This window comes from Luteibacter anthropi (assembly GCF_011759365.1).
Classification (GTDB): domain Bacteria; phylum Pseudomonadota; class Gammaproteobacteria; order Xanthomonadales; family Rhodanobacteraceae; genus Luteibacter; species Luteibacter anthropi.
In genome coordinates this window covers 56247-113917 of the sequence record NZ_JAARLZ010000008.1, presented here as the reverse complement: position 1 = coordinate 113917, position 57671 = coordinate 56247, and the positions used below count along the sequence as shown (strand labels likewise).

48 protein-coding genes (2 of these 48 cut by a window edge) are annotated in these 57671 nt (G+C 65.4%); 18 read left to right on the top strand and 30 right to left on the bottom strand.

The genetic code is table 11. The features are described from left to right. From HBF25_RS15170 to HBF25_RS15160, 3 genes are all read right to left on the bottom strand, one after another. Positions 1 to 690, bottom strand: partial view of a sensor histidine kinase gene (locus HBF25_RS15170; RefSeq protein ID WP_166949853.1) — the 5' portion only. Its footprint begins 303 nt before the window's first position; the window shows 690 of its 993 coding nt (coding positions 1-690); it begins with the start codon at positions 688 to 690; its stop codon lies off the left edge, out of view. A gap of 26 nt (positions 691 to 716) precedes the next feature. Next, on the bottom strand, positions 717 to 1451 hold the full coding sequence (locus HBF25_RS15165; protein WP_166949851.1) for a response regulator transcription factor: 735 nt from the start codon (positions 1449 to 1451) through the stop codon (positions 717 to 719). A 119-nt stretch (positions 1452 to 1570) separates the two neighbouring features. After that, on the bottom strand, positions 1571 to 2185 hold the full coding sequence (locus HBF25_RS15160; RefSeq protein ID WP_166949850.1) for an arylesterase: 615 nt from the start codon (positions 2183 to 2185) through the stop codon (positions 1571 to 1573). Here HBF25_RS15160 and HBF25_RS15155 point away from each other — a divergent pair. Then, positions 2184 to 2870 (top strand): ABC transporter ATP-binding protein, encoded by a 687-nt coding sequence (locus HBF25_RS15155; protein WP_166949848.1) that lies wholly within the window; start codon positions 2184 to 2186, stop codon positions 2868 to 2870. The two genes, HBF25_RS15160 and HBF25_RS15155, sit on opposite strands and share 2 nt — an antisense overlap. Further along, positions 2867 to 5350 carry an FtsX-like permease family protein gene (locus tag HBF25_RS15150; RefSeq protein WP_166949846.1) on the top strand — a complete coding sequence of 828 codons (2484 nt, stop codon included), beginning with the start codon at positions 2867 to 2869 and terminating at the stop codon, positions 5348 to 5350. Before HBF25_RS15155 ends, HBF25_RS15150 begins: the two co-directional genes overlap by 4 nt. A gap of 260 nt (positions 5351 to 5610) precedes the next feature. Here HBF25_RS15150 and rimI read toward each other — a convergent pair whose 3' ends face one another. From rimI to pssA, 3 genes are read right to left on the bottom strand one after another with little or no spacing between them, the layout of a single operon-like run. Then, complete coding sequence (gene rimI, locus HBF25_RS15145) at positions 5611 to 6084, bottom strand: ribosomal protein S18-alanine N-acetyltransferase (protein ID WP_166949844.1); 474 nt, start codon at positions 6082 to 6084, stop codon at positions 5611 to 5613. Positions 6085 to 6089: 5 nt separating this feature from the next. Then, entirely contained in the window at positions 6090 to 6551 is a 462-nt protein-coding gene (locus HBF25_RS15140) for a DNA polymerase III subunit psi (RefSeq protein WP_166949842.1), read from the bottom strand. 4 nt (positions 6552 to 6555) lie between these two features. Next, positions 6556 to 7341, bottom strand: coding sequence for a CDP-diacylglycerol--serine O-phosphatidyltransferase (gene pssA / locus HBF25_RS15135; protein WP_166949840.1), 786 nt, complete (start codon positions 7339 to 7341; stop codon positions 6556 to 6558). 147 nt (positions 7342 to 7488) lie between these two features. On the opposite strand from pssA, the gene HBF25_RS15130 reads away from it, so the two are divergent. The 3 genes from HBF25_RS15130 to HBF25_RS15120 all read left to right on the top strand — a co-directional run bounded on the left by HBF25_RS15130 (position 7489) and on the right by HBF25_RS15120 (position 10177). Beyond that, positions 7489 to 7902, top strand: coding sequence for a DUF4124 domain-containing protein (locus HBF25_RS15130; RefSeq protein ID WP_166949838.1), 414 nt, complete (start codon positions 7489 to 7491; stop codon positions 7900 to 7902). Positions 7903 to 7951: 49 nt separating this feature from the next. Further along, entirely contained in the window at positions 7952 to 9649 is a 1698-nt protein-coding gene (locus tag HBF25_RS15125) for a proline--tRNA ligase (RefSeq protein WP_166949836.1), read from the top strand. A 198-nt stretch (positions 9650 to 9847) separates the two neighbouring features. Further along, positions 9848 to 10177, top strand: coding sequence for an H-NS histone family protein (locus HBF25_RS15120; RefSeq protein WP_166949834.1), 330 nt, complete (start codon positions 9848 to 9850; stop codon positions 10175 to 10177). A gap of 266 nt (positions 10178 to 10443) precedes the next feature. Here HBF25_RS15120 and HBF25_RS15115 read toward each other — a convergent pair whose 3' ends face one another. From HBF25_RS15115 to hemP, 11 genes are all read right to left on the bottom strand, one after another. Next, positions 10444 to 11727 carry a threonine/serine exporter family protein gene (locus HBF25_RS15115; RefSeq protein WP_166949833.1) on the bottom strand — a complete coding sequence of 428 codons (1284 nt, stop codon included), beginning with the start codon at positions 11725 to 11727 and terminating at the stop codon, positions 10444 to 10446. Next, a complete protein-coding gene (locus HBF25_RS15110; RefSeq protein WP_166949831.1) occupies positions 11720 to 12172 on the bottom strand; it encodes an NfeD family protein in 453 nt (150 codons plus the stop codon). The genes HBF25_RS15115 and HBF25_RS15110 overlap by 8 nt, the downstream gene beginning before the upstream one ends. 5 nt (positions 12173 to 12177) lie before the next feature. Beyond that, positions 12178 to 13137 carry an SPFH domain-containing protein gene (locus HBF25_RS15105; RefSeq protein ID WP_166949829.1) on the bottom strand — a complete coding sequence of 320 codons (960 nt, stop codon included), beginning with the start codon at positions 13135 to 13137 and terminating at the stop codon, positions 12178 to 12180. Positions 13138 to 13191: 54 nt separating this feature from the next. Further along, positions 13192 to 14553: a sensor histidine kinase gene (locus HBF25_RS15100; protein ID WP_243853256.1), complete on the bottom strand. Its 1362-nt coding sequence runs from the start codon at positions 14551 to 14553 to the stop codon at positions 13192 to 13194. 35 nt (positions 14554 to 14588) lie between these two features. Further along, complete coding sequence (locus tag HBF25_RS15095) at positions 14589 to 15923, bottom strand: sigma-54-dependent transcriptional regulator (protein WP_166949825.1); 1335 nt, start codon at positions 15921 to 15923, stop codon at positions 14589 to 14591. An 88-nt stretch (positions 15924 to 16011) separates the two neighbouring features. Continuing rightward, positions 16012 to 17232 (bottom strand): ABC transporter permease, encoded by a 1221-nt coding sequence (locus HBF25_RS15090; RefSeq protein ID WP_166949824.1) that lies wholly within the window; start codon positions 17230 to 17232, stop codon positions 16012 to 16014. A gap of 5 nt (positions 17233 to 17237) precedes the next feature. Beyond that, positions 17238 to 18542 (bottom strand): ABC transporter permease, encoded by a 1305-nt coding sequence (locus tag HBF25_RS15085; protein ID WP_166949822.1) that lies wholly within the window; start codon positions 18540 to 18542, stop codon positions 17238 to 17240. Positions 18543 to 18578: 36 nt separating this feature from the next. Further along, complete coding sequence (locus HBF25_RS15080) at positions 18579 to 19289, bottom strand: ABC transporter ATP-binding protein (RefSeq protein WP_166949820.1); 711 nt, start codon at positions 19287 to 19289, stop codon at positions 18579 to 18581. A gap of 38 nt (positions 19290 to 19327) precedes the next feature. Then, positions 19328 to 20599 (bottom strand): efflux RND transporter periplasmic adaptor subunit, encoded by a 1272-nt coding sequence (locus HBF25_RS15075; protein WP_166949818.1) that lies wholly within the window; start codon positions 20597 to 20599, stop codon positions 19328 to 19330. Between the two features lie 197 nt (positions 20600 to 20796). Then, a complete protein-coding gene (locus HBF25_RS15070) occupies positions 20797 to 21360 on the bottom strand; it encodes a hypothetical protein (RefSeq protein WP_166949816.1) in 564 nt (187 codons plus the stop codon). A gap of 91 nt (positions 21361 to 21451) precedes the next feature. Next, positions 21452 to 21649: a hemin uptake protein HemP gene (gene hemP, locus HBF25_RS15065; protein ID WP_166949814.1), complete on the bottom strand. Its 198-nt coding sequence runs from the start codon at positions 21647 to 21649 to the stop codon at positions 21452 to 21454. A gap of 243 nt (positions 21650 to 21892) precedes the next feature. Between hemP and HBF25_RS15060 the strand changes: the two genes are divergently transcribed. Continuing rightward, the gene (locus HBF25_RS15060) at positions 21893 to 22366 is read left to right on the top strand and encodes a hypothetical protein (protein WP_166949812.1); all 474 of its coding nucleotides are present in this window, start codon (positions 21893 to 21895) and stop codon (positions 22364 to 22366) included. A 24-nt stretch (positions 22367 to 22390) separates the two neighbouring features. Here the strand turns inward: HBF25_RS15060 and HBF25_RS15055 are convergent, their stop codons facing one another. The 8 genes from HBF25_RS15055 to pilG all read right to left on the bottom strand — a co-directional run bounded on the left by HBF25_RS15055 (position 22391) and on the right by pilG (position 35060). Continuing rightward, positions 22391 to 23311 (bottom strand): MASE1 domain-containing protein, encoded by a 921-nt coding sequence (locus tag HBF25_RS15055; RefSeq protein WP_166949810.1) that lies wholly within the window; start codon positions 23309 to 23311, stop codon positions 22391 to 22393. A gap of 163 nt (positions 23312 to 23474) precedes the next feature. Further along, the gene (locus tag HBF25_RS15050; RefSeq protein ID WP_166949809.1) at positions 23475 to 23945 is read right to left on the bottom strand and encodes a chemotaxis protein CheW; all 471 of its coding nucleotides are present in this window, start codon (positions 23943 to 23945) and stop codon (positions 23475 to 23477) included. Continuing rightward, positions 23942 to 25603 (bottom strand): chemotaxis protein CheB, encoded by a 1662-nt coding sequence (locus HBF25_RS15045; protein WP_166949807.1) that lies wholly within the window; start codon positions 25601 to 25603, stop codon positions 23942 to 23944. Before HBF25_RS15045 ends, HBF25_RS15050 begins: the two co-directional genes overlap by 4 nt. After that, positions 25596 to 31586: an Hpt domain-containing protein gene (locus tag HBF25_RS15040; RefSeq protein ID WP_166949805.1), complete on the bottom strand. Its 5991-nt coding sequence runs from the start codon at positions 31584 to 31586 to the stop codon at positions 25596 to 25598. The genes HBF25_RS15045 and HBF25_RS15040 overlap by 8 nt, the downstream gene beginning before the upstream one ends. A gap of 5 nt (positions 31587 to 31591) precedes the next feature. Next, positions 31592 to 33625 (bottom strand): methyl-accepting chemotaxis protein, encoded by a 2034-nt coding sequence (locus HBF25_RS15035; RefSeq protein ID WP_166949804.1) that lies wholly within the window; start codon positions 33623 to 33625, stop codon positions 31592 to 31594. 111 nt (positions 33626 to 33736) lie between these two features. Beyond that, complete coding sequence (locus HBF25_RS15030) at positions 33737 to 34282, bottom strand: chemotaxis protein CheW (protein WP_166949802.1); 546 nt, start codon at positions 34280 to 34282, stop codon at positions 33737 to 33739. A 7-nt stretch (positions 34283 to 34289) separates the two neighbouring features. After that, positions 34290 to 34664, bottom strand: a complete 375-nt coding sequence (locus HBF25_RS15025) for a response regulator (protein ID WP_166949801.1) — start codon at positions 34662 to 34664, stop codon at positions 34290 to 34292. A gap of 39 nt (positions 34665 to 34703) precedes the next feature. After that, entirely contained in the window at positions 34704 to 35060 is a 357-nt protein-coding gene (pilG, locus tag HBF25_RS15020) for a twitching motility response regulator PilG (RefSeq protein ID WP_166950074.1), read from the bottom strand. A 278-nt stretch (positions 35061 to 35338) separates the two neighbouring features. Between pilG and gshB the strand changes: the two genes are divergently transcribed. Both gshB and HBF25_RS15010 read left to right on the top strand, forming a co-directional pair. Beyond that, a complete protein-coding gene (gene gshB, locus HBF25_RS15015; RefSeq protein ID WP_166949799.1) occupies positions 35339 to 36277 on the top strand; it encodes a glutathione synthase in 939 nt (312 codons plus the stop codon). Continuing rightward, complete coding sequence (locus tag HBF25_RS15010) at positions 36277 to 37137, top strand: energy transducer TonB (RefSeq protein WP_166949797.1); 861 nt, start codon at positions 36277 to 36279, stop codon at positions 37135 to 37137. The genes gshB and HBF25_RS15010 overlap by 1 nt, the downstream gene beginning before the upstream one ends. A 160-nt stretch (positions 37138 to 37297) precedes the next feature. On the opposite strand, the gene HBF25_RS15005 is transcribed toward HBF25_RS15010, so the two are convergent. Beyond that, positions 37298 to 37630: a hypothetical protein gene (locus HBF25_RS15005; protein ID WP_208392610.1), complete on the bottom strand. Its 333-nt coding sequence runs from the start codon at positions 37628 to 37630 to the stop codon at positions 37298 to 37300. A gap of 91 nt (positions 37631 to 37721) precedes the next feature. On the opposite strand from HBF25_RS15005, the gene HBF25_RS15000 reads away from it, so the two are divergent. The 5 genes from HBF25_RS15000 to HBF25_RS14980 all read left to right on the top strand — a co-directional run bounded on the left by HBF25_RS15000 (position 37722) and on the right by HBF25_RS14980 (position 42374). Beyond that, entirely contained in the window at positions 37722 to 38288 is a 567-nt protein-coding gene (locus HBF25_RS15000) for a YqgE/AlgH family protein (RefSeq protein WP_166949795.1), read from the top strand. A gap of 3 nt (positions 38289 to 38291) precedes the next feature. Further along, positions 38292 to 38711: a Holliday junction resolvase RuvX gene (gene ruvX / locus HBF25_RS14995; RefSeq protein WP_166949793.1), complete on the top strand. Its 420-nt coding sequence runs from the start codon at positions 38292 to 38294 to the stop codon at positions 38709 to 38711. Between the two features lie 28 nt (positions 38712 to 38739). Next, positions 38740 to 39666, top strand: a complete 927-nt coding sequence (locus HBF25_RS14990; RefSeq protein ID WP_166949791.1) for an aspartate carbamoyltransferase catalytic subunit — start codon at positions 38740 to 38742, stop codon at positions 39664 to 39666. A 288-nt stretch (positions 39667 to 39954) separates the two neighbouring features. Next, positions 39955 to 41706 carry a hypothetical protein gene (locus HBF25_RS14985; RefSeq protein WP_341778089.1) on the top strand — a complete coding sequence of 584 codons (1752 nt, stop codon included), beginning with the start codon at positions 39955 to 39957 and terminating at the stop codon, positions 41704 to 41706. A 302-nt stretch (positions 41707 to 42008) separates the two neighbouring features. Further along, positions 42009 to 42374, top strand: coding sequence for a BON domain-containing protein (locus HBF25_RS14980; protein ID WP_166949790.1), 366 nt, complete (start codon positions 42009 to 42011; stop codon positions 42372 to 42374). 218 nt (positions 42375 to 42592) lie between these two features. On the opposite strand, the gene HBF25_RS14975 is transcribed toward HBF25_RS14980, so the two are convergent. Further along, positions 42593 to 43756 carry a PilT/PilU family type 4a pilus ATPase gene (locus tag HBF25_RS14975; protein ID WP_166949788.1) on the bottom strand — a complete coding sequence of 388 codons (1164 nt, stop codon included), beginning with the start codon at positions 43754 to 43756 and terminating at the stop codon, positions 42593 to 42595. A 40-nt stretch (positions 43757 to 43796) separates the two neighbouring features. Further along, a complete protein-coding gene (locus HBF25_RS14970) occupies positions 43797 to 44834 on the bottom strand; it encodes a type IV pilus twitching motility protein PilT (RefSeq protein ID WP_166949786.1) in 1038 nt (345 codons plus the stop codon). Between the two features lie 115 nt (positions 44835 to 44949). Here HBF25_RS14970 and proC point away from each other — a divergent pair, with 115 nt between their 5' ends. Further along, entirely contained in the window at positions 44950 to 45774 is an 825-nt protein-coding gene (gene proC / locus HBF25_RS14965) for a pyrroline-5-carboxylate reductase (RefSeq protein WP_166949784.1), read from the top strand. After that, a complete protein-coding gene (locus HBF25_RS14960; protein WP_166949782.1) occupies positions 45771 to 46346 on the top strand; it encodes a YggT family protein in 576 nt (191 codons plus the stop codon). Before proC ends, HBF25_RS14960 begins: the two co-directional genes overlap by 4 nt. A 126-nt stretch (positions 46347 to 46472) precedes the next feature. Here the strand turns inward: HBF25_RS14960 and HBF25_RS14955 are convergent, their stop codons facing one another. Then, positions 46473 to 48593 (bottom strand): RelA/SpoT family protein, encoded by a 2121-nt coding sequence (locus HBF25_RS14955; RefSeq protein ID WP_166949780.1) that lies wholly within the window; start codon positions 48591 to 48593, stop codon positions 46473 to 46475. Continuing rightward, on the bottom strand, positions 48590 to 52615 hold the full coding sequence (gene hrpA / locus HBF25_RS14950) for an ATP-dependent RNA helicase HrpA (protein WP_166949778.1): 4026 nt from the start codon (positions 52613 to 52615) through the stop codon (positions 48590 to 48592). Before hrpA ends, HBF25_RS14955 begins: the two co-directional genes overlap by 4 nt. A 109-nt stretch (positions 52616 to 52724) precedes the next feature. Here hrpA and HBF25_RS14945 point away from each other — a divergent pair, with 109 nt between their 5' ends. The 3 genes from HBF25_RS14945 to HBF25_RS14935 form a co-directional block, all read left to right on the top strand. Continuing rightward, positions 52725 to 53198: a Dps family protein gene (locus HBF25_RS14945; protein ID WP_166949776.1), complete on the top strand. Its 474-nt coding sequence runs from the start codon at positions 52725 to 52727 to the stop codon at positions 53196 to 53198. A 412-nt stretch (positions 53199 to 53610) separates the two neighbouring features. Next, positions 53611 to 56247, top strand: a complete 2637-nt coding sequence (locus tag HBF25_RS14940; protein ID WP_208392609.1) for a glycosyltransferase — start codon at positions 53611 to 53613, stop codon at positions 56245 to 56247. Between the two features lie 232 nt (positions 56248 to 56479). After that, a protein-coding gene (locus HBF25_RS14935) for an autotransporter assembly complex protein TamA (RefSeq protein WP_166949774.1) crosses the window boundary here: on the top strand, positions 56480 to 57671 show its 5' portion. It continues 575 nt past the right edge of the window; 1192 of the gene's 1767 nt are visible here — the first part of the coding sequence; the start codon lies at positions 56480 to 56482; its stop codon lies beyond the right edge, outside the window.

Below are 57671 nucleotides of genomic sequence, written 5' to 3'. Positions count from 1 at the left end.
ATGCAGGGCAAAGGTGGCCGGCTCGTCGAGGATCAGCTCCACCGGGCGCCCGGCGATCAGCTCCCGCGCGTGATCCACTTCCTGGCGAAGCACCGTGTTGACGACGAAATCCTCTTCCGAGAGCCCCTGGTCGGACTCACGCGAGAGAATCAGGAACGCTTCCACCAGGGATTCCAGCTCGCGCGTGGAGCGGCGGATGCGCTCCAGCGAACGATGGCCGAATTCCGACAGATCCGTCTCGTCGGCCAGCATGTCCGAGGACATCTTGATCACCGTGAGCGGACTACGCAGTTCATGACTGGCGTCACGAGTGAAGTTACGTTCGCGCTCGCCGAAGCCCTCGATGCGCGAGGCCAGCCCGTGCAGACCGCGAATCAGCGACGACACATCCGTGTCGGAACGCTTGCCGCCCTCGTCCTGCAGGCGATCCATGTCCGGGCGATCGGGGTCCCAGCCATCGAGCAGGCGGGCCAGCGCGGCGATGGGCAGCCACTCGCGTGACACCGCCAGCCACGCCAGGCCAGCGGAACAAAGCATGATCGCTACCGCGGCGCCCAAAGGCGCCACGTTATTGGCCGCCATGATCGAGGCGATCACGACCACCAGCGTCTGCAATCCGAAAACGACGGCAATGCGAGCGCGGAATGATCCGCGCCGACGCCGGGTCCCCTGCGAACGGCCCTCTTCCATCGGTTACATCCGTTCCCTCATCCGCATCAACCCACGTGCTGCGACGCTGCCGCGACTTCGGAGTCGAGGTCGGCCAGGCGATAGCCCGCCGAATGAATCGTGTGGAGCAACGGGCGATCGAACGGCTTGTCGATCACGCGGCGCAGGTTGTACAGGTGGGAACGCAGGGTATCCGAATCCGGCAGGGTATCGCCCCAGATCTCGCGCTCGATATCGCGGCGGCTGACCACCCGCGGCGACTCGCGCATCAGGATCGCCAGCAGCTTCAGGCCGATGGGCGAGACGGTGAGTTCCTGGCCGGCGCGGGTCAGGCGCAAGGTGGCGGTGTCCAGGGTCATATCGCCCACGGTGAGCACCTCGGAGGACACCTGGCGACGATCACGGCGGATCAGGGCACGAAGGCGGGCCTCCAGCTCACGGACCTCGAAGGGCTTGATGAGGTAGTCGTCGGCGCCGGCTTCCAGGCCGACCAGCTTGTCTTCCAGCGTGTCGCGGGCCGTCAGCATGAGCACCGGCGTGGACTTCTTGCCGTCCTTGCGCAGCTTGCGGCAGACATCCAGACCATCCATGCCGGGCAGCATGAGGTCGAGCACGATCACGTCGTAGCTGTTGGACACGGCCAGATGCAGGCCGCTCACGCCGTCGGCGGCGTAGTCGACCGAGTAGCCCCGGCGCTCCAGGAATTCACCCACCATCTCGGCGATCTGCCGATTGTCCTCGACGAGGAGGATCAGGCCAGACTGTTCGTCGCGTGTGCTCATCGCTCCACTCCTTTCGCTGATTCACAAATGTGAAGAGTTAACGGCCGGACCGGTGAGAACAGCGTGAAGACCGAAAACAAGTGTTCATTCTGGGTAGGAGAACGTCGACGTTTCGTCGTTTACTTCAACATCGGCGCAAGCGCTTTCCATACATTGTCGGCCACGCGGGGCTCACCACGGGCCGTGGGATGCAGGCCGTCGTCCTGCATCAGGGCCGGATCCAGCGCCACGCCATCGAGCAGGAAGGGCACCAGGGGCACGCTGTGCTTCGTGGCGGCGTCGGTGTAGACCTTGCGCAGGCCGTCGCGATATTGCGGCCCGTAGTTCACCGGCAGTTCGATGCCCAGCAGCAGGACACGGGCGCCGGCCTTCTTCGCCGCGTCGATCATCGCATCGAGGTTGCCGGCCAGTTGCCCCAGCGGCAACCCCTGCAGGCCATCGTTTGCGCCCAGCTCGATCACCACGATGCCCGGACGCTCCTTGCTCAATAAGGCGTTGAGGCGGTTACGGCCGCTCAGCGAGGTTTCGCCGCTGATGCTGGCATTGACCATTGTCCAGGGCGTCGCCATCTTCGAAGTACGCGCGTCCAGCAGACGTACCCACCCGGCTTCCACCGGGATGTTGTGCGCCGCCGACAACGAGTCCCCGAGCACCAGCACCTTGCGTGGCGCGTCCGCCGCGGAGGCGATGGCGCACCAGACGAACAGCAACAGGACCATCAGGCTACGACGCATGAACGATTCTTCCCGTGTTCTTCTCGAAGTAAGGGATGTTAGCAAGTCGGTTTTCGGTCCGGAGGGACAGCTGGACATCCTCTCGGGGGTGAACATGGAAGTACACGCCGGGGAAAGCTTCGCCATCGTCGGCGCCTCCGGGTCGGGCAAGACCACCCTGCTGGGCCTGCTGGCCGGACTGGACGTGCCTTCGTCAGGAAGCATCCGCATCGATGGCCAGGCCCTTCAAAGCATGGATGAGGAAGCCCGCGCGGCCGTGCGGCGCCGTCTGGTGGGCTTTGTCTTCCAGTCGTTCCACCTGCTCCCGGCCCTTACGGCCGAGGAAAACGTGATGCTGCCGCTGGAGCTGGAAGGCGACGATTCCGCCCGCGAGCGGGCCCATGCGGCACTGGATACCGTGGGGCTGGGCGCCCGGCGTCGGCATTACCCGGCCCAGCTGTCCGGTGGCGAACAGCAGCGCGTGGCCTTGGCCCGCGCCTTCGTGCATCGCCCGCGCATCCTCTTCGCGGACGAGCCCACCGGCAATCTCGACCAGCACACGGGCGAGCATGTCGGTGACCTGCTCTTCGACATGAACCGCCAGCATGCGACCACGCTGATCCTGGTCACCCACGATCCCCGCCTGGCAGCGCGCTGCGCCCGCTCGGCGGAGTTGCGCGAGGGTCGCCTCGGGGTGGCCGCGTGAACGTCGGCCGGCTCGCCCTGCGGACGCTGAGGCGTGAATGGCATCTGGTGGAACTGCGCACCCTCGCGGCGTCGCTGGTCCTGGCGGTGATTGCGCTGGGCGTGGTCGCCACACTCTCCACCCGGCTTGAGCGGGGCATTCTCGCCAGCGCCGCTGAACTCATCGGCGGCGACGTCGGTATCACGGCTCCCGCCCCACTCCCCGCGGCACTGCAACGCTCGGCACAGGATGACCGTCTGCGTTCGACGCGAGGAGCCCAGTTCCGCAGCGTGGCCTTCGTGGGCGAGCACAGCCAGTTGCTCGATGTACTCGCCAGCGACGCCGCCTATCCACTGCGCGGTTCGCTGGTCGTGCAGGGCGCGGATGGGCATGAACGCGATGCCCACGGTCCCGGTCCCGGCGAGGTCTATCTCGACCACCGCGCCATGGTCGGCCTGGGCATCCGCGTGGGGCAGACGGTGCAGATCGGCGGCCACGACCTCAGGCTGGCCGCCGAGCTCGTGCGCCAGCCCGATGGTGGGGAACTCTTCGCGCTGGCGCCGCGCGCCGTCATGAACCTCGACGACGCCGACAAGGCCGGGCTGCTCTCCGTCGGCAGCCGTGCCCGTCATCGCCTGCTGGTCGCGGGTGACCCGGGGGACGTCGCGCGCTGGCGTTCCGCCGTTGAAAGTGCCCCTCTGCCAGCGGGTGGAGAACTGATCACCCCCGAGAAGATGCAGGAACGTATGCGCAGCGCCTTCGACCGCGCCAGCGCCTTCCTGCGCTTGACGGCCCTGCTCTCGGCCCTGCTTGCAGGTGTCGCCATCGCCCTGGCATCCGCTCGTTACGCGCGACGCAAGGCCGGTGAGGTCGCGCTGCTGCGCGCCCTGGGCACGCCGAAGCGCCGCGTTGCCGCCCTGCTGGTGACCACGCTGGCGATGCTCGCCATTCCTGCCGCGGGGCTGGGGATGCTTATCGCGCTGGGCTTGTCGGAAGGCGCCTGGTACTTCGCCCGGCAGCTGTTCGACAACATCCCGACCACGCTGCCACTGGGCCCTGCCTTCGCCGCTGCGGCCATGGGCCTCGCGGTGCTGGCCGGTTTCGCCCTGCCGCCTCTCGTTCGGCTGGCCGAGGTGCCGCCCGTGGCCGTGTTCCGCGAATCGATGCAGCGCCGGGTGCGCCGTTTCGACGGCCTGTACCTCGTTCCGCTGCTGACCGCCGTCCTGCTGATCTGGATGCAGAGCGATTCGGTGCGGCTGGCTGGCATCCTGGCGGTAAGCCTCGCATGTGTCGCCGTCGTGGCAGCGGGCCTGGCAGGTCTGCTGCTGGTGGTGGCGCGAAGGGTCGCTCCCGGTGCGCATCCCGCGCTGCGGCTCGGCTTGGCCGCTCTGGCGCGGCGCCGTGGCCTGTCGCTGGTGCAAGCCACGGCCCTGTCGCTCGGCCTGTGCGCGTTGCTCCTGCTTGCCGTGATCGCCCCCTCGCTGCTGGACGGCTGGCGGCGCGAGCTTCCCGCCGACACCCCGAACTGGTTTGCCCTGAACCTGCAGGACGACCAGCGCGATGCATTCTCGTCGGCATTGGCCCACATGGGTGCGAGCAAGATGAACATGATGCCGCTGGCCGTCGGCAAGCTGACGACGATCAACGGCAAACCGGTGGACAGCATCGCCTTCGACAGCGACGAGGCAAAGGATTCGGCCGACCGACAGCTCCGGCTGTCGTGGAGTGACGAGCTGCCGCCGTCGAACCGGATCGTGGCGGGCACGTGGCCGGGGTCATCGCCTGCGCAGGCCGAAGTGTCGATCGATACCTCGTGGCGGGACCGTTTTCACCTCAAGCTCGGCGATACGCTGGGCTTCGAGGTCGGCGAGGGCACGGTGAACGCGCGCGTGACCAGCGTCCGCCAGGTGGACTGGAGCTCGTTCCGGGTCAATTTCTTCCTCATGCTCGATCCGACCCACGCGAGCGAACTTCCGCATACCTGGCTCACCAGTTTCTACCTGCCCCGTGGGCATGCCGATGAGCTTTCGCAGCTGTCGCGCAGCTACGGCAATCTCAGTCTGATCGACGTCGATGCGCTGCTCGACCGGGTTCGTGAAATCGTGGACCGGGTGGGGGCTGCCGTGCGCTGGGTGCTTGGATTCAGCCTGCTGGCTGGTGCATTGGTGCTGGCTGCTGCGCTGGCGGCCAGTGCGCAGGAGCGGCGCAAGGAGGCTGCGCTGCTGCGCACGCTGGGCGCTACACGCCGTCAGCTGCGTGCGGCGGCTGCGTGCGAGTTTGCCTTGCTGGGGTTAGTCTCGGGTCTCACTGCAGCTTTGGGCGCCACCGGTGCCGGGCTATGGCTGGGCAAGGCGGTATTCCGTATCGAGCATTTCGTGCCGCCGTTGTGGCCGCTGGTGGGGGCTGCTGTACTGGCCGCGCTGGTGGTGATGGGCATTGGCCTGCTGGGCACGCGACGGGTGCTACGTACCTCGCCGATGGCACTGTTGCGGGAAGGCTGAAACCGGTCGCGCGCAAGGTGCGCTCCTACACAAGCCACCCTGTAGGAGCGCGCCCGCACGCAACCAGCCCAAAGCCATCCCACACCGCCCGAAACCGCTCCCGTAGGAGCGCGCCTCGCGCGCGACCAGCCCGAAGCCATCCCGCACCGCCCCGAAGTCTTTCCTGTAGGAGCGCGCCTCGCGCGCGACCAGCCCAAAGCCACCCCGCACCGCCCCGAAGTCTTTCCTGTAGGAGCGCGCCTCGCGCGCGACCAGCCCGATCACTCGCCCGGCAACATGTCCAAAGCCATGACAATGGCTTCTTCGCGCCCGTTCCTGGCAGGGTAATACGCAGGCCGTCGACCAATCTCGGCGAAGCCCAGCGTCTCGTACAACACCTTGGCCACCGGATTGGACGGACGTACTTCAAGAAACACTCGCTCGGCCCCATACCAGCGGGCAAGATCGAGCAGGCGCCGCATCATCCGGCGTCCATAGCCGAGCCCGCGATGGGCCTCGCCGATGCAGATATTGAGTACATGCGCCTCGCCCGCGGCAACCGACAGGATGCCGTAGCCGGCAATCTCGCCGTCATGCACGATCACCCAGCAGTTGTGACCGGCTTGCAGGCAATCGCGGAAAATGCCCGAACTCCAGGGAAACTCGTACGACGCATGCTCGATGGCCGAAACGGCGTCGACGTCGTCCCGGCGCATCGCGCGAATTTCCGTAGAAGGGCGAGTCACGGCGACCATCGGCGTCACTCCTTCGGCAAGGCACGCCCAAGCGCGCGCAGCGCATTCCACAACCGGCGCTTGGCAGCACCGCTGGTGAGCAGCGCAGAAGGCGTATCGAGCAGCACGATCTGTGCGGCGCTCATGACGGAGGCAGGCAGGTCACGACCCAGTGCACGGGCCTGCTCCTCGCCGAAGACGAGATAGGCGGCTGCCACCGGCACCTGTCCGAGCCCCTGGGAGCCCACCTCCAGACGCGCAGCCCTGCCTGTTGAAGGGCCAAACGCCCGCAGCGCGCGCCCGACGAGGTCCAGTTCGCGCTCGCTGCATCCCGACGGGAGGATGACGATGCAATGAACCCCTTCGACAGGAAACGGCACCTCGTTCGCTGCCTCCGCCTCTGCCACGGAAACGGCACCCGCGGCACGCAGGCGCCACGGAGTGACGCCCATGGCCTTGAGGAGGCGCTCACGACGGGGCTGCATCATCCGCTTACTCCGGCGTCCGGGCGTGACGACGGGCACGACGACGATGCGTCGCGCGACCCCAGATGGTCATCACCGGACCGGAGATCGTGTAGATCACCATGCCCGCAAACAACACACGCGCGGTATCGATCAGCAGCAACACGACGATGAGCACAGCCGCGATCAGCCATATGAAGGGCACGCGATCGCCCTTGGGCCATGCCTTGAAGCTGAAATAGCGGACGTTGCTCACCATCAGCAGGCCCGCGATGACGGCCAGCGGCATGGCGAAAAAGGCCACCGACGGGCCGGGTACGTCGAACTTTTCCATCGTCCAGACGAAGGACATGCACAGGCCGGCAGCCGCCGGGCTGGCCAGCCCCTGGAAGTAGCGCTTGTCGGCCACCCCCACCTGGGTGTTGAAACGCGCAAGGCGAAGCGCGGCACAAACGGCGTAGATGAACGCCGCCGCCCAGCCGATCTTGCCCCAGACCGGTCCGTAATCGACCAGCGAGGACAGCGCCCAGGTGTACATCACCAGGGCAGGTGCCAGCCCGAAACTGACCAGGTCGGACAAGGAGTCGTACTGGACGCCGAATTCGCTCTGCGTATTGGTGAGACGGGCAACACGGCCATCCATGCCGTCGAGAATGCCGGCCACGAAGACCGCCAGGGCGGCCGTCGCATAATGGCCGCCGATCGCGGAAACGATGGCGTAGAAGCCGGAGAACATGGCTCCGGTGGTGAAGAGATTGGGCAGCAGGTAGATGCCGCGATGGCGCGGCCCCCGGGCTTGGATCGGTTCGCTCATGGTCCAGTGGCTCGAAATGGGCCTCCAGTGTAGCCCAGGCGTCACGAAGCGTCAGGGGCGGGTCCCGCAAAGCGCGACCTGCGTCGCTTGCGGCGCCATCGGGCCGATGCTACTTGTGTGCGCCTCCCACTTCGCCGGACCGCCGCCATGCGCCGCTGCCTCGCTCTCGCCCTGCTCTTCGCCGCCTGCCCTCTCGCCTTCGCCCAGGCCTATAAATGGAAGGATGCCCAGGGCGTCACCCATTACACCGACGCGCCGCCGCCCGGGAAAACGAAGTACGAAACCGTCAAGGTGGCAACCAGCGACCCCGCGCCTGCCCAGGATGCTCAGGGAACAGCAGCGGCCGCCAAGCCTTCGAAGGATGCCGCTGGACGTGCAGACACCCCGGCCAATCGCGAAGCGCTCTGCAACCAGGTGAACCAGAACATCGCCACCCTCCAGAACGAGAAGGTGGTGACCATGGACGATGGCAAGGGCGGAGTGAAACAGGTGGACGAGGCCACCCGCCAGGCCGAGCTGAAGAAAGCCCAGGCACAGGCGACGCTGTACTGTCCCGCCTGAACGCGTGCGGCCGCCCTATAATCATTGCTTTCCCCCGGATTCATCGCAGATGCGCCTCAGCCAGTTCCACCTAGCCACTGTCAAGGAAGTCCCCGCCGACGCGGAAGTCGCCAGCCACAAGCTGATGCTGCGCGCCGGCATGATCCGCAAGCTCGCCTCGGGCCTGTACACCTGGACGCCGCTTGGCCTGCGCGTGCTGCGCAAGGTGGAGGGCGTAGTCCGCGAGGAAATGGTCCGTGCCGGTGCCGTCGAAATGCTGATGCCGTCCGTGCAGCCGCGCGAGCTGTGGGAAGAAACCGGCCGCTGGGAAAAATTCGGCGGCCAGTTGCTGAAGATCAAGGACCGCAAGGAGCAGGAGTTCTGCTACGGCCCGACGCATGAGGAAGTCATCACCGACTTCGCGCGCAACGAGCTGAAGAGCTACAAGCAGCTTCCGTTGAATTTCTTCCAGATCCAGACCAAGTTCCGCGACGAGATCCGTCCGCGCTTCGGCGTGATGCGTGCGCGCGAATTCCTCATGAAGGATGCCTACTCCTTCCATGTCACCCCGGAATCGCTCGGCGAAACCTACAAGGTGATGTACGACGCCTACTCGCGCATTTTCACCCGCCTGGGCCTGGAGTTCCGCGCGGTGGACGCCGATACCGGCGCCATCGGCGGTAGCGCCAGCCATGAGTTCCAGGTGATCGCCGATTCCGGCGAAGACGCCATCGCGTTCTCCGATGCCTCGCCCTACGCGGCGAACATCGAAAAGGCCGAAGCCCTGGCTCCCACCACGGAGCGCCCTGCCCCGGGCGCCGCGCTCACACGGGTGGATACGCCCACCCAGCGCACGATCGAGGAAGTCACGGCACACCTCGGCGTGTCCGCCGCGCAAACGGTCAAGACCATCCTCGTCCGCGGCGCGGAAGGCCTGGTGGCCCTGTGCGTGCGCGGCGACCACGAGGTCAACGAAGTAAAGGCTGCGCATCTCGCCGAGCTGCCGGACGAATCCGAACTGGCCACCGAGGAAGAAATCCTCGCCGCCACGGGCACCCGTCCCGGCTTCATCGGTCCGGTAGGCCTGCCCGAGGGTATCCCGGTCATCGTCGATCGCAGCGCGGCCGTGCTTGCCGACTTCGTCTGCGGCGGCAACCAGGACGGCACCCACTACACCGGGGCCAACTGGGAGCGCGATGCACGGGTCACCCGCGTGGCGGATATCCGCAAGGTCGTCGAAGGCGATCCGTCGCCCGACGGCCAGGGCACCATCCGTTTTGCACGCGGCATCGAGGTCGGCCACATCTTCCAGCTCGGCCAGAAGTATGCCGAAGCCATGGGTGCGGGCGTACTCGACGAACAGGGCAAGATGCGCACCATGTACATGGGTTGCTACGGCATCGGCGTCAGCCGCATCGTGGCGGCCGCCATCGAACAGCGCCACGACGACAACGGCATGATCTGGACCGACAGCATGGCGCCGTGGCGCGTGGCCGTCTGCGTGATCAATCCGAAGAACGATCCGGTCGTCACCGAAGCGGCCGAATCGCTCTACCGCGACCTGGCCGACCGCGGCGTGGAAACCGTGCTCGACGATCGTGGCCTGCGCCCGGGGCCGATGTTCGCCGACATGGAACTCATCGGCATCCCGCATCGGGTCGTGGTGAGCGGCCGTGGCCTCGAAGGCGGCACGTTCGAGTACCGTGCCCGCACGGATGCGGAGGCCCGCAACGTCAGCCGTGACGAGCTCTTCGCCCTGCTCGGCTAAAACCCGCATCCGTTATTTCCGATTATTGATGTCGGTAATGGCCTATTTAGTAAAGAAAATGCCCGGTCAATGACCGGGCATTTTGCTTTTTGGATGCCTTTTGGTTAAAAATCCCCGCGCGGCTCCATTCGGCGATCAATCGCGGGGAACGATCAGGAGCCCATCATCTTTTTGCGTTGCACCACTCGGGAGACCCTAATGGCCGTCGATATCAAGAATCTCAATCATAATCAGCTCACCGACCTGATCGCCAAGGCACAGGCCCGCCAGGGAGAGCTGTCGAAGGAACGGACTTCCAAGGTACGCGAGCAGATCCAGGCCATCCTCAAGAAGGAAGGCGTCACCCTCGACGACGTGTTTCCGTCGCGCGGTGGCGCCAAGTCGAAGCGCGCCGGCACCACCGTCGCCGCCAAGTTCCGTGATCCGGCCAATCCGGAAAACACCTGGTCCGGCCGCGGCAAGCGTCCGCGCTGGTTCAACGATGCGCTGAAGGCCGGCAAGAAGGAAAAAGACCTGCTCATCGGCTGATTCAGTCGGATTTGCGGTAATTCGCGAAAAAGCCCCGGGTTAAACCGGGGCTTTTTCTTTACGAATATCGGGTGAAATATCGCAAGCACCCGCCATAATCGGAGGGCTATTCACCGAGTCAAAAAGAGGCAAACCAATCAGCCGGCCCATCCCCCTCTAGGAGCGCGCCTCGCGCGCGACCGTACGAGGGATGTTGGCACGTTGATGGATACCGCTTCGTCAGCGGTCGCGCGCGAGGCGCGCTCCTACAAAATCGCGGCCTACGCTCAGAGCGAACGGCGCGGTGCCACCAGCAGGTCGCCGAACAACAGGCCCGCCACCAGCGACACCAATAACGTGACACCCAGCAGCCCCGTATCCATGCCCAGCGACGCATCGCGATCCAGCAGGTAAGACACGCTGCGGAAACTGACTGAGCCCGGCACAAGCAGGATGATGCCCGGCTCGCGAATCACTGCACCGGGCTGTTGCGCGTAACGCGCATACACGTTGCTCAGGGCACCTAGCAGCAACCCTCCGACGAACACGCCGAATGGTGCACCGGGCAGCGAACCGGAAATGCTGCCGCCCCATCGCGTGGCTAAGTAACCGAGGATCACGGCACCCATCACCACCGGCCAATCCTTGCGTGCGGCCCGGAACAGGATCGCGAAGGAGAATGCGCCCAGGATCAATGAAGGCCAATCAGCCCAGGCAGGCAACGGCGGCAATGCGTAGTTGCGCGGATCGATACCGGCGGCCTCACACAGCTGGCTGGCCGCAACGGCACCAAAGGTGAGCTTGAGCAACGTGGCCACGGCACCGGCCATGCGCGCGGTACCCGCCACCAGATGCTGGCTGGATATTTCGCGCACCGCCGTGGTGAGCGCCATGCCGGGGAGCAGGACAATGAGACTTCCCAGCACGACCGACTTCATGGCCAACGGTACGATGTAGGCACTGACCAGCGTGGCAATGATCGTCGCCACCATGGCACTGATGGCTTCGCTGGCAGCGGCCAGTCGCGGACGATTGCCGGAGGCCACCGTGATGCAGCCGATGATCACGCCGATGACGCCCGCCGTGATGAGATCGGGCCATGCGCTATGCAACAGCAGGGCCACGACGCTTGCTGCGCACAGGCCATAGCTGGCAACCAGGCCGAGCTTTTCCCGGAAGGAATCCGGTGCACCCAGCTTGCGCAGCAGATGGAAGCCTTCGCGCAGTTCAAGCTGGCCGTCGATCACGGCATCAGCGATGCGATCGGCTTCGCAAAGGCGTGCGAGGTTCACGTCGCCCGGTGGCAGGCGCATGACCTGGGTGACCTGGGCCACGCCGTCCTCGCCCTGGGCCAGATCCGCGAACGAGACGATGATGGCCGTGGGGCTGGACCAGACATCGGCGGCAAGACCCAGCCGCTGGGCTGAACGCGCAATGGCGGTTTCGAGACGCGGAGCCGTGGTGCCGTACTGGTGAAGACGCCTCGCCAGTTCGGCGAGAAAAGCGATGCGGGTGTTGATCGCCGTGGTGGCGAAGCTCACCGGTACGCTGAGCGGGGCGGCCTCAGGCAACGTCCACCGCCTTCACGCGCAGGGTAGTTCCGTCCACGCCAATCACTTCCACCGAGGCCCCCAGCGGCAGATCGGGGCCGGAGACCAGCCACATGCCATCACCGACACGTGCCTTGCCTCGCCCTTGCACAATCGGCTCGCAAAGCACATAGCGCTGCCCGATCATCTGTTCGCCGCGCCGGTTGAGCCGCTCGTTGCCCGACGGGGTGCGGTCGATGCGAGGACGCACGAGCTTCCAGTAGGCAAAGCACGAAGCAAAGGCGAACACCGTGAACAGCACGGCCTGCAACAGTGGCCCGAGATCGGGTACGGCGAAGACGACAATACCCATGGCCGCCGCCGCGATGCCGATCCACAACATGAAATAGCCGGGCAGCATCACCTCGCCGGCAATGAGCGCCAGCGCGATGATCCACCAGAGGTAATGCAAGGCGATATCGCTCATGGCATTCAGCGTGGCAGCGACGGCGTGCGGGGCGGGAGTTCGGGATGGGCCTTCTGCTGGCTCGCCAGCGAATCCTTTGCCAGTTCGGCAATGCCCGCAAGCGAGCCAAGGATGCCGGTGGCTTCCATGGGCAACAGCAGGGTCTTCTGGTTGGGCGACTTGGCCATCTCGACCAGCGCTTCGACGTACTTGGTGGCCACGAAATAATTGAGTGCGTTCACGTCGCCACCGGCGATGGCCTCCGAGACCATGGTGGTGGCCTTGGCTTCGGCCTCGGCGAGGCGCTCACGAGCTTCGGCTTCGCGGAAGGCGGCTTCCTTCTTGCCCTCGGCCTCGAGAATGGCCGATTGCTTTTCGCCGTCGGCCTTGAGGATGGCCGCCTGGCGGAAGCCCTCGGCATCGAGGATGTTCGCGCGCTTCTCGCGCTCGGCCTTCATCTGCCGGGCCATGGCATCGACCAGATCGCGCGGCGGCGAGATGTCCTTGATTTCGATGCGGGTGACCTTGACACCCCAGGGATGGGTGGCCTCGTCGACCACGCCCAGCAGCTTGGCGTTGATGGCGTCACGCTGGCTCAGGCTTTCGTCGAGGTCCATGGAGCCCAGCACCGTGCGGATGTTGGTCATGATGAGCGCGAGGGCCGCGGCTTCCAGGTTGGATACTTCGTAGGCCGCCTTGGCGGCGTCGAGCACCTGGTAGAAGACCACGCCGTCGACCTTGACCACGGCGTTGTCCTTGGTGATGACATCCTGCGAGGGGACGTCGAGCACCTGCTCCATCATGTTCATCTTGCGCCCGATGGAATAGACGAACGGGATGAGGAAATGCAGGCCCGGGCTGAGCGTGCCGGTGTACTTGCCGAACATCTCGACCGTGAACTCGTAGCCCTGGGGCACGATACGGACCAGCTTGGCGATGACGATCATCACCACGACCACAATGACCAGCGCTACGAAAGCTCCCATGACCGCTTTGCTCCCTCTCCCGTGGATAACGTCAGGGAGTATAGGCGAACCGTGTCAGGGCGGACCGCCGGGCAACACCATGCTCACGCGCAGGCCGCCCCCTTCCCGATTGGCCAGTGAAATCCGCCCTCCGTGGGCCTCGGAAATTTCGCGAGCCAGGGCCAGTCCCAGGCCGGTACCGGAGCGTTTCGTGGAATAGAACGGCAGCAGGGCCTGGGCCAGCACGGTCTCGCTCATGCCCGGGCCCCGGTCGGATACCTCGATGAGCATGTCGCGCCCCAGGCCATGGACAGTCAGGGTAACGCCGTCGGGGTCGCCACCGGTTTCGTGGGCATTCTTGATGAGGTTGATCAGCACCTGCTCGATCTGGCTGGGATCGAACCAGCCGGGTTGCTCCGGCAACGATGCGGCAACGCGGAAGCGCGCATGCAGGGAAAGGCCTTCGAGGAACGGCTCCCACGGCACGTAGCGCGACTGCGGTACGGGCAGCTTGGCGAAACTCGCATATCCGGCGATGAAGCCGTGCAGATGGCGGGCGCGATCGCCGATGGAGGCGAATACCCCCGGCAGGCGTTCCAGGTCACCACGCCGCGCCAGTTCCGCGCCCGAGTGGGACAGCGAGGTGATGGGCGCCAGCGAATTGTTCAGCTCATGGCTGATCACGCGGATCACCCGTTTCCATGTGTGCACTTCCTGGCGGGAGAGCTCGCGGGTCATGCGTCGGTAGAGTTGCAGGCGATGAGGCCGCCCTTGCAGGCGGAATCCACGCTGGGACAGGTGGAAGGTCTCTTCGCTACCCTCCATTTCCACGGTGAACAAGGCGTCCTCGCCACCCGCGGCAGCATCCCGCAGGTTTTCCGGCATGTCGACCAGCAAGGTGTCGAAGTCGAGTCCGGCGAGTGTCTTGCCCTGGTTGAACAACTGGCGGGCGGCGATGTTGGCATAGGTGACCTTGCCTGCACCGTCGGTCAGCACGAGTGCCACCGGCGTGTTCTGCACCACGGTGTCCAGCAGCAACTCGCGTTGGGCCAGGTGCTGGCGCTGGTCGCGCAGTGTCTGGCCCAGTTCGTTGTGTACGCGGATGAGATCGCCCAGTTCATCACGTCGCTTCGTGCCGATCGACATGTTGAAGTCGCCGTCACGGTAGCTCGCCACCGCGCTTTCCAGGGCCCGCAGCAGGCGGCGCAGCGGTTCGACGATGGCGTGTGCCGCCAGGGCGGAAAGCGGCAACAGCACCAGGGCGCAGATCACCAGCGCGGTGGCGATGTCCACGGGCTCGGCAGCCAGCTTATGCACGGGGCCGCCTTTGACCGGTGCCTCACGAATCCAGGTCAGCAGCTGTGGGAACGGCCAGATGGATACGCCCGCGAACACGAGAGCCCCCATGGCCGCGGAGCCCGCGACGATGAGGGTCATGCGTCCTTCGAGCGAAAAGGGCTTCATGGTGCGGGTCAGAGCACCAGGCCGTAGCGCTCCATGCGCCGGTACAGCGCCTGGCGGGACAGACCCAGGCTGCTGGCGGCCCGGCTGACTACGCCACCAGCGGATGCCAGTGCCGCCTCCACGGCTTCGCGACTGGGCTCGTCGAGGTTGCGGCTTACGACGGCGGCAGGCACGGGGAGATTGAGATGCACCGGTTCGATACGTCCGTCGGATGCCAGCAAGGCGGCACGCGCGATGGCGTTCTTCAGCTCGCGGACATTGCCCGGCCACGCATGGGCAAGCAGGGATTCACGGGCATCCTCGCTGAGCGTTGCCTTGCCATCGAGAAAGAACTCCGCCAGCGGGAGGATGTCATCGCTGCGTTCCGCCAGGGGCGGCAGGTTCACTTCAATGACGTTGAGCCGGTAGTAGAGATCTTCGCGAAACGTGCCCGCGGCGATCATGGCCTTCAGGTCGGCATTGGTGGCGCTGATGACGCGCACCTTCACCTGGCGGGTGCGGCCCGAACCCAGGCGCTCGAACTGGCCGGTTTCCAGCACCCGCAGCAGTTTCATCTGGCCGGGCAGCGGCAGGTTGCCGATTTCATCCAGGAACAGCGTGCCGCCGTCGGCCATTTCGAAGCGTCCTTCGCGCGCCTTGTTCGCCCCTGTATAGGCACCGGCATCCGCACCGAACAGTTCGGCCTCGATCAGTTCACCGGGCAGCGCACCGCAATTGACGGCCACGAAGGGGCCGCGACGGACGGCCGAATTGGCGTGGACAATCGCGGCGATACGCTCCTTGCCTGCCCCGTTGGGACCCGTGATGAGCACGGGCACCTCCGATTTCGCCACCTGGCAGGCCAGCTCGATGGTGCGCCCCATGGCCTCCGAGGCGAAGACGAGGCCATCGAGGTCGTAGCGGCTCTCAAGTGCTTCGCGGCGACGGCGACGCTCCACGCGGGCGCGCGTCACCTCACGCGTGGACTCCGACAGTTCGAGCAGATTCTCGACCGTGGTGAGCAGCTTGTTGTCGTCCCACGGCTTGGCCAGGTAATCCGTAGCGCCGGCCTTGACCAGTTCCACGGCGGTTTCCAGGTGGGTCCATGCCGTGAGCAGGATCACCGGCAGGTCGGGGTGACGTGCACGGATCGAACGATAGAGCGCCACGCCCTCCTCGCCCGAGGTGGTATCCGCCGTGAAGTTCATATCCTGGATTACCACGTCGATGCGCTCGCGAAGCAGCATGGCAAGCCCGTCTTCCGGCGTGGAAGCCACGAGCGGGCGGATGTCGCGAAGCGACAACGCCAGTGACAGGGCCTCGCCTACGGCAGGGTTGTCGTCGACGATGAGTACGGTGCGCATCTTGATCCTGGGCATGGGGGTGCGATGCACCCCGGCGACAAAAGGTTTGAACGGACGGTAGCGGAGCGTATCTGCCCGGTCCAGTCGTTCAGCTACGGGTCGCCACGACGGGCGGAACGGATGCCGCACGCAGGGCCGGCGACAGTACCGCAAGCTGGCCGAGCAGCCAGAGGATCACCGCGCCAAGGGGCAGGTAAAGCACGGGCAGCCGGGGTAGTTCGTACTGGATCACCAGGAACAGGCTGATGCCATAGGCCAGGACCATGCCGATCACGATGCCAAAAGTCGCCAGCAGGAAGTTCTCGGTCTGGAAGTAACGCAGGATATCGATCTTGCGCGCCCCCAGCGCCCGCCTGACACCGATCTGGCGGCGCCGCTGCGCCACCCAGAAGCTGCCCAGCCCCACGATACCCAGCGCGGTGACGATCAGCAGCGCGATGCAGGTGGCGATGAGCCAGCCTGCCGTGGCCCGATCCGCCGCGAAGAAGGTCTCACGCTGTTTTTCCAGAGTGGTTTTCCTCGTGAGCACACGGCGCGGGTCCAGCGCCTTCAGCTTCGCCACGGCCGCGTCCAGCACCTTGTCGCGCTGGTCGGGCGTCGTCCGCATGACATAGGTTCCGCCCACACCCGCATCCGGGCTGACGCGAACCGGCAGGATCATCGAGTAGTCCTGCTGTCCGGATGCCCACTCCTGCGCGGTGACCAGATGGCGCACGATACCCACCACCCGCGAAGGCTCATCGTAGACGTAGATATCCTTGCCCAGTGCGTTTTCCCCGGGAAACAGGCGCTGGGCCAGCGTTTCGCTGAGGATGACGGCACGCGGCGAGGATCCGGCCTTGCCCGCGTTCATGTCGGTCAACCAGTGATATTCACCGGCATCGAAATCGCGCCCGCTCGTCAGCTCCAGTCCCAGCGCAGGAACGATGCCTTCGCCGTAGTACGAAGACACCGTCACCGTGGGCAGCTTCTGATCCGGCGTGAGCTTGATCGACGAGCTGGAACCGGAATACCCGAAAGGCGTCTGTGCCAGCAAGGCGGCTGACTTCACGCCGGGTACCGCACGCAGGGCCGCGAGGTCTTCGAGGGTACGTGCCTGGGCATCGCTGTTCCTGCCGATACCCGACATCCGCAGGATCGTCACTTCGTTATCGGCCGCGCCGCTCACGGTATGAATGCGATCGAGCCGGAGGCCGATAAGGAATACCGCGTTGCAGACGATCGCACAGGTGAGCGCGATCTCCAGCACGAGCAGGATGGCCGTTACCTTGTGGCGACGCAGGCTGGCAAGGATGGGAAGAATATCCATGGACATCACTGCGTCTTCAGTTGCAGGGCGGGTGCGATGCGGCATGCGCGCCATGCGGGCAGCAGGCCGGCGACGACGGTACTGGCGACCGCGAACACGAACGTCAGGACGAGCATGGACAAATCCAGATGAGCCAGCCCGGCGTAACTGTCAGGTTGCATGCGCACAAGCCACAAGCCCAGCAAGGCCAGCACCAGGCCACCGATGCCACCCGCCACGCCGATCATGCCGGCCTCGGTCAGCAACTGGCCAAGAATCTCCTGGCGAGTGGCGCCCAAGGCGCGGCGCACGCCGACCTCGCCTGACCGGCGGAGGAACTTCGCCAACATCAGGCCCACGGTATTGACCAGGCACACCAGCAGGAACCCGAACGCCAGCCATGCCTGCAGCTTCACATCGCCGGGCACGACTTTCTTGAAATCCAGCCAGGCCATGACGTCATACAGGCGGACATTGGGTGGCCTCTCGAAGCGACCGTGGTCATGCTGTCCACGTGAATAATTGATCAGGTACTCGTGGTAGGCGTCGCGCTTTTCCGCGGAATCCAGTTCCACCCAGTACTGCAGCCACGTACACGACTGCGTTTCCATCTCGGCTTCCGACGACCGGCCGTTGCCGTAGCAGTTGACCGAGCCCGAATGCGTGAGGGCCAAGTCGCGCGAGGTTCCCAGTGGCAGGTAGATCTGCTCCCCGTTGCCGTAATTGGAAACGTCCAGGTCATGGAAATGCGGCTGGGGATCCCAGTCCTCCATCACGCCCACCACCCGCAGGCTTGCATCGCCAACGCGAAGATCTCTCCCCACGCTGTTTTCGCCATGAAATACCTTGTCGTTGAGGCGACGGGTGATGACCACCACGCGGGAACGCGCTGCGTCGTCCCGGGCCGTCCAGCCGGTTCCGTAGATGAAGTGAATATCGAACATCGGGAAGATGTCCGCCGTGCTGTAACGGGAGCCCGTGTAGAACGGATCCAGCGATCCGTCGGCCGGCGTAACGGCTACGTTGCCACCGGTCATCAGCGCCTGGCGATCGGCCCTGGCCTCACGCAACAGGTTCATGCCATCGATCCAGGTGACCTGATCCAGCGGAGGGGTGCCTTCCTGGTAGGTGGTGATCGGCTCGGCATCGACGGCCACGCGAAAAACACGATCCTCCTTGCCTGGCAGCGGATTGCCGGAAAGCACATGCACCACGGTGAGCGTGGTCATGGTGGCGCCGATACCCATGGCGACAGCCAGGATCATCAGGATCGTAAGACCTTTGTTCCTGCGCAGGCTGAGCACGGCCAGCTCAAGGTAATAGACAAACATCGTGTTTCCTCAAACGCTACAAGCGGCTTCAGCTGCTCAGGGGTGTGCCACGTGAGCGTGGGTATGGAAACGCGGTTCCTCCGCGAGATCCACGACCTGGCCGTCGATGACATGCACGTTTCGCTGTGCACGGGCCGCCAGTTCCGGATCGTGGGTGACCATGACGATGGTGGCGCCCTCGCGATGGATTTCTTCCAGCAGTTCCATCACGCCACGGGCCATCTGCGTATCGAGGTTGCCCGTCGGTTCGTCCGCGAGCAGCAGGCGCGGCGACCCGGCAAGCGCGCGGGCGATGGCGACGCGCTGCTGTTGGCCGCCGGACAATTCGGCCGGATAGTGCTTTGCACGGGACGCCAGGCCAACGCGCTCCAGTGCATCCATGATGCGCTGCTTTCGCTCGGCCGCTTTCATGCCCCGGTAACGCAGCGGCACTTCCACGTTGTCGAACACGTTGAGATCGGGAATGAGGTTGAACGCCTGGAAGATGAAACCGATCTTCTCGTTGCGGATGCGCGAACGGGCGTTGTCGTCGAGCTTGCTCACCTCCACGCCATCGAGGTGATACTCACCCCCGGTGAACGTCTCCAGCAGGCCCGCGATGGTCAGGAAGGTGGTCTTGCCGGAACCCGACGGCCCCGTCACGGCCACGAATTCGCCCTCCTTCACGTCGATGTTGAAATCGCGCAGCGCATAGGTCTCGACGACTTCCGTGCGGTAGACCTTGGCGAGATGGTTCATCTTGAGCATGGCGGTTCCCTCGGTTGAATACGGTATCGATGATGCGATCAGCGGCCGATCGCGACGTGTTTCGAATTGCCAAAGGCATCGGCGCCGGAGACCACGATGCGGTCGCCTTCCTTCAGCCCGTCAAGTATTTCGACCTTGTCGATGCTGCTTGCACCGACACGGATATCGTGGCGATCAGCCATGCCGTCGTTGACCAGGTAAGCGTAGCGACCGCCACTCTCGTCGACGAACGAGCCGCGTTGCACCGTCAGCACGTTTTCACGGCGATCCAGCAGGACACGCACCGAAAGACGCTGGCTCTGGCGCAGCTGCTGCGGTGTGCTGCCGTCAAAGCGCAGCCGGGCGGCCACTTCACCGTTGACCACTTCAGGGGAAATGGCACTCACCTTGCCCGTCCAGGTCTTGCCGTTACCTGCGATTTCGCCCGGCATGCCGATGGCGAGGTCACGCGCGAAGCTTTCAGGAACCTTCATCTCCACTTCGAGCGCCGACAGGTCGATGACGCTCAGCAGCTGGGCATCCTTGGCAACGGTGGCGCGCTCGGCAATGAACAGCTGACCCACCTGGCCGTCCACAGGCGACTTCACGTCGAGGTCGTCCACCTGGCGCTCCAGCTCCTTGACCATGAGCAGCTGGCGCTCGTGGGCGATATTCTTGGCCTGCACATCGAAGGTGAGGCTGTCGTTGTCCATGCCCATGTCCGACTTCGCGTGCAGCACGGCGACGTTGGCCTTGTCGAGCGTCGACTTCGCCTTGTCTACATCCATCACCGGCACGGCGCCCTTGTCATAGGCAGTCTGGTAACGCTTGAGGTCACGCTGGCCGGCGGTCTGGTCGATGAGCGCGTTATCCAGGGTCTTCTGCAATTCACCGCGCTTCTTGCGCGCCTCGATCTGCGCACGCAGGTAATCCACCTGCATCGCATCGGCCGATGAACGCTCCTGGAGAAGTTTATTGGTGAGTTCGGGGCTGCTGATAGTCGCCAGCACCTGGCCTTTCTTCACTACGTCACCTGCGTGCACCTTCAGCACGACGGCACCGGGTGATGTCGCGTAGAGCGTAGGGCTCACCGCCGCCACGACCTTGCCCTCCGCCGCGATATCGCGCACGAAGGGCCCGCGGGTCACGGTGGCTATGGTGAGCCGCGACTGGCTTACCGAGGCTTCGGCAGAGAACAACGACGACAGCCTCGGCACGGTCAGCGCCAGGACACACAGCACTGCCACGCCGCCGCCGGCCAGTAGCAGCTTGCGGCGCCGGCTGGGGCGCACTTCGACGAGGCGGTCCTGGGCAGAGGTGTCGCGGATCATGGGCTGTCCCTGAAGGTCTTTACGAAAGACCTAGCAGGGAGCATGCCAACAATGAAGGGATTGGGCGCCAACGCATGGCGCCCAGGACAGTGTGTCCGCGGACACTCTCGAGCGGACACAACAACAGCCGGTCCCGTAGGAGCGTGCTTGCGCGCAACCGGGCATCGCGATGATGCCCGTCGCGCGCAAGCACGCTCCTACACGGTGATGGCGACCGACTCGGACACGGCGATGTCGCGCGCGACACCGCGACCCAGCGACGAAATGCGTACGTCCTGCGCGCCCAGCACGTCGAATCCGACGAGGCGGCGTCGCTGGAAGCTCAACACCCGGGCGCGGCAAGCCCGCAGCCAAGCGCGATCCGGGACTCGCCGGGAGGGCGCATCGACAACGATGGCGTCGGCGAAGAGGCCATCCCAGGCAAGGTAATCGGTATCCGGCAGGAGGTAGATACGGGCCAGCGTGTCGCCATCGGCGCTCACGCAGTCGATCCATTCGCGCGGTCCCTCTGCCGTCACGGCACAGGTCAGGCCGACGTGGCGTGTAGCCAGCAGTGGTGCGAGGTCGGCCGATTCCACCAGGCAACCCACAGGTACCGGCGCACCGGCCGGGCAGGTGACGGGGCGTGGCGCGAGATAAAGCACCCCGCCAAGTTGTCCCAGCCCCTCGACCAGCGTACGGGGGGAGACCGCGAGCCAGCGGATGGTGGAGGCGGAGCGATGGCGTGCGTGCACGCCGAAGGATGCGAGCCAACCGAACATGGGCGTCTCCCGGTGACGGTTCGTCTTCTGGAGTGCCTGGCTGGGCCGTGCGGGAGGGACGGCTGGCTTGGCGGCGGGGAGATCTGGGTTGTTACTTGGTGAGGATGAGCTTGTCGTTGCGCGTGAGGCGCAGGTGGTACTCCGCGCCCTGGTGTTCGATGACCAGTTCGCGGGAGCCATCGAGCAGGTTCTTGCTTTCGATGCGACGGGCGGCGGCCGGTGCGGTACGCAGCGGGACGACCTTGTCGCGGGAGGCGTTGTCGTTCAGGGGAAGCGTTCTCATCAACATGGCAGGTACTCCGCGGTGGGGGTGCGCAGTTGATGATAATGATTCTCAATTACTCGTCAAGAGGGTCTGGCGCGCCGATATGCCGATTCGGAAATTCCTTATATGCGTCTTTGCGGCAAAAAGGTACGTAACCACCACGTTACGCCGCATTTCGCTGACGAAAACGACCCGATACGTGCATCCGACCTAGGATACCCGTGCCCCGGCACCCCGCCGTGGCCTACCCGAACAGGAACCAGACCCATGAACAAGCGCATCCGTCTTTCACTCCTGGCCATGCTCCTGCCGATCGCCGCACCGGCCCTGGCCGATTCCTCCACGGCGAGCACGGCAGGGCTTGGCCAGTCCTGGCCGGCGACCGCCGACGTCAGCGCCAGCGGCCATTTCCATGTCTACCAGTTCGAGCGCGCAGGTGTCCGCTACGTGCAGATCAACGACCTCAACGGCATCGTGCGCGCCGCATTCGGCGTGGCCGGCGGCCAGGTCTTTGCTCTTCCGATGGGTGCGGACACGACCCGCCTTGCCACGGCGTCGCAGGCAGCATCCGCGCCTGCACAGGATGCCAATGGGGAGACGGTGTATCGCTCTGACGACGTACAGGTGATCGCCTATCCGCAGCCGTCGGGAACCGTGATCTTCCAGGCCATCCAGGGTGAATGCACCAAGGGACCCGAGGAATGCGGTGCCCACTTCAACGCCACGTCGCCGTCCCAGTAATCGCCAGGATGCAGGTCGCTTTCGTCAGTCACGCAGCGGAAGCGTGGCTGGCGAAGGCATGGTCGCCACGATGCGCCGGGAAGCCACCATGAGGATAGTGGAGAGCACCGCTGCGAAAACGGCTTGTGCCTGGATCATGGCAGGATCGCGGACGATCGCCGACGTGGTGGCCAGCGCGACACTGGCCAGCGTGCCGCACAAGGCAGCCCCGTGCCAGCCGTGGCGCAAGGCCACGAAAAGCACCGGCAGCACCATGGCGATGCGACAGGCCATCAGGGCGGCGCCGTTGAGATGCGCGGCACCGAAGGCACCGATGGCGAGGAATCCCGCCGCCAGCGCCAGGTCACGCGCAAGCGGCCCCTGCCAGATCGTGCGCAGGTCTTTCTGCTGCACCAGAAGACGCAGCGCCACCAGACTCGGGGCCAGGGTCAGCGCGCCAAGATAGCTACCGAGCAGGTAGGCGAAAAAGGCCTGTAGCAGGCGGACATACGGAACGGCCTGCCCCGGCTCCGTTGGCCAGAGGGCTCCCGCCAGCATCACGTCGTTCACGATGGCGGCCAGCAGGGCGCAGACGAGCGATGCCGTGCCGAACAGCAGCATATTGACCGAGCCATCGGGCAGGAACAAAGAGGCACGCCTGCGCAACCAGAGCATGACCGGAATACAGGGAATGATGACGGGGAACGACGCGAACAGCCCATACCACCAGCCGAACTGCGGGATGAGCATCAGGCCATTGGTCATCACGGGCAGCGCCTCGCCCGCCACGAGGGCGATCCAGTAACGCCGGGGCACGAGCAGCAGGCAGGCAAGCCGGATGCCCGCCGGGAGCATCCAGTGCGAGAACGAAAAGTACCGCGCAACCTCCCAGACCGCGGCATAGGCCGCAGCCACCGCAATCTGTTCGTGCCAGGCAACCTGGCGCACTTCGGACCTGTCGTTCAAGGGGGCATCCTTCCCTGGCGGGACGGGGGGCGTGCTGCCGTGATAGCTCAGCCCAGGATTGGCGTCAAACTTGCCAGGGAAAGCGGCCAGAATAGCGCGTCGCGCCCCCCGACGACAGTGCGGGGGACTTTGCGAAGCTTCTGTGTCCGGCCGAATTCGCCCCTCAGGCGGGCTCCGTAGCCCCGGCCAGGGCGGCCTCGATGGCTTCGAGGTCCGGGATGACGGCCATGTCGTCACGCACCAGCACCCGGGCACGAACGCCGAAAGGCAGGTCGTTGCCGTCGTGCGTGGGCAGCAGCAGCTCTGCGTTGAGCGTCGTCAGGCGGGGAAAACCGTGGGTCAGCACGGCCACGTAGGGCATGTCCGGGCGCTGGCCGATGGCCTTGAGCACCGCAACGCGGGTGGCCTGCGCCTGGCTGTCCTCCGGCAGGGCGGCCACATGGTCGAAGCTGACCAGCGGAATGCGCCAGCCGCGCCATTCGATGACACCGTGCATCCACGCGGGGGCGCCGGGCGCCGGCTCCACCCCTGCCAGGGTAATGACTTCGGCTACGGCCGCATTCGGCAGCAGCAGGCGGATGCCACCGCTGGGAATCAGCACGCAACGGATTTCGCGGGGAAGCGGCTCACTCATGGCAATTCCTCGATCAGCTTGCGTGCAAGGGTGGAGACGTCGCCCGCGAAACCGGCCACGCGCTCTTCCCGGACTCCCGCCACCATCTGGCCGTAATCGTCTTCGACCGGAATGGTCTCGACCCACACGCGGCCACCCGCATCGTAGATGGCCTGCGCACCCGCCACGGCATCATTGCCACGACCGGCGAACACGATCGCCAGTGCATCCTTGCCGAAACTGCCGGCGACGCTGCTGAGCACGCCGTCGATCGACGGGCCCGTCGCCAGGTGATCGGCACTGACCGTTACGCTGCCGTCGCGCCGTATCTGCACGTGCTCGCCACGTGCAACCACAAGCACATCACCGTGCGACACATGCGTGCCGTGCGTCGCAACCCGGCCCCTGCCCAGTCCGGCCACAAGCTGTGCGCTTTCACCGTCGTGATGGACCACCACAAGCAGGACAGCGGGAAGCCCCTTCGGAAGCGCGGAAAGAAACGCTGCGACCGCCGACACGCTTTCGGTGGCACCCGCAAGCGCCACGATGCGACGGACGGCCCGGGCGTTTTCGTCGAGGAACATCTCGTGCACGTAATCGCCCTGCCGCGCCGTGGGTGCCACGGCCTCTTCCATCGACATCAGTTCAAGGGTCAGGCCAGGGCGGATATCCACGCTGCCGTCATCCACAACGTCATGGGCCAGGAATTCGACGGCGCTCAGGGTTTCGATACCGAATTCGGCGGCATCCGGTCGCGGCTCGGCAGGATGGGCGGTAACGGCATCGTGGTCTACCAGGTCCCATTCCGGGACCGGGGGCGGAACATACTCGGTAGAGCGGCCTTCGATCTGCACCGATGAAGCCGCGGTGTCGTCCGGAGCGTCCAGCGTAAGTGCGGAGAGGTCAAACTGGCGGCTCTCCACCGGCGCCGTCGCCGGTAACTCGTCGATCAGTTCGAAGGACGATAATCCCAGCGACGCCAGCTCGCTGAGCTCGACCGGCGCCGACGGAACCTCTTCAAGCGACTCGTGGCCCGGCAACGACAGCTCGCCGTCGGCCAGCAAGGCTTCCAGCTCGGCGGCAAGGTGGCTGGTATCGCCGCCAGGCGCGTCATCATCCATCGAAAGAGGCGTGGCGAAATCCGGCTCGTCCACGAGAGCGCCAGTCACCAACGAGGGCTCCCTGAAGTCTCCGGATTCGCCGGGGTAACCGTGACTGCCAATGATGGCCAGATCATCCGTTACCGACGCCGTGAAGACGCCCTCGGCCGACGCGGGCGGTGTGGCGACGGCGTCGACGCGCGGCTCGATCGAGCGCGCATCCTCGGGCCGGGGCGGATCGAGCACCATGCCACCCACGAGCTTGGCCGCCAGGTGCCTGGCCCAGCGTGCACGATCCCAGCCGCTCAGCCGCCGGCTGACGTCCGCATCGTTGAACACCAGCCTCGGGTGGCCGCTTTCGACCGTGTCGTAGAGGCGATCCAGGTCGTCGTCACCCGGGTTGTCCAGGTCGATTACCACGACATCGGGCGAGGCCCCCACCAGTTCGGCCGGTGCGAACGAGGCCAGGTCGGAGGCATAGACGATGCTGGCACCATGCTCCAACAGGGCATCGCGCAGATGCGCGGAAAGCGTCGCATCGTCGAAAAGCAGTGCGACAGCCGTTCCACGCTCAGCCATGACGCCCTCCGAGGAGTTCGTTGATCTGCACGATGAGGTCGCCTTCCTGGTAGGGCTTGCCGATGTAGCGCGCCACGCCGATATCAAACGCACGCTGGCGATGCTTGTCGCCCGTACGCGAGGTGATCATCACGATAGGTACGCCGGAGAGGCGGTCTTCTGCCTTCATCTGTGTCGCCAGCTCGTAGCCATCCATGCGCGGCATCTCGATGTCGAGCAACATCAGGTCGGGAACGCGTTCGTTGAGTTTCTCCAGCGCGTCCACGCCATCCTTCGCGGTCATCACCTCGAAGCCATGACGTTCAAGCACACGGCCGGTGACCTTGCGCATGGTGATGGAATCGTCCACCACCATCACCAGCGGCTTGACGCGGATTTCGTCCTGCGCACGCGGCGCATGCGGCAGTTCGGCTTCGGCTTCGAATGCACGGCGGGCCACGCCATGGCGCACCAGCGGTGCCAGATCGAGAATCACCAGCACCGAGCCGTCGCCCATGATCGTCGCGCCGAGGATGCCTGGCACCGAACTTACCTGCGGGCCCACCGGCTTGACCACGATTTCGCGCGAGCCGAGCACGGCATCCACGCGCACGGCTGCCCGCAGGTCGCCCGCGCGCACCATCAGCAGCGGAATTTCGCCTTCTTCCGACGACGAAATGGTGTGCAGGCCCAGCAACTGAGGCAGATCGTGGATGGCATGGTCTTCGCCGGCATATTCAAATACCGACTCATCGTCCGCCATGCGATGCGCAAGCTCGTTCGGCTCCACCTGCGATACGCCATGCACAGAGGTCATGGGAATGGCGAAACTGGTTTCGCCGATGCGTACGATGAGCGCCTGGGTCACCGCCAGGGTGAACGGCAGGCGCATCACGAAGGTGGTGCCCTGCCCCTTCTGCGACTCGATGTCGAGCGTGCCGCCAAGCTGCTTGATCTCGTTGGCCACCACGTCCATGCCCACGCCGCGACCGGCGACCTGGGTCACCTTTTCGGCCGTGGAGAAACCCGGTACCTGGATCAGGCGATACAGCTGCTCGTCGGAAACACGGGTATCGGCTCGCAGCAAACCGCGCTCGACGGCTTTTTCGCGGATGGCATCGCGGTCCATGCCTGCGCCGTCGTCGGACAGGCGCACGACGATCTCTGTTGCTTCACGGGCAACCTGGATGCGGACGGTGCCTTCGGGCGACTTGCCGGCCGCTTCGCGAGCCCCTGGTGTCTCGATGCCATGGGCGACCGCGTTGCGCAGCATGTGCTCGAAGGGCGCCTTGATGCGCTCAAGCATGTTGCGGTCCATTTCGCCGTTGGCGCCTTCGACCACCAGCTGGGCGCGCTTGCCCACATCGCCTGCCACCTGGCGCAGTGTGCGGCGCAGGTTGGGCACCATTGCATCGAAGGGCAGCATGCGGGTCTGCATGAGGCCTTCCTGAAGCTCGGCGTTCACGCGTTGCTGCTGGAGCAGGAGGTTTTCCGACTGCCGGGTCAGGTCGTCGAGAATCGTCTGCAGCGACACCAGGTCGGATACCGATTCGGCGAGTGCACGCGAGTACTGCTGCAACTGCGAGAAGCGATCCAGTTCGAGAGGATCGAATGCGGAGGAACCGCTGTCCCGGTGTTCCTGGTGATAGCGCGCGATGATCTGCGCCTCGGTTTCGATTTCCAGCATGCGCAGCTGGCTGCGCAGGCGGTCCACGGTCTGCTCGTGTTCGGTGAGCGCCGTGCGGAAACTCGCCGTCTGCTGCTCCAGGCGTGCGCGATAGATCGACACTTCGCCCGCATGGTTCACCAGCGTGTCGAGCATGTCAGCGCGCACGCGGATCTGTTCCTGCGAACCACGCTGGAGATCCTCTTCCTCGAACTCGGGGAGAAGGTCCGGCAGGTCGCGCATGGGCGCAGGCGGCATCGCGGCGATGCGTTCGTCGCGGTAACTTTCCGCCGTGACGGTGTCAGGCGCGATAGGCGCACCGGCCAGACGGGCGAACGGTTCGATGTCCGCGTCGGCCAGTGCAATGGGACGGCCCTGGGCAATGGATTGCACCATGCCGTGCAGGCGGTCGAAACCGCCCTCGGTGGCTTCGATGGCGGCGCGATCGCTCTCGCGCTGGCCTGCGGCTACCGCGTCAAGCAGGGTTTCCATGGCATGGGCGAGATCGCCTACCGCGGCCATGCCTGCCATGCGTGCGCTGCCTTTGAGCGTGTGCAGGTCTCGCTGCAGGGAGGCGACGTGGTCGGGCTGTTGCGGATCGGCACGCCAGGCAGCCAGTGCGCCGTCGGCGTGGTCGAGGATTTCCCGCCCTTCCTCGACAAACACTTCGAGCAGGTCAGGATCGATATCCGCATAAGGCGACACCCCGCTCTCTGTAGGAGCCGACCTCGTCGGCGACTCCTGCGGAGCGGAATGTTCTGTCTCGTCGATATCTTCCGGCGGTGAGGTGCCGTGGTCGCCGACGAGGTCGGCTCCTACAAAAGCGGGTGTCGTCTCTTCGGTATCTTCCGGCGGTGAGGCATCGTGGTCGCCGACGAGGTCGGCTCCTACAAAAGCGGGTGTCGTCTCTTCGGTATCTTCCGGCGGCGAGGTGCCATGGTCGCCGACGAGGTCGGCTCCTACAAGAACGGGTGCCGTTTCTTCGGTATTTTCGGGTGGCGTGACCTCGCTGTCGCCGACAAGGGGCGCGATGGACGTTGCCGTGTCGAGCTTGTGCCACTCGTCGGCTTGTGCCGGATCGTAGGCGAGGATGGGTTTCAGCTCGCCTTCCGGGCGATCTTCCGCGAAATCATCACCCAGGCTGGCAATGAAATCGGCGGTGAGGTCGCCCTCTTCCACGACCGGCTGCAACGGCGGCAGGTCGATGGGCGGCAGATCTTCGTCGCGATGCGCCAGTTCATCGGCAAGTTGCGCCGTGAGTTCGTCATCCTGCGCTTCGGGCGCAACAACGTCGCTCACGTCCTCGTCGTAAAGCGAAGGATCCGGCTCGTAAAGAATATGAGCCACCGTCGCTTCCGGCTGTTCGTCGCGCAACGCCGCGATACGGGTCGCCAGCGCGGACACATCGGGAACCGGTGCTTGCGGCGTATCGAACAACGCCATCACGTGGTCGACGAGATCGGCCGCTTCGGCCAGCACCTGCACACCATCGCGGCGCAGCGGATGACCCGAAGCGCGCACGCGCTTGACCAGGCCCTCGAGCGGGGCAAGTACCTGGATCAGCAGCGGGATATCGACCATGCCGATGGCGCCATGCAAGGTATGCACGGCGCGCAACAGCGCATCGTCGATCAGCAGTTCGCCATGGCCTGCCTTTGCAAGGTTCGTACGGATCACGGCCAGGTACTGCGCCACTTCCGTACGCAGGATATCCAGCAGCACGGCATCCACCGGCGGCAACGCCGGCTCGGGGAACGACGGCTCCGACACAACAGGCTCTTCCGCCTGCACCTGTCCATAGGACGCAAAGGCAGCAACGGGAACGGCTGCAATGGTGTCGCGCGGTACGCGGCGCTTCACACGCGTGCGCACGGTATGCACGGAATGCTTCGCGACTTCCTCGACGAAGGCGTTGTCGCCCATCGCAAGACGATCCGCGGTTTCCATGATGGCGGCAATCGGCGCCTCGGGGGCACCGGCACCTTCCAGCGCGGCCTTCAGTTCGGGCAACGCATCGATCGCATGGCGGACCAGCGCCTGCACACCCTCGTGCGGGGCAATGCTGCCCTCCAGCACGCGGTTGAGCATGTTTTCGACCTTCCAGGCGAATTCACCCAGAAGACGCGCGCCGACCAGTCGGCCTGACCCCTTCAGTGTGTGGAACGAACGCCGGATCGGCGTCAGGGCCTGGAGTTTCTCCGGTTCCTGCTCCCACTGCGCGAATGCCGCGCGAAGGTTGTCGATTTCCTCCTGGGTTTCTTCCAGGAAAATTTCGCGAATCTCTTCGTCGATGCCATCGATGGTGATCTGGAATCCGGCGAACTCGGCCATGCCATGGCCACCGACTTCCTGCTCGACCTCTTCCTCCACCTCGACCCAGTCCTCTTCCGGCGCATCCGCCACGAGAGGCGCTTCGGGCGGATGACTGGATACCGGCGACGGCGCACCAGCCATCGCCTCGACCTCTTCGTCGGTCGGCGGCTCGTCGATCAGGTCGAAGCTGTCGGCAAAACTGGATACCGTCTCGCCTTCGTCCACGCTGGTGGACGGCACGGCGATATGCTCGATGGCAGCGGACTCGATGTCTTCCAGCGCTTGCGCGCCCAGCTCCGTGACCGGCTCCTGCGATGGCAGGGGCCAGTAGCCGAGTTCGGCAAGACTCTGCTGCGTGACGTCGAGGATGTGTTCCAGGCCACCGCGGTGTTCGCGCGCGGCTTCGAGGTAATACTCCAATGCAGCCAGGGCATCGGCGAGGCGGTCCATCTGCGTGCTGTTCGGCACGCGGCGGTCGCCCAGCAGTTCGCGATGGATGAACAGGCCGATGCCGTCGGCCAGCTCTGCCGGCCGGTTGGCACCCAGCATGCGCAGGGCACCGCCGATTTCCGCCATCAGGTCGGGGGTGCCTTCCAGCTCGCCATGTGACCACGACGACTCGACGAAGGCGACGATGGCATCCTTCACCTTCGATGTATTCGCCGTGGCCTCGCGCATCAGGGTGGCGAGAATCTGGCGGGCCTCGCTGCGCGGAAGGGGCGACGAACCGCCCTCGCCCACCAGTGCTTCGCCTTCGGCACCCAGACGGTCGATGTGATCGTCGAGCGATGCTTCCACATAGAGCAAGGCGCCCGCGACATCGAGCAGGGACTCCTCGTCCGGCGCACGCACGCCAGCGGCGATTTCACCGAGGATACGGCGCTGCTCGCCCACGACGCGACGCGGAACGCCCAGCGCCAGCATGCCCAGGGTGTCACCGACACGCTCAAGCACGTCTACCTGCTGGCCAAGCTGACCCGGGTCGCTGTCGGACCGGCGCAGGAACAGATCCAGTGCTTCCTTCACCCGAAGCAGGTCTTCCTTGATGGCACCTGACACGGTATCGAGCAGGGCGCGATTGTGACCCGACATCGAACCACGGGCATGTTCCAGTTCCGCTTCGCGCGGCAGCAGGCCGTCGAGGCGATAGGTGCGGCGCAGTTCGTCGATCCGGTCGCTGCCCGAGCTTGCCTGGGCCACGTAATAAAGCAGTTTGCGCGCGAGATCGTCGGCGTCGCCACCCAGCAGGGCATCTTCACCGCGATCGAGCAGTTCGCGGATGGAGCGATCGACACGGCCGATCAGCTGGCGCACGTCCTTCTCATGACCGCGCAATACGCCGCGCTCCAGGCCTTCGAGCACGCCGGCGGCAATCCACCACAGGCGACGACCCGGCACCGAATAGCAACGTGCGGCGATGCTGTCGAGCGTGGCGCGCATGCCGAGCAGCTGGCGTTCGCCCCCCTGTCCACGGAACCAGGCCAGCAACTGCTGTTGGAAACGCACGCGCAGTTCGGCGATCTCACCGCGGGCCCCTTCGGCCATGGCGCGATCGTCGGCACCCGGCGCGCCGGTCGGCAGCACGGCATCGAGGTTCGGCGTGAACAGCACGGACTCGTGCAGCAGCTGTTCGCCACGGCTGGCACGCAGATCATTGAGCAGCGGCAGCAGGACGACGGGCACGTCGCGATGACCGCTTTGCAGGCGCTCCAGGTAATCGGGCATCTGCATCATGCCGCGCATGAGCGCCGCATAGGCCTCGTCGCGCTGGGCCACATCGCCGTCGATGAGCGCGGCCACCAGGGCCTCCATCTCACCCACGACCATGGCCGCGCCGTACAGCTCCACCATGCGCAGCGTGCCGTGCACCTGGTGCAGGTCGGCCGCGCAGGTGTGCATCACGTAGGTATCGCGCGGGTCCTCGACATAGGATTCGAGGGCCTGGCGCGCCTTGGCCAGGGCGTCGTCCAGTTCCGCCTTGACCCAGTGCAGCGTGGTGAATTCGTTGTGGTCTTGAAGTCTCACTGCGATCAGCCCGGCAGCTTGAAGTTCGCGACGGACAGGCGAAGGTCGTTCGCCAGCTGTGCCAGGTTACCGATCGATTCGGCTGTCTGGCTCGCGCCCAGCGAAGTCTGTGACGTGATCTCCTGGATCACGTTCATCGTCGCCGACGTATCCGTCGCCGCCGCCGACTGCTGGCGTGCCGCCGCGGAAATGTTCTGAATCAGTGCCGACAGGTCGTTCGACACGCGTTCGATATCGCCCAGTGCCGTGCCCGCGTCCTCGGCCAGACGGGCACCGGCCACCACTTCGGCGGTGGTCTGCTCCATCGAGCTCACCGCTTCGTTGGTATCGGACTGAATGGTCTGCACCAGGGTCTCGATGCGCTTGGTCGCGCTTGCGGAGCGTTCCGCGAGGCGCTGCACTTCGTCCGCCACCACCGCGAAGCCGCGACCGGCCTCACCGGCCGAGGCGGCCTGGATGGCCGCGTTCAGCGCGAGGATGTTGGTCTGCTCGGCGATGTCGTTGATGAGTTCCACGATGGAGCCGATTTCCTGCGACGACTCGCCCAGGCGCTTGATGCGCTTGGAGGTTTCCTGGATCTGGTCGCGGATGGAGTCCATGCCCTGGATGGTTTCGCGCACCACTTCGGCACCGCGTGACGCGATCTGCACCGAGCGCTGCGCCACGTCGGCCGATTCCGCGGAATCCTTCGACACCGTATCCATCGAGGTCGCGATCTGGTTGATCGCCGAGGTGGCGGAGGTGATCTGCTGCGCCTGCTGCTCGGCCGCGTCGGCCAGGTGCATCGCGGTGGCCTGGGTTTCCTGGGCCGCCGCCGACACGCGCACGGCGGTCTCGTTGATGGTGGTGACGAGGTTGCGCATCTCGTCCACCGCGGAGTTCATGGCGTCCGCGATGGCACCCGTGATGTCCTCGGTCACCGTGGCCTTGATGGTCAGGTCGCCTTCGGCGAGCGTGCCCATCTCGTCCAGCAGCCGCATGATCGCGACCTGGTTACGCTGGTTGAGTTCGGAGGTGGTCTCGAAACGGCGACGCTGGTCGCGCACGAGGTTGTAGACGAGCAGCAGCGCGAAGAGCACGGCGCCGATGGCACCCAGCAGGCCCCACCACACATTCGGAAACAGGCGGGTGAGCGGCAGCCTGGCGATCTGGTCGGCCGCTTCGTTCGCGCGCAACAGCACGGTTTGCGAATCGAGGGAGGCCTGGTTGCCGGCGCGCTTGACGTCCTGGAGGTTGGGCGAGGCGGCCACGAGCTGGGTTACCGGATCCACCAGTTCCGCCCACGAACCTTGCATGCCGTCGAGGATCTTGTGCGCGTTGGTGTCGCCGATGGCGCGCACGCCGCCGTCCGGGTTACCGTCGATGAGACCCTTCAGCACCGAGCCGTAGAGCTGGGCGTCGCGCGAGAGGCCATCCGCCGCCGACTGCGATGCATCGCCACCCTGCAGGATCTCCTGCACGCGGCGGATCATGCGGTCGGCCATGAGCATCCAGCGCGCCAGGGTGAAGGTCTGCTCCACCGAGGCATTCTTCTGCTGGACGATATTCATCACCTCGTCCGCGCGGGCGTTCAGCAGTGGCATCTGCTTGGCGAACAGGTCGGCACGCTCCCCGGAGGAGAGCACCAGGTCCTTGTTGTTCAGGATCTTGCCGATGTCCGCATCGAGCTGGTGCCAGGCATTGGCCAGGTTGCCGATGGTGCGGCCCGACTGCGTGGCGTTGTCGTCGGCGTAGGCCGGCATGCCTGTCTTGATATCGCCCTTCACCAGGCGCTGCACCGCCGAATCGATGGTGTTGCGGGTGGCGGCCAGCTCGCGGAAGGAGTCGCGGTTGCCATCGGAGGCCTCCAGCGCGTACTTCGCGGTCTGCTGCGACAACACCTGCACCTGCGTGGTGAGCGCAATGGCCTCGCGATCCTCGCCGTTCTTGTTGTTGAGCCACCAGAAGTCGACCGACGCCAGGCCGATCGCCAGCAGCAGGAACACGATGACGATCGTGTACCCGCGTTCCCGGCCTGCGCCGCTTGCTGTCGTACTCATAACCACCACCTCACGCAAACCTGGCCAGACGAAGCGGCCCGACAGGGGCCACCTCCCGCGTTCCTGTAACAGCCCGGCCACACGGCCGTGCCGCCCCCCACCTGGGACGCCCTAGAGCGCCGCCTGCCGGAAATCCGGCGCACGAACCAGACGGCTCATGCTGAATAGCCCGAACGATTGCTCGCCGAGCTGGATATTCCCGGAGACAAACCGCGCCACGCGCGGATCGGTCTCCTGTTCGCCCTCGTCGCGACGACCTTCGTCCATGGTCCGCTGGCCGAACACTTCGTCCACCAGCAGGCCCACCGTGCCGCCGTGCTGGCGGACCAGCAGCAGGCGCGCACGCTCCGAAGACGGCGTGCGCTCGTCGAAAAGGAAGCGCCCGAGGTCGATCGCCGGCACGAGATTGCCACGCACGTTCGCCACGCCCATCAGCCACGGCTGGGTGCCGGGCACGTTGGTCAGCGGTGGCACCGCGAGCAGTTCGTTGATCTCGTCGATGCCGCTCACGAAATGGCGACGCCCCACGCGAAAGCCGATGCCGCGCCACAGGCCCGTGTCCTCCACCTGTTCGGGCGTGCCGGCCGCATGGGCCACGCAGGCGCGCTCGTAGTAGGCGAGGAGCTCGAAGGGGGTAAGTGCCGCGTTCTCGCTCATGGTGTCCTCAGTGCGTGCGCTGCGAGAGCAACCCGTTGATGGTCGAGAGCAATTCCTTCTCGTTCACCGGCTTGGTGATGAAGGCCTTGGCGCCCTGGCGCAGCCCCCATACCCGGTCGGTTTCCATCGACTTGGTGGTGATCATCACCACCGGTACGTCGGCCGTGGCCGGGTCCCGGCTCAGGGTGCGCGTAGCCTGGAAGCCATTCATGCCGGGCATGATGACGTCCATGATGACGAGGTCGGGCTTGCTCGAACGGATGCGGTCGATGCCGGCTTCGGCATTGTCCACGCTTGAAACGGAGAAACCCGCCTTTTCGAGCAGCGTGGTGAACACGCGGACGTCGGTGGGCGAGTCGTCGATAATCAGGATGTTTGCCACTCGTCCCCCTGGACGTGGTTGCATGACATTGAAGTGGGATCAGTTGGCCGTTGCGTAGCGATGGATCGCGCCGAGCAGCTCGTCGCGGGTGAACGGCTTGGTGAGGTACTGCTCGGCGCCGACGATGCGCCCCCGGGCCTTGTCGAACAGGCCGTCCTTGGAAGACAGCATGATCACGGGCGTACCCCGGAACTGGGCATTGTTCTTGATGAGCGCGCAGGTCTGGTAGCCGTCCAGGCGCGGCATCATGATGTCCACGAAGATGATGTTGGGCTTCTGGTCGGAAATCTTCGCCAGGGCCTCGAAGCCGTCGACCGCGGTCAGCACATCGCAGCCTTCCTTCTTCAGCAGGGTCTCGGCCGTGCGTCGGATGGTTTTCGAATCGTCGATGACCATGACCTTCAAGCCGGTCAGGTCGGTACCACGTTCGTTGTCGTTCACTACGCCCCCGTACCACACCAAAAAACCGCAATCCCGCCGCAGCATAGCCGGTCGTCGCCGGTCATTTCGTGCGCCAGGTCGAAAGTCCGGGGTCGCAAGACCCCGCGGGACCACTCTGGTGGCGGTCCTTGGGTCCGCTGTTTAAAGGTTGGGTCGGGTGGCGTCAAGGAGAATTGTTCTTAAACCGGGCCGCCCCAACTAAACTGCCCGTCTTCACGAATCGGACCTCCGCCATGTCCCTGACCGTCGCCGTCCTGATGGACCCCATCCGCGCCATCAAGATCGCCAAGGATTCCACCTTCGCCATGTTGCTGGAGGCCACGCGCCGCGGCCACACCCTTTTCTACATGGAGCAGGGCGACCTGGCGTTGCGCGGAGGCGAGGCCTGGGCCCGCTTGCGCCCGCTCACGGTGAAGGAAGACCCGGCCAGTTGGTTCACCCTGGGCGAGGCCGAGTGGCGCCGCCTGGGCGAGATCGACGTGGTGCTGGCCCGCAAGGATCCCCCGGTGGACGAGCAGTTCATCTACGACACCATGGTGCTGGAGGCCGCCCAGAAAGCCGGCTGCAACGTGGTGAACGACCCGCGCAGCCTGCGCGACTGCAACGAGAAGCTGTTCGCCCTGCAGTTCCCCCAGTGCATCACGCCGACCCTGGTCTCGCGCGACCGCGGCGAGCTGAAGGCTTTCGTGGCCGAGCATGGTGAGGCGGTGCTCAAGCCGCTGGACGGCATGGGCGGCCGCGGGATCTTCCGGGTGAAGGCCGGCGACAGCAACCTCAACTCCATGCTTGAGACCCTGCTCGACGGCAACCGTCATTTCGCCATCGCACAGAAATACATCCCCGAGATCACCAAGGGCGACAAGCGCATCCTGCTGATCGACGGCGAGCCGGTGCCGTATGCGCTGGCCCGTATTCCGCAGGGAGACGAGTTTCGCGGCAACCTCGCCGCGGGTGGCCGCGGCGAAGGCATCCCTCTTTCGGAGCGCGACCGCTGGATCGCCGCCCAGGTGGCGCCCGAACTGCGCCGCCGCGGCCTGCGCTTCGTGGGGCTCGACGTGATCGGCGACTACCTGACCGAGATCAACGTCACATCTCCGACCTGCATCCGCGAACTGGACGCCCAGTTCGGCATTAACATCGCGGGGTTGCTCTTCGACGCGATCGAGGCCTGATGACCACCCGCACCACCGGCGCCGACCTCTTCGGCGCCACGCTGCTGTTCTCGCTGCTGTTGCACGGTGTCGTCATCCTCGGCATCACCTTCGAGGCGGAGAAGCCCAAGCCCAGCCTGCCGACGCTGGACGTCACCCTCGTGGACGTCGCCAACGCCGAGCAGCCGGACAAGGCCGACTTCCTCGCCCAGGCCAGCAACAGCGGCGGCGGTGAACACGACAAGGCGCGGCGTCCCGCGGAGCCGGTGTCCGGCCCGTTGCCCACGCCCAACCGGGGCGTGACGCCGGAGCCGAAGGAAGCCCAGGCCCCGGCCCCGCACGAAAGCTCGCCGACGCAGCTGCTCACCACGTCGGGTGAATCGGCCTTTGCCGTAGATACCCACAAGGAGCGCAGCGAGCAGGCGCCTCAGCCCTTGCCGGTGTCGGACGAAGAGGTGCAGCGCAAGCTGGAGATGGCGAAGCTCGCCGCCGAGGTGCGCGACCAGTCCGAGGCGTATGCCAAGCGACCGAAAAAGAAATTCATTTCGTCCAATACGCGTGAATACGCCTACGCGGCCTACATGAAGGGCTGGGTGGGTCGCGTGGAGCGCGTGGGCAACCTCAACTACCCCGACGAAGCCCGGCGGCAGGGGGTGTATGGGGAGCTGGTGCTGACGGTGGGGCTCAGCCGGGATGGCTCGATCAAGAGCATCGACGTGATCAAGAGTTCGGGCCACAAGCTGCTGGACGATGCCGCCCAGCGCATCGTCCGGCTATCGGCGCCCTTCCCTGCGCTGCCTGCCGACAAGAGCCGGGTGGATGAGCTGTACATCACCCGTACCTGGCAGTTTTTGCCGGGGAATGTGCTCAAGAATTATTGATGGGTGCGGCCCCTCGGGCCGGTCGCGCGCGAGGCGCGCTCCTACACGGATTCCGCTTCGGGCCGGTCGCGCCCCTACAAAATCACCCTGTAGGAGCGCGCCTCGCGCGCGACCGGTCCAAGCGACACCCGGCACGACCGGCACCACCGCTACGCCCCCCCTACCTGCCGCCAGGCAACAACTGATCCGCCTCACTCACGTACGCCTTCTTCGCCGCCCGGTCCCACACGCACAACTCGCGGCCCGGCGCACCCTTCATATGCTTCTGCGGATACGTCCCCGCCAGCACCAGCGCCGTCACCGGTACCCGGTCGTCGTACTGGATCGTGCCGCCCACGGGCTTCACATCCTTCAGCCCGCTGGCCGCCACGCAGGCATCCACCACCGTGCGTTCATATGCCGTCCATGCCGCCGGTGACGACGCCTGCGCCATGGCGGGCGCCAGCACGACGCAAACGGCAAGAAAACCCTTCCCAAACATCATGTTTCGCATGAATGTGCCTCCTTTTGACCATGGGCACACCCTACGCGAAGCGGCCTGAATCCCGGCGCACGCCAGCGCCCTTAGCGGCTACAATGGCCCCATGACCAACGCCAGCACATTCGCGGGACAATTCCTCATCGCGATGCCCTCGCTCACCGAGGCGCCGTTCGCACGCGGCGTGGCCTTCCTGTGTCAGCACGGCGAAGACGGCGCGGTCGGCCTGCTCATCAACCAGATCTCCGAATACCGACTGGGCGATGTACTGGCCCAGATGAAACTGCACTGCGAAGATCTCGAGATCGCCGACTACCCGGTTCTCATCGGCGGCCCCGTGCAGCAGGAGCGCGGCTTCGTGCTGCATCGCGAACACGGTCACTGGGATTCCAGCTACCGGGTCAACAAGGACTGGTCCGTCACCACCTCCCGCGACATCCTCGTGGCCATGGCCAAGGGCGAAGGCCCGCGCCGTGCCGTGGTCACGCTGGGCTACTCCGGCTGGGATGCCGGCCAGCTGGAACAGGAGGTCATGGACAACGCGTGGCTCACCACCCGCGCCGACGAGCACATCGTCTTCGATACCCCCATCGACGAACGCTGGCATGCCGCCACGCGCACGATGGGCGTGCACGATCCCTTCCAGCTTACCGGCTACGCCGGTCACGCCTGACCCATGAGCTGTCTGTTCGGATTCGACGTCGGCACCAAAATCGTCGGCGTTGCCGTCGGCAACCGGCTCACCGGCACGGCCCGCGCACTTGCCGCGATTCCCGTCCGTGATGGCCAGCCCGACTGGCAGGCCCTCGATGCCCTGCGCACCGACTGGCTGCCCGAAGAACTCGTGGTGGGCCTGCCGCTCGACAACGACGGCAAGGAGCAACCGATGACGCGCACCGCGCGCCGGTTCGCCCAGCGCCTTACGGATCGCTACAAGCTTCCGGTCGTGTTCACCGACGAGCGCATGAGCTCGCAGGAAGCCGCGCGCCGCTTCGCCGCCGGCCGCGCCGCCGGCACACGCAAACGTTCCGATGCGAAATCCATCGACGCCGAGGCTGCCGCCGTCATCCTCGAGTCGTACCTCATCCAAGAATGATCCGTTCCACCTCCCGCTTGAGGAAGTCATGTCACATCGCCTGCGCCACCTGACCACCCTCGAGAACCTTCCGCGCGAAGCCGTCGAACGCATCCTCGACCGTGCCAACAGCATGCGCGACGCCACCGCGCACGGCACGCGCAAGCTCGACCTGCTTGCCGGCCGCACGGTGCTCAACCTGTTCTTCGAGCCCTCCACGCGCACACGCACCTCGTTCGAACTGGCTGCACGCCGGCTGGGCGCCGACGTCATCAACTTCGACATCGGCCTGTCTTCCACCAGCAAGGGCGAAGAACTCTTCGACACCCTGCACACGCTGGAAGCCATGCACCTGGACGCGATCATCGTGCGCCACAAGGTATCGGGCACGCCGGAAGAACTGGTCAAGCATGCGATGAGCGGCGTCTCCGTGGTCAATGCCGGCGACGGCAACCGTGCGCATCCCACGCAGGGCCTGCTCGACGCGCTCACCATCCGCAACCATCACCCCGACATGCGCAAGGTCAAGGTCGCCATCTGCGGTGACGTGCGCCACTCGCGCGTAGCGCGCTCCGATGTGCATGTGCTGACCGCCCTTGGCGCCAAGGACATCCGCATCGTGGGCCCGGCATCCCTCCTGCCACCCGAGGGCGAGCTGAAGGGTGTCACGTATCACGAGAATTTCGACGAAGCCATCGAGGGCGTGGATGCCGTCATCATGCTGCGCCTGCAGAAGGAGCGCATGGCGTCCACCGACCTGCCCGACGAAGCCGCCTACTTCGAGCGCTACGGCCTCGATACCCGCCGCCTCGCCCGTGCCGCCAGGGGCTGCCTGGTGATGCACCCCGGCCCCATCAACCGTGGCATCGAGATCGCCACCGACGTGGCCGACGGCGCCCAGTCGCGCATCCTTGAGCAGGTTGGCAATGGCGTGTTCGTGCGCATGGCGGTACTGGCGGAAGTCATGGGCAGGTAGAAGGCACCTGGCCTCTACCCCTTCCCAACACACAACGAACCACGCCCCCTGTAGGAGCGCGCCTCGCGCGCGACCACCAGTTGATGAGGTAAATCACCCGGTGCCCTCTCGCATGACCGGTCGCGCGCAAGGCGCGCTCCTACACGAGCATGTGTACCCCTGGACGGTTCTTGCCTAAAACGGGTAGCGACTGAACAAGGATCCCCGCGCGTCCGGTGGAGGCGCCAATCCGCCTGCGCTCTCCGGCATAATGGCCGGACCAAGGGACCAACCTGAACAACGGGATACATGATGCGACCGACGAAGCGACTTCTCGCCCTCGGCATCGCCAGCGTGCTGCTGGCGGCCTGCGGCCATAAGGACAAGGATGCACCGCTGGCTTTCGTGCCGGCCGACACGCCCTACGTGGTAGGCACCCTCGACAAGCTCGACGATGACGCCTACGGCGCCATCATGGCCCAGGCCAACAGCGAGCTGCCGGGCCAGGTCACCCAGATGAAGTCGTTCGCCCAGGATCTCGAAGCCAAGGGCAACAAGGACGGTGCCAACCTCCTGCGCGCCTTCGCCGCCGAGTTCGACGGCAAGTCCGCCGAGGACGCCGTGAAGAACATGGGCCTCGACATCAAGACGGGCTCGGCTATCTACGGCCTCGGCCTGGCTCCGGTCCTGCGCGTGTCGCTGGCCGACACGGCCGCATGGGACGCCTTCGTGGGTCGTCTCGAAACCGCTTACGGCAAGAAGCTCGACACCGCCGATGCCGGTGGCCAGTCGTACCGCCACGTCACCCTGTCCGATTCCGGCATCCAGCTGGTGATCGCCACGGTGGGCAAGCAGGCCGTCGCCACGCTGCTCCCGGCCGACGCCGGCCAGCCGCAGATCCGTCAGGCGCTGGGCGCCGATCGTCCCGAGAAGAACATCCAGGACGACGGCCGTCTCACCGACCTCGCCAAGGACAAGGGCTACAAGGATTACGTGGTCGGCCAGATCGACTTCACCCGCCTGCTGCCGCTGGTCGCCGGTGGCAAGGACCCGCTGTTCTCCACCTTCGTCAAGCAGCAGGCGAAGAAGACCGGCGAGCCGGAGCCGCAGATCCCGGCTTCCTGCCAGACCGAAGCCACCCGCATCGCCGCGCGCGTGCCGTCGCTCAGCTTCGGCTACACCCGCCTCGACACCAAGCACCAGGACCAGCGCGTCGACGTGGCCCTGGCCGACGACATCACCAAGGCCTTCTCGGGCCTGAAGGTGGAGCTGCCGGGCCTGGGCACCGATGCCACCGCACCGTTCGACATCAGCCTCGCGCTGCCGGTCGAGCAGATCCGCACGTTCTTCACCTCGCAGGCCGAAGCCGTTGCCGCCAAGCCGTTCGAATGCCCGGCCTTCGCCAGCATGAACGACAGCTACGCCAAGCTCGGCCAGACCATGCAGCAGGCTGCCATCCCGCCGTTCGGCGACGTCCGCGGCATCCGCATCGTGCTCGACTCGTTCAAGCCGGCTGTTCCGCCCGCCCAGCTCCCGGCCGTCACCGGTCGCATCGTGCTCGGCACGCGTAACCCGGCCGGTCTCGTCGCCATGGCTCAGGCCGTGCTCGGCGGCGACTTCAAGCTGGCCGCCGACGGCAAGCCCACCGCCCTGCCGCAGAACGTCACCGCCTCGTTCGGCATGCCGGCCTGGGCCGCCATGAGCAACCAGGCCGTGGCCATCGGCGTGGGCGAAGGCGAAGACGCCAAGCTCGACGACGTGCTCAAGGCCACCACGGGCGATGCCGGCCGCGTGAGCCGCCTGCACCTCAATGGCGACATGTACCGTTCGTGGGTCGACGTGATGGCCGAAAAGGCCCAGACGTACGCCAGCGCAATGAACGATGCCGCCAAGGCCGACGACGCTCCGGAAGACCAGTCCTCCGCCGCGAACGCCGCCAACCGCTCCAAGGCCCAGTTCGATGCGATGAAGGCCCAGGCCGCCCGCGTGCAGCAGGTGTCCGGCGAAGCCCACATCGAAGACAAGGGCCTCGTGTTCACCGGTTCGGTGGAATACAAGTAAGCCGCTTTCTGCCTGAAATGCAGAGCTTTGAGAGGGCGCCCATGGGCGCCCTCTTTCTTTACCTGCCATGTAGGAGCGCGCCTTGCGCGCGACCGGGTTGTCGCGATGACCGGTCGCGCGCAAGGCGCGCTCCTACATGGCATGTCCTGTTATCGGTACGGTGCGCACCCACAAAACTGAACAACGTGCTGCGATGGCGACAGATCGTTCACGGATGCGCTGGTTCCATAGCTACCGCGACTACGGTAGCCACATCGTGTGGCCCCGCTCGCCAACCTCATTGTGCGTAAAGGAGTTCACCCATGAACCATGCCAACCTCCGCAAGGCCCTGTTTGCTGCCGCCCTCGTCGCCGGTCTCGGCACGGTCCCGTTCGCGCAGGTGTATGCCCAGGACTCCGCCGCTGCCGCTTCCAAGGGCGACAACCAGACGGTCGCCGGCAAGGCTGACGATACCTGGATCACCACCAAGGTGAAGTCCGAGTTTGCCGCCAACAAGAGCGTCAAGGGCAGCGATATCTCCGTGAGCACCACCGAAGGCGTCGTGACGCTGACCGGCACCGTTGCCACGGCGAAGGAAAAGAGCCACGCCGAGGCGATCGCCAAGAAGATCAAGGGCGTGAAGAGCGTCGATGCCAGCGGCCTGACCGTGTCGGCTGCGGCCAAGTAATAAGAAATACAGTTGGTGATCGACTTGAGGGCGCCCTTGCGGCGCCCTTTTTTTCGGCCTTTTTTTGTAGGAGCGCGCCTTGCGCGCGACCGGGGTTGTCGCAATAACCGGTCGCGCGCAAGGCGCGCTCCTACAGGGTCATATGGTCAACGGCGAAGGCAGAGGTCGAGGCAGGGCCAGGGTCAACGGCGAAGGCAGAGGTCGAGGCGGGGCCAGGGTCAGCGGCGGAGGATGCCGCCGAAGCCGTTACGGTCGTCGGTTTTCTCAATTTCCACGCCTTCGAGGCCCTGCGACAGGGTGTGTGCGTCGCCGCCCTGGGCGAGCTTGATGCGTAGGCGCACCTCGTTCGTGCTGTCGGCGTGGCGTAGCGCATCTTCGTAGCTGATCTCGCCTGCGTGATACAGCTCGACCAGGCTCTGGTCGAACGTGCGCATGCCCAGCTGGTTGGAGTCGCGCATCAGTTCCTTCAGCTTGTGCACCTCACCCTGGCGGATGTAGTCCTGCGCCAGCGGCGTGCCCAGCAGCACCTCGACCGCCACGCGACGCGCCTTGCCGTCCGGCGTGGGAATCAGCTGCTGGGCCACGATGCCCTTGAGGTTCAGCGAAAGATCCATGAACAATTGCTGGCGACGGTCTTCCGGGAAGAAATGCAGGATGCGGTCCAGTGCCTGGTTGGCATTGTTCGCATGCAGCGTGCACAGGCAAAGGTGGCCGGTTTCCGAGAAGTTGATCGCGTGCTCCATCGTCTCGCGCGTGCGCACTTCGCCGATCATGATCACGTCGGGGGCCTGGCGCAGGGTGTTCTTGAGCGCGTTCTCCCAGCTATCGGTATCGATGCCCAGCTCGCGCTGCGTGATGATGCAGCCCTCGTGCCGGTGCACGTATTCGATGGGATCCTCGATGGTGATGATGTGACCGGTGGAATTCTGGTTGCGATAGCCGATCATCGCGGCCAGCGAGGTCGACTTACCGGTACCCGTACCGCCCACGAAGATGATGATGCCGCGCTTGGTCATCGCCAGCTGTTTCACGATCGGCGGCAGGCTCAGCTCGTCCACGGTGGGGATCTTCGACTCGATCCTTCGCAGCACCATGCCCACGCAGTTGCGCTGGTAGAAGCACGACACGCGGAAACGGCCGATACCCGAGGCACTGATCGCGAACTGGCATTCGTGGGTTTTCTCAAACTCCTCGCGCTGGTTGGGGGTCATCACGTTGAGCACCATGTCGCGTGCCTGCTGCGCGGACAAAGGACTCTGGGTGATGGGCACGATACGCCCCTGCACCTTCATGGAAGGCGCGACGCCGGCGGTGATGAACAGGTCGGAGGCCTGTTTGTGCACCATCAGCTTGAGGAAGGAGGTGAAATCGAAGTCGCTCATGGCTTGGGCACGGCTCGGGGGTGGGGAGGACGACTTCCGCTCAGCGGAAGGCTTCCTTGTTTTTCGCGTACATCGCGCCTTCCTGGCGTGTGATGAGACCGCGCTTCACCAGGTCCAGCAGGTTCTGGTCGAGGGTCTGCATGCCGTACTGCTGGCCGGTCTGGATGGCGGAGTACATCTGCGCCACCTTGTCTTCGCGAATGAGGTTGCGGATGGCCGGGATGCCTACCATGATCTCGTGCGCCGCCAGGCGACCGCCGCCCACTTTCTTCAGCAGTGACTGCGAGATGACCGCGCGCAGCGACTCGGAAAGCATGGAGCGCACCATGGGCTTCTCGCCCGCCGGAAACACGTCGATGATACGGTCGATGGTCTTGGCGGCCGACGAGGTATGCAGGGTGCCGAACACCAGATGGCCCGTTTCCGCGGCGGTAAGCGCCAGGCGGATGGTTTCCAGGTCGCGCAATTCGCCCACCAGGATGTAATCCGGATCTTCGCGCAGCGCGGAACGCAGCGCCTCGTTGAAACCGTGGGTGTCGCGGTGCACTTCGCGCTGGTTGACGAGGCACTTCTGCGAGGTGTGCACGAATTCGATCGGGTCCTCCACGGTGAGGAGGTGGCCGTATTCGGTCTTGTTGATGTGATCGACCATGGCCGCCAGGGTGGTCGACTTGCCCGAGCCCGTGGGCCCGGTGACCAGGATCAGGCCCTGGGGCTGCTCGATCAGCTCGCGGAAGATACGCGGTGCGCCCAGGTCTTCCAGGGTGAGCACTTCGGACGGAATGGTACGAAACACGCCGCCGGCACCACGGTTGTGGTTGAAGGCGTTGACGCGGAAGCGGGCCAGGCCGGGGATTTCGAACGAGAAATCGACCTCAAGGAATTCCTCATAGTCACGCCGCTGCTTGTCCGACATGATGTCGTAGATCAGCGCGTGGACCTGCTTGTGCTCCAGCGCGGGGATGTTGATGCGGCGCACGTCGCCGTCCACGCGGATCATCGGCGGGAGACCGGCAGAAAGGTGCAGGTCGGAGGCCTTGTTCTTCACGGAGAAGGCAAGGAGTTCGGCGATGTCCATCGGTGTCCCCTATCTTGAAGGGGCATAGGTAAGCATGCCCGGGGGTCGGCGGCAAGGCGCGGGGCATATATGCTTTGCCCAATGTGAAAAGCGTCTCGAACGGAGCACACCCACCATGAATCGGATCGCCTTCATCGGCGGCGGCAATATGGCCCAGGCCCTCATCGCGGGGATGATCCGCCATGGCGCCCAGCCCGGCGGCATCGCCGTGGCCGAACCGCGCGCAGAAGCCCTCCAGGAGCTTTCGCGGGAGTACGGGGTCGCCACCTACACCGACAATCTCGACGCGGCCGAGGGAGCCTCCATCCTCGTCCTGGCCGTGAAACCGCAGGTCATGGCCGAGGTCTGTCGGGCGCTGCGCCCGGTGGTGCAGAAATACCGCCCGGTGGTGATCTCCATCGCCGCGGGCATCCGCATCGCCCAGTTGGAGCGCTGGCTGGATGCCGCCCTGCCGGTGGTCCGCTGCATGCCGAATACGCCCGCCATGTACGGTGCGGGGGCTACCGGCCTCTACGCCAATGCCCGGGTCAGCGCGCCGCAACGTGCCGAGGCCCAGCATGTGCTCGATGCCGCCGGGCTCACCGTCTGGGTGCCTGACGAAGACCAGCTGGACATCGTGACGGCCATCTCCGGCTCCGGCCCGGCCTATTTCTTCCTCATGGTCGAGGCGCTGGAGAACGCGGCCTTCGCCCAGGGCATGTCGCGGGAGACCGCGCAGGCCCTTGCCGCGCAGACGGCGCTGGGCGCCGGCCGTATGCTGGTGGAGAGCGGCGAGACGGCAGCCACCCTGCGCAAGCGGGTCACCTCGCCCAACGGCACCACCCAGGCCGCCCTGGAGAGTTTCCAGGTTGACCATTTTCCCGCCGTCGTGGCGCGTGCCGTGGACGCGGCCCGCCAGCGTGGCGTTGAACTCTCCGAATCCATGGAATCGAACACGTGAATTACCTGACCAACGCCGGCGCCCTGATCCTGCAGTTTGCCTTCGGCGCCCTAGTGACCCTGTTCGTGCTGCGCATCCTCGCCGAGGCCTGCCGTGCGGACTTCCACAACCCGATCTGCCAGTTCATCTACCGCTTCACCAATCCGGTGCTGCGTCCGCTGCGCAAGGCGCTGCCGAACTTCCGCCGGATCAACACCGGCGCCCTGGTGATCGCGCTGGTGCTGGAATGCGTGAAGGTACTGCTGGTGCTTGCCCTGGGCGGCATCCCGCTCGCGCCGGTCGGCATCCTCGTGATGGGTTTTGCCGAATTGCTCGATTTCTTCCTGCTGACCTGGATCGTGATCGTCTTCGCGTGGTCGCTGATGAGCATGTTTTCGAGCGATCGCTACCACCCGGTAGCGCGCCTGCTGTCAAGCCTGGCCGAGCCGCTGGTGCGCCCGCTGCGTGGGCGCATGACCATCGGCGGGCTGGATTTCTCACCGACGGTGGTGCTGCTGGGGTTGTTCCTGGCGCGCATCCTGGTGGCACAGCCGATCCTCGACCTGGGCGGCCGGCTGGTGCTGGCGGGTTGATGCGAGCGGGCGTTCGCCTGGATTGCATTTCGCCCAGTCCGGTCGCGCGCAAGGCGCGCTCCTACACAAGCCGCCATGTAGGAGCGCGCCTTGCGCGCGACCGGACCAGGCGACACGCCAGCCACGTCAACGCCCCCCGACCCTCCGCGCATCCACCACGTTAGGCAGCGCCGTCAGCCTGCCCAGCAACATCGACAACTGCTCGTAATCCTTCACCCGCAGCGTAAAACGCATCTCCACCTCGCCCGTGCGCACATGCACGCGGCTCGACGAGGCCACGATATGCGGACCGACATTGCTGATCGTGGTCGCCACATCCTTCTGCAAACCCTTGCGGTCGTACCCGCGCAGCTCGATATCCACCTCGTAGTTCTGCACCTCCACCCGCCCCCAGTTCACCTCGATCACGCGATCGGGGTCCTTCCGGGCCAGGCGAGCCAGCGCGGCACAGTCGGCACGATGCACCGATACGCCACGCCCCCTGGTGATGAACCCCCGCACCGGATCGCCCGGCAGCGGCTGGCAGCAACGGGCCAGGGTGGTGAGCAGGTTGCCGACGCCCTCAATGGACAACGCACCCCGATCACGCTGCGCCACACGCGAGGCCACCGGTGCGGTGGACTGCGTGATCTCCGGCTCCACTGGCTCCTGCAGCGCGCGGGCCACCTGCCCCAGCGAAACTTCGCCCAGCGCCACCGTGACGAACAGTTCCTCGACGCTCTTCAGCTTGAACGTGGTGGCAAGCTTCGCCAGATCCACGTCGTCCAGCGCAAGACGGCGCAGCTCTTTTTCCAGCGACAGCTTGCCCGCCACGATATTCGCGTCGTGCGCCGTGCGCCGGAACCACGAACGCACCTTCTCCTTCGCGCGCGTGGTGTTGAGATAACCATGATGCGACGACAGCCAGTCGCGGCTGGGCTCTGACACCTTGGTGGTAAGGATTTCCACACGATCGCCGCTACGTGGCGACGTGGTCAGCGGCACGATGCGGCCGTTGATCTTGGCGCCACGGCAACGATGCCCCACCTCCGTATGGATGTGGTACGCGAAGTCGAGCACGGTAGCGCCACGCGGCATGTCGATGACCTCGCCCTTGGGCGAGAGCACGTACACGCGATCTTCCATCAGCTCCGTGGCGAAACCGGCGGCGAGATCGGCGTCGTCTTCCCCTTCGCCACGCGGCTCCAGCAGCTTGCGCATCCAGGCGATCTTCGCCTCGAACTCGGCGTCTGCACCGCCGCCTTCCTTGTAGCGCCAGTGCGCGGCCACGCCCAGCTCGTTGGCGCGATGCATCTCGTGGGTGCGGATCTGCACTTCCAGCGTCTTGCCTTCGGGACCGACCACAGCCGTATGCAGCGATCGATAACCGTTGCCCTTGGGTCGTGCGACGTAATCGTCGAATTCACCCGGCAGATGCGGCCACAGGCTATGCACGAGGCCCAGCGAGGCATAGCAGTCGGCCACGTTGTCCACGAGGATGCGCACGGCACGGATGTCGTAGAGGTCGGAGAATTCCAGCCCCTTTTTCTTCATCTTCTTCCAGATGGAGAAGATATGCTTCGGCCGCCCGGCCAGGTCGGCACGGATGCCCGACTGCTCCAGGATGTCACGCAACTGCGCGAGGCTGGCTGCGATGAAGTGCTCCCGGTCCGCGCGGCGTTCATCGAGCAGGCGCGCGATACGGCGGTAGGTATCCGGCTCCAGGTAGCGGAATGCCAGGTCTTCCAGCTCCCACTTGAGCTGCCAGATACCCAGGCGGTTCGCCAGCGGTGCATGGATGTCCGAGGTGAGCTGCGCCAGCTCGCGACGCTCGTGATCGGGCAGCGTCATGGCCGTACGCATCGCCGCCAGCTGGCGGGCGAGCAGCACGAAGACGACCCGCAGGTCACGGATGATTGCCAGCAACAGACGGCGCAGGCCTTCGGCGCCGCTGGCCTTGCCGCGCTGTGCATGCAGCGCCCAGACCTTTTCGGCCTCGCCCTGCCCGTCCACCAGGCGTTTCAGCGACGGAGCCCAGCCAGCCATGGCCTGGTCGGCCGCACCCGGCATGCCACGCGACAACGAGAACCACAGCGCCGACGCGCAGGTTTCATCGTCACAGCCGAGCAGGTGCAGCAGCTCGATGATGGTCTCGCCTTCGGCACGGGCAGCCACCGGCAACACGGAACACGCCTCGCGAGCCGCATCGGTGAGCGGTGAAGGCAGTTGCTTCGCCTCGCTGGGGGTCCCGTCTCTCGCCGTTTTCATCGTGTCGCCGCCTCAGCCGATTCCAGTGCACGCGCCAACCGCTTCGCCGATACCGGCTCCGCGGTCTTCATCTCCTGGGCAAACAGCGATACGCGCCATTCTTCCAGCAACCAGCGCAATTCGCTCCATGCCTGCGCATCCCACGCGGTGCCGCCCGCATTGAGCAACGCCCGCCAGTACGGCAGCACTTGCAGCATACGCGACTGATCGCGCGCCGGGTCCTGGCGCAGGCGTTCGCCACGCAGGCGCATCGCCTTCAGGTAACGAGCGAAATGGGCCAGTCGCGAGGTGGGCAGTTCACGCAGGAAGCCTGGCTGCAACAAGGCGGTGAGCTGTTCGCGCAGGTCGTCGTAACTGGCCTTGGCAAAGCCCACCAGCGGTGGTTCCATCCACGGTTTCAGTTCGGCCTGCGCCTCGATGATGGGTTCGGCGAGTTTCTGCCGCTCCATCGCAGCGCCGAACAGTTCGCGGCCCAGCTCGGTACGCAGCGCCTCGAATTCGCCCTGTGTGCGCACGTCGAGCTTGTGCGTGGCGAGCAGGTCGGCGAAACCACCTTCCACCAGATCTTCGCGCAAGCCGTCCACGCTACCCAGTGGCGCGTATTTCAGCGACAGCGGATTGCCGATGGGCAGCTGGCGACGCGCGCGCTTGAACTCGGGCGCCAGCGCCTGGCGCAACAGGCGTTCGACGCCGCCGACATGGGCTTCGGCCGCTTCGTCGGCGCGCTCGAACACGCGCAGCGCGACGGCTTCGCCCAGATCCACCAGCGCTGGATAAGCCTTGAGGCCTGCCTCGGAACGCACTTCGCGCGGAATGGATTCGAAATCCCATGCCACGATGTCTTCGCGGGTCAGCTCGACATCGGTCTTGCGCGAGAACGCTTCGCGCGCCTTGCCTTCCCACTGGTTGCGGATCGCGGCCAGGTCGCGGCCTTCGGCCACGGTGCGGCCGTTCTCGTCGTGCACGCGGTAACGCATCTGCAAGTGCACCGGCGGCTCGGCATCGGCAAAGGCCGATGCATCGATGGCTACGCCCGTGGTGCGCTTGAGGAAGGCCGCCAGCGCTTTCGCCAGCGGCTCGTCACGCGGTGCCTCGGCTTCGAAGAAGGCCTTCGCAAAGTCCGGTGCAGGGACGAAGTTGCGACGCAGTGCCTTCGGCAGGCCACGGATCATCTCGGCCACCTTGTCCACCAGCAGGCCACCCACGAGCCATTCGCAGCGGGCCGCGGGCAACGCGTTGAGGAAGGCCAGCGGCACGTGCATGGTGACGCCGTCGGCCGGATCGCCCGGCACGAAACGGTATTCCAGGCGATAGCGATGCTGGCCGATGTCCAGCGATGCCGGGAACGCCTTGGGATCGAGGCCCGCGCCGTTGTCCATCACGTCGGCAAGCGTCCAGCGCAGTGCGGCCTGTTCGCCCGGTGCGGCCTTGCGGTACCACGCATCGAGGGCACGCGTGTCGGCGATGCTTTCAGGCAGCTTGCCGTCGAAGAACGCGGCCAGCGCCTCATCCGAACGCAGCAGGCCGGCACGGCGCTGCTTGGCTTCGATGTCATGAGCCTGTTCCAGCACGCGCACATTGGCGCGCACGAAATCGGCACGGCTATCCAGTTCGCCACGGGTCAGCGCCTCGCGAACGAAGATCTCGTGCGCCAGCGCCGGGTCCTGGCGATGGAAGGTCACGGGGCGACGCTCGACCAGCACGAGGCCGAACAAGGTCACCTGCTCATAGGCCACCACCGTGCCACGCTTGCGCGACCAGTGCGGATCGCGCGCCGTGGCACGTACCAGATGGGCGGCCTGTGATTCGACCCAGGCGGGATCGACACGGGCGCACATCATGGCCCACACCTTGCCGCCGATATCGAGGATCTGCGCGGCGAAAACCCACGCCGGCGGCGCTTTCGCCAGCGCGGAGCCCGGGAACACCTGGAATCGGCGCTCGCGCGTACCGCGGAACACGCCCTTGTCGTCCTTGTGGCCCACTTGCGTGGGCAACCCGGCCAGCAGGCTGCGGTGAATGGCCTCGAACAAGGCATCCCCCTCCAAACCCTCCGCCCCCTTGTAGGAGCGCGCCTCGCGCGCGACCGGAGACTCGGCGGCGTCGCCAACAGAGCGGTTGGGGCTTGCTGCCCTGGCGCCATTTCGCCCTGGGCGGTCGCGCGCAGGGCGCGCTCCTACAGGAGCGGGTTCCGCTTTGTCCCAGCCCAAGTCGCGGGTGACCAGCGCGAGCTGACGGTGCAGTTCGCGCCATTCGCGCATGCGCATGAAGCTCAGGAAATTCCGCGAGCACCAGTCGCGCAGCTTCGATGAGGTGAGGTCTTCGGCCGCCGCCAGATACGCCTTCCACAGGTTCACCACGCCCACGAAGTCGGACTTCGGATCGGCGAACTGCGCATGGGCCGCATCGGCCTGCCCGCGTGCTTCCGGCGGCCGCTCGCGCGGGTCCTGGATGCTGAGGAAGGCCACGATGGTCATCAGGTCAGCCAGGCTGCCGAGCTTGCGGGCTTCCACCAGCATGCGCGCCAGCTGCACGTCGATGGGCAGGCGCGCCACCGTGCGGCCGGTTTCCGTGAGGCGGCGATCGTCGTCGATGGCGCCGATCTCGGCCAGGCGGCGGTAGCCGTCGGCCACGACGCGCGGATCGGGCGCTTCAAGGAAGGGGAAGTCGTCCACCTCGCCCAGATCCAGCGCCAGCATGCGCAGGATGACGTTGGCCAGCGACGAGCGCAGCAGTTCGGGATCGGTGTACTCGGGACGGAGGCTGAATTCCGTTTCGTCGTACAGGCGATAGCAGATGCCCGGCCCCACGCGGCCGCAGCGGCCCTTGCGCTGGTTGGCGGCAGCCTGCGATACCGGCTCGATGTGCAGACGTTCGAGCTGGCCGCGCTGGCTGTAGCGCTTCACGCGCGCCGTGCCCGGATCGACGACGTAGCGGATGCGCGGCACCGTCAGCGAGGTTTCCGCGACGTTGGTGGCAAGCACGATGCGGCGCTTCGTGCCCGGCTTGAACACGCGGTCCTGCTCGTTGGCCGACAGCCGCGCATACAGCGCCAGCACCTCGGTCTCGCGATACTGCTTGCGCGAAAGCAGGAGGTGGGTGTCGCGGATCTCGCGCTCGCCCGGCAGGAAGACCAGCACGTCGCCGCGCGGGTCTTCACGGGTGATCTCGTCCACCGCATCGGCGATCTGCTGGGCGACGTTGCCCTCGCCCCGCTCGCCCGGTGGGCGATAGCGCACTTCCACGGGATACGTACGGCCCTCGACCGCGATCACGGGCGCATCGCCGAAGTGCGCCGCGAAGCGCTCGGTGTCGATGGTGGCCGAGGTGACGATGATCTTGAGGTCCGGGCGCCGCTCGGCCAGCCGCTTGAGGTAACCCAGCAGGAAGTCGATGTTGAGGCTGCGCTCGTGGGCCTCGTCGATGATGATGGTGTCGTAGGCCGACAGCCAGGGATCGGACTGGGTCTCCGCCAGCAGGATGCCGTCGGTCATGAACTTCACCAGTGCCTGCTCGGACACCTTCTCGGTGAAGCGCACCTGGAAACCTACCTTGTCGCCGATGGGCGTGCCCAGTTCCTCGGCCACGCGGGTAGCCACCGAGCGGGCGGCCAGGCGTCGAGGCTGGGTACAGCCGATGAGGCCGGCCTCGCCGCGGCCGGCGGCCAGGCACAGCTTCGGCAGCTGGGTAGTCTTACCCGAGCCGGTCTCGCCCGCGATCACCACCACCTGGTTGTCACGGATGAGCTTCACGATGTCGTCGGCCCGGGCCGCGATGGGCAGCGAGGCATCCACGTTGATGACGGGCTTGGCGGCCACGCGGGCCGCCCGCTTTGCGGCGGAAGCGGCGATGTCGCGGGCCAGTGCATCGAGTTTCGCCGGATCGGGCTTGCGCGACAGGCCACGCCAGCGCCCCAGCAGGCGGCCGACGTCGCGGCTGGACACCTGCGACAACGCGTCGCGCAGCTCTTTCAGGCGCGGAGGGGGGGATACGGGGCGGGAGGGGGTTGTAGAGGTACTCATGGGAACGCAAATAATAGCGTGCGCCTATCGATGAGATCAGAACGTTTCATTTCACGTGTATCGGGCCACTCGTTAAGATTTCTACCCAGAACCCCACGGAGAGTCGAAAATGGCTAAACAGATCGATATCGGCATCGACAAGAAAGACCGCGAAGCGGCTGCCAAGGAGCTGTCCAAGCTGCTCGCCGACACGTTCACCCTGTACCTGAAGACCCACAAGTTCCACTGGAACGTCACCGGTCCGCACTTCAACAGCCTGCACACCATGTTCGAGACCCAGTACAACGAACTGTGGCTGGCCGTGGACGAAGTGGCCGAGCGCATCCGTATCCTCGACGTGTATGCCCCGGGTTCGTATGCCGAGTTCGGCAAGCTGACCAAGATCAAGGAAGAAGCCGGCGTGCCGGACTGGAAGGACATGGTCACCCAGCTGGTCGAGGGCCATGACATCGCCGCCGCCACGTCCCGCGAGGTGATCAAGGTGGCCGACAAGGTCGGCGACGAGGGCACGGCCGATATGGTCACGGGCCGTCTGAAGGCCCATGAGAAGACGGCGTGGATGCTGCGCTCGTTGCTCAAGTAAGGAGATCTCGGGCCGGCTGTCCCCTGGATGCCGGCCTGGTTGCCGCCCTGTAGGGGTCGCGCGCAAGGCGCGCTCCTACAAGGCTACGGGACCCTTGTAGGAGCGCGCCTTGCGCGCGACCGCCCGGCCTCGATACCCCCTTGCCTTGCGCGACCGCTCCGGCCTCGATGCCCCCTTGCCTTGCGCAACCGCCCCGGCCTCGACGCCCCTTGCCTTGCGCGACCGCCCCGGCCTCGATACCCCTGTAGGAGCGCGCCTTGCGCGCGACCGGGCCTTCAGCGGGCCCATTTCACTGAGTTCAGCCTGACCGGCCATTCAGCCCGGCGTTGAGCCGTCCCTCACCGTTCGTTAAGCTCCCCCGATTACCTCGTCATTGCGAACCACTCGGGGGCCGACCGGTCCGGGGATTGTTTTGAGCGCTGCCACCAAGACCGAAAAGAGCCACCCGATCTTCACCGCGCTGATCCTCGCGATCCTCGTTGCCGCGCTGAATGTCGGGCTTTGGTACGTCGCGAACCTGCCCAACGGCCCGGAAGACTGGAAACAGCCCATCCCCGGCTTCGCGTTCACCGCCTACCAGCGCTACCAGAACCCCATCAAGGGCGATGTATCGACCGATCCGCAGATCGACGGCGACCTGCAGCTGGTCAAGAAATACTCACCCCGCATCCGCACCTACTCGATGCTGGAGAACCCGCAGACGATCCGCCTGGCCGACAAGGAAGGCCTCGACGTCATGGCCGGCGCCCAGATCGACACGCGCCTGGAAAACAACGAGCGCGAGATCGAGGCCCTCATCGCCCAGGCCCATCGCTATCCGAAGACCATCAGCCGCGTCATCGTCGGCAACGAAGTGCTGTTCCGTGGCGACCTAAAGCCCGAACAGATGATGGCCTACCTCGACCGCGTGCGCGCGGCCGTGCGCCAGCCGGTGTCCATCGCCGAGCCGTTCCACGTGTGGATCCAGAACCCCGAACTGGCCGACCACGTCGATTTCATCACCGTGCACCTGTTCCCTTACTGGAACGGCATCGAGGCCCGCGCCGGTGTCGCCGACTCCATCGGCACCCGCAACCCCGACGGCAGCAACAACACCGACGGCAGCTACCAGGCCCTGCAGCATCAATTCCCCGGCAAGCACATCGTCATCGGCGAAATCGGCTGGCCGTCCAACGGCGACCGCTACAAGTACGCCTACCCCAGCGTCTCGAACGAGGCGATCTTCCTGCGCGAGTTCTTCAATGTCGCCAAGCGCAAGGGCATCGACGACTACTACGTGCTGGAAGCCATCGACCAGCCCTGGAAGGAAAACCTCGGCGAAGGCCGCACCGGTGCCTACTGGGGCATGTTCGATGCCAACCGTCAGCTGAAATTCCCCTTCACCGGCCCGGTCACCGAGGACGTGAAGTGGCCCTGGAAGGCGCTGGCCGCCTCCCTGCTGGCCTTCGTGCCCATGGTGTGGTTCGGCAGTCGCTTCCGTCGCTTCAAGCTCACCGGCCGCCTGTTCTTCATGGGGCTGGTGCAGCTGGCCTGCGGCCTGATCGTCTGGTCGGCCACCCTGCCCTTCAATTTCTACCTGAGCCCCTTCGACTGGGCGATGCTGATCCTGCTGTTCCCGGCGCAGGTGGCCATCCTCGGCATCCTGCTCATCAACGGCTTCGAGTTCACCGAGGTGCTCTGGCGACGCAGCTGGGTGCGCCATGCCGGCATGCTCACGCCCGACCCGGTGGAACGTCAGCCCTTCGTGTCCATCCACCTGGCCTGCCACAACGAGCCGCCGGAGATGGTGCAGATCACCCTCGACTCGCTGGCCGCGCTCAACTATGAGAACTTCGAAGTCCTGGTGCTGGACAACAACACCAAGGACCCGAACGTCTGGAAGCCGGTGGAGGAATACTGCGCCAAGCTGGGTCCGAAGTTCCGCTTCTTCCACCTCGAACCCTGGCCGGGCTACAAGGCCGGTGCCCTCAACTTCGGCCTCACGGCCACGGACGAGCGCGCCGAAGTGGTGGCCGTCATCGACGCCGACTACGTGGTGCGCGAAGACTGGCTCTCCACCCTCACGGGCTACTTCCACGACTCGAAGGTGGCCGTGGTGCAGTGCCCGCAGGCGCACCGCGACTTCGAGAAGAACCGTTTCCGCCGCATGACCGCCTGGGAATACGACGGCTTCTTCCGCATCGGCATGCACCATCGCAACGAGCGCAACGCCATCATCCAGCACGGCACCATGACCATGGTCCGTCGCTCCGCACTGGAAGGCACGGGCGGCTGGTCGGAGTGGACGATCTGCGAAGACGCCGAGCTGGGCCTGCGCCTCATGCACGCCGGCTACGAGCTGGTGTACGTGGACGAACTGATGGGCAAGGGCCTCACCCCGGCCGACTTCAAGGCGTACAAGAGCCAGCGCTATCGCTGGGCCTTCGGCGCCATGCAGATCCTCAAGGGCCGCTGGAGCTGGATGACCCGCAAGGGCCCGCTTTCGGCAGGCCAGCGCTTCCATTTCCTCACGGGCTGGTTCAGCTGGTTCGCCGACGCGCTGCATTACGTGTTCACGATGATGGGCCTGTTGTGGACCGCCGGCATGATCGCCGCACCGGACTACTTCAACCTGCCGATGCAGCTGTTCCTGATCCCCGTGATCGGCTTCTTCTTCGCCAAGGCCATCTTCGGCGTGGTGCTCTACCGTGCGCGTGTCCCGTGCAGCTGGTACGACACCATCATGGCCTCCGTGGCCAGCATGGGCCTGTCGCACGCCATCGCGCGCGGCATCCTGCATGGCCTCACCCGCGAGAAGACGGCCTTCGTCGTCACGGCCAAGAGCCGTCGCATGGGTGGCAGCAGCTTCGCCGCATTCAGCCCCGTGCGCGAGGAAGTACTGATGGCGGTGGCCCTGCTGCTGGCCATCATCGGCATGGCCACGCACTACGGCACCAGCTACGTCGAGAGCACGCTGTGGATGTTCATCCTGGCGGCACAGTCGATTCCCTACGTGTCGGCCATGGTCGGCGCATGGATCGCCTTCCGTTCGGGTGACGAAGCGGGCTGATCCAACGCCTTGCAGCAACACCATGAAGACGGCCTCCCTTGGGAGGCCGTCTTCACATCCCGCACTCAAATCCTTCTCGGCGTTCATGTTTCCGCCGATTGCACTATCGACACTTCCGCACGTCGCGGGGTAAGTTACGTCCAGACACACACTGTCAGGGGATGCCAGGCGCGCCCCCGCTAGCGGCCGTGTCTCGTGCACGGCCTTGGAACACGATCGGACCAGGACGCTCATGCGCCTACCAAGACGCCATGGACTGCTGCTTCTGCCGTGGTTCCTCCTGCCGACGCTCGCACACGCGGGCGTCGTGCTGAATGTCGACGGTGTCGACGACAACCTGAAAGGCGCCATCGTCGCCAGCGTGGGCCTCAGCCAGTACGCCAAGCGCGATGTCACCGCCGCCCAGGTACGCCGCCTCTACGAAAAGGCACCCGACGAGGTGCAGGCCGCCTTGCGGCCTTACGGCTACTACGAAGCCACGGCCACGGGCGACCTGAAGCAGGTGGGCAATGACTGGCAGGTGACGCTGCACGTGGTACCGGGCGTGCCCGTCGTTATCCAGAGCGTGTCGGTGGAGATGGACGAGGTGGCCGGGAAGGTACCTTCCGTGCGTCACTTCGTGCGCGCCATGAACGACCTGAAGGGCCAGCGCCTCAACGACGGCCAGTACGATGCCGCACGCGACGCCATCAGCAGCCAGCTCACCGCCACGGGCTTTCTCGATGCGCGCCTGGTCACCCGGCGCGTCGAGGTCAATCGCGCGGAACACAGCGCGGCCATCCAGCTCAAGTGGGACGCGGGCCAGCGCTATCGCTACGGCACCATCCACTTCAAGAATTCGCAATTCCGCGATGGCTTCCTCGAACGCTATGTACCGTTCAAGAGCGGCGACTACTTCTCGCAGAGCCAGCTGCTCCAGTTGCAGCAGGCCCTCAACGGTGCCGACTACTTCTCGGTGGTGAACGTCATCCCCGATACCGACAACGCAAAGGAAGGCCATATCGACATCGATGTGGATCTCGCGCCTGCCAAGCGCACCGTCTATACCGGCGGTCCGTTCTTCGGCACCGACACCGGCGCCGGCGTGCGCGGTGGCATCGAGAAACGCTGGATCAACGACCGCGGCCACAAGTGGAAAAACGAACTGGTGCTGGCCCAGCGCCTGAAAACGCTGTCCACGCTGTACCAGATACCCATGCCCGGCACCAACCAGCGCAGCTTCAACTTCGGCGCGAATTTCCGTGATGCCAACACCGTCACGTCGAAGTCGCGCACATTGCAGCTGGTGGCCAACGAAACCCGCATGTGGCACGGCTGGCAGCGCACCATCGGCATCAATGCGCTTTCAGGCACCTTCACCGTGGGCAAGCGCGGTGGCGAAGGCGATAACGCGCTCGGACTCGAACGGGGACGCAGCACCCTGC

What these genes read in the sequence shown, in the direction of transcription:
- HBF25_RS15010 (WP_166949797.1), top strand. Translation starts at nt 36,277, where the DNA reads ATGACCACCCGCACCACCGGCGCCGACCTCTTCGGCGCCACGCTGCTG.
- proC (WP_166949784.1), top strand. Translation starts at nt 44,950, where the DNA reads ATGAATCGGATCGCCTTCATCGGCGGCGGCAATATGGCCCAGGCCCTC.
- HBF25_RS15085 (WP_166949822.1), bottom strand. Translation starts at nt 18,542, where the DNA reads ATGTTTGTCTATTACCTTGAGCTGGCCGTGCTCAGCCTGCGCAGGAAC.
- HBF25_RS15060 (WP_166949812.1), top strand. Translation starts at nt 21,893, where the DNA reads ATGAACAAGCGCATCCGTCTTTCACTCCTGGCCATGCTCCTGCCGATC.
- HBF25_RS15105 (WP_166949829.1), bottom strand. Translation starts at nt 13,137, where the DNA reads ATGGGAGCTTTCGTAGCGCTGGTCATTGTGGTCGTGGTGATGATCGTC.
- HBF25_RS15050 (WP_166949809.1), bottom strand. Translation starts at nt 23,945, where the DNA reads ATGAGTGAGCCGCTTCCCCGCGAAATCCGTTGCGTGCTGATTCCCAGC.
- HBF25_RS15000 (WP_166949795.1), top strand. Translation starts at nt 37,722, where the DNA reads ATGACCAACGCCAGCACATTCGCGGGACAATTCCTCATCGCGATGCCC.
- HBF25_RS15080 (WP_166949820.1), bottom strand. Translation starts at nt 19,289, where the DNA reads ATGCTCAAGATGAACCATCTCGCCAAGGTCTACCGCACGGAAGTCGTC.
- HBF25_RS15100 (WP_243853256.1), bottom strand. Translation starts at nt 14,553, where the DNA reads ATGACCCTCATCGTCGCGGGCTCCGCGGCCATGGGGGCTCTCGTGTTC.
- HBF25_RS15140 (WP_166949842.1), bottom strand. Translation starts at nt 6,551, where the DNA reads ATGATGCAGCCCCGTCGTGAGCGCCTCCTCAAGGCCATGGGCGTCACT.
- pilG (WP_166950074.1), bottom strand. Translation starts at nt 35,060, where the DNA reads ATGGTCATCGACGATTCGAAAACCATCCGACGCACGGCCGAGACCCTG.
- HBF25_RS15125 (WP_166949836.1), top strand. Translation starts at nt 7,952, where the DNA reads ATGCGCCTCAGCCAGTTCCACCTAGCCACTGTCAAGGAAGTCCCCGCC.
- HBF25_RS14945 (WP_166949776.1), top strand. Translation starts at nt 52,725, where the DNA reads ATGGCTAAACAGATCGATATCGGCATCGACAAGAAAGACCGCGAAGCG.
- HBF25_RS15070 (WP_166949816.1), bottom strand. Translation starts at nt 21,360, where the DNA reads ATGTTCGGTTGGCTCGCATCCTTCGGCGTGCACGCACGCCATCGCTCC.
- HBF25_RS15160 (WP_166949850.1), bottom strand. Translation starts at nt 2,185, where the DNA reads ATGCGTCGTAGCCTGATGGTCCTGTTGCTGTTCGTCTGGTGCGCCATC.
- hrpA (WP_166949778.1), bottom strand. Translation starts at nt 52,615, where the DNA reads ATGAGTACCTCTACAACCCCCTCCCGCCCCGTATCCCCCCCTCCGCGC.
- HBF25_RS14955 (WP_166949780.1), bottom strand. Translation starts at nt 48,593, where the DNA reads ATGAAAACGGCGAGAGACGGGACCCCCAGCGAGGCGAAGCAACTGCCT.
- HBF25_RS15110 (WP_166949831.1), bottom strand. Translation starts at nt 12,172, where the DNA reads ATGAGCGATATCGCCTTGCATTACCTCTGGTGGATCATCGCGCTGGCG.
- HBF25_RS14990 (WP_166949791.1), top strand. Translation starts at nt 38,740, where the DNA reads ATGTCACATCGCCTGCGCCACCTGACCACCCTCGAGAACCTTCCGCGC.
- HBF25_RS15120 (WP_166949834.1), top strand. Translation starts at nt 9,848, where the DNA reads ATGGCCGTCGATATCAAGAATCTCAATCATAATCAGCTCACCGACCTG.
- HBF25_RS15095 (WP_166949825.1), bottom strand. Translation starts at nt 15,923, where the DNA reads ATGCGCACCGTACTCATCGTCGACGACAACCCTGCCGTAGGCGAGGCC.
- HBF25_RS15090 (WP_166949824.1), bottom strand. Translation starts at nt 17,232, where the DNA reads ATGGATATTCTTCCCATCCTTGCCAGCCTGCGTCGCCACAAGGTAACG.
- HBF25_RS15005 (WP_208392610.1), bottom strand. Translation starts at nt 37,630, where the DNA reads ATGCGAAACATGATGTTTGGGAAGGGTTTTCTTGCCGTTTGCGTCGTG.
- HBF25_RS15165 (WP_166949851.1), bottom strand. Translation starts at nt 1,451, where the DNA reads ATGAGCACACGCGACGAACAGTCTGGCCTGATCCTCCTCGTCGAGGAC.
- HBF25_RS14985 (WP_341778089.1), top strand. Translation starts at nt 39,955, where the DNA reads ATGATGCGACCGACGAAGCGACTTCTCGCCCTCGGCATCGCCAGCGTG.
- HBF25_RS15045 (WP_166949807.1), bottom strand. Translation starts at nt 25,603, where the DNA reads ATGGCTGAGCGTGGAACGGCTGTCGCACTGCTTTTCGACGATGCGACG.
- ruvX (WP_166949793.1), top strand. Translation starts at nt 38,292, where the DNA reads ATGAGCTGTCTGTTCGGATTCGACGTCGGCACCAAAATCGTCGGCGTT.
- HBF25_RS15155 (WP_166949848.1), top strand. Translation starts at nt 2,184, where the DNA reads ATGAACGATTCTTCCCGTGTTCTTCTCGAAGTAAGGGATGTTAGCAAG.
- rimI (WP_166949844.1), bottom strand. Translation starts at nt 6,084, where the DNA reads ATGGTCGCCGTGACTCGCCCTTCTACGGAAATTCGCGCGATGCGCCGG.
- HBF25_RS15030 (WP_166949802.1), bottom strand. Translation starts at nt 34,282, where the DNA reads ATGAGCGAGAACGCGGCACTTACCCCCTTCGAGCTCCTCGCCTACTAC.
- pssA (WP_166949840.1), bottom strand. Translation starts at nt 7,341, where the DNA reads ATGAGCGAACCGATCCAAGCCCGGGGGCCGCGCCATCGCGGCATCTAC.
- HBF25_RS14970 (WP_166949786.1), bottom strand. Translation starts at nt 44,834, where the DNA reads ATGGACATCGCCGAACTCCTTGCCTTCTCCGTGAAGAACAAGGCCTCC.
- HBF25_RS14980 (WP_166949790.1), top strand. Translation starts at nt 42,009, where the DNA reads ATGAACCATGCCAACCTCCGCAAGGCCCTGTTTGCTGCCGCCCTCGTC.
- HBF25_RS15035 (WP_166949804.1), bottom strand. Translation starts at nt 33,625, where the DNA reads ATGAGTACGACAGCAAGCGGCGCAGGCCGGGAACGCGGGTACACGATC.
- hemP (WP_166949814.1), bottom strand. Translation starts at nt 21,649, where the DNA reads ATGTTGATGAGAACGCTTCCCCTGAACGACAACGCCTCCCGCGACAAG.
- gshB (WP_166949799.1), top strand. Translation starts at nt 35,339, where the DNA reads ATGTCCCTGACCGTCGCCGTCCTGATGGACCCCATCCGCGCCATCAAG.
- HBF25_RS15130 (WP_166949838.1), top strand. Translation starts at nt 7,489, where the DNA reads ATGCGCCGCTGCCTCGCTCTCGCCCTGCTCTTCGCCGCCTGCCCTCTC.
- HBF25_RS15075 (WP_166949818.1), bottom strand. Translation starts at nt 20,599, where the DNA reads ATGATCCGCGACACCTCTGCCCAGGACCGCCTCGTCGAAGTGCGCCCC.
- HBF25_RS14975 (WP_166949788.1), bottom strand. Translation starts at nt 43,756, where the DNA reads ATGAGCGACTTCGATTTCACCTCCTTCCTCAAGCTGATGGTGCACAAA.